We start from the raw sequence: 54,313 nt of genomic DNA, 5'->3' as shown, positions 1-54,313 counted from the left end.
ACAGGTCCGCTGTCATGCCCGCGCAGATCCAAAGTTTTCTCGACCCCGCCTCCAAGACCTTTACTTACGTCGTGTACGAACACGACGGCGGGCACTGCGCGGTGGTGGATCCGGTGCTGGACTATGACCCGGCTTCGGGCCGTAGCGGCACCGAACAGGCCAATCGGGTGATCGCGTTCGTGCGCGAACATCGGTTGACGGTGCAATGGCTGCTGGAAACCCACGCCCACGCCGATCACCTGTCCGCCGCGCCTTATCTGCGTCGGGAACTGGGCGGCAAGATTGCCATTGGCGAGTCCATCGGCCAGGTGCAGAACGTGTTCAAGGCCCTGTTCAACCTGGAGCCGCAATTCGCCGTCGACGGTTCGCAATTCGACCACCTGTTCGCGGCCGACGAATCCTTCCTGATCGGCAACCTCAAGGCCACCGCGCTGCATGTGCCCGGCCACACCCCGGCGGACATGGCCTACCTGATCGATGGCGACGTGATATTGGTGGGCGACACGCTGTTCATGCCCGACGTCGGCACCGCCCGTTGCGACTTTCCCGGTGGCAACGCCCATCAGCTTTACGCCTCGATCCGCAAGCTGCTGGCCTTCCCTGCGGGCGTGCGGCTGTATGTGTGTCATGACTATCCACCGGAGGAGCGCGAGCCCCAGTGCGTGAGTACCGTGGGTGAACAGCGCCAGCACAATATCCATGTCCGCGATGGGATCGATGAAGCCGCGTTCGTGGCCATGCGTACCCAGCGCGACAAGACGCTGGGCATGCCAACCCTGCTGCTGCCGGCGATCCAGGTGAATGTGCGCGCCGGACACCTGCCACCGGCCGAGGGCAATGGCGTGACTTATCTGAAGATTCCGATCAACCAGCTCTAGACGCTTGGGGCTGCTGCGCCCGAGGCGTCGGACCGGCCCAGCGGGAGCCAGCTCCCTCGCCACGGCGGTGGGTCTGCTTGTGCTGATGTTGGAGGTGATGGCCCCATCGCAGTTCAAGCTCGCTCCCACAGGGGATTGGCGGCGGTCTGAGTACCCGGCAACGCCACAATCCCCTGTGGGAGCTGAGCTTGCTCCCACAAGAATCGGCGGCGGTCGCAGTACCCGGCAACACCACAAATCCAATGTGGGAGCGAGCTTGCTCGCGATGGCGGTGGGTCAGGCAACAATGAGCCGTCAGAAATCCACAACTCCCCTGTAGGAGCTGCCGAAGGCTGCGATCCTTTGATGTTCAGGTACCCAAGGTCAACCCATTGGCCGGCAACGGTAGCGCGGTCTTGTAGCGCACCTGCTTGAGGGCAAAGCTGGAGCGGATGTTCGCCACGCCCGGGACCTTGGTCAAAAAGTCCATCATGAACCGCTCCAACGACTGGATCGTCGGCACCAGCACGCGAATCAGGTAATCCGGATCGCCGGCCATCAGGTAGCACTCCATCACCTCCGGCCGGTCGGAAATCGCTTCCTCAAAGTGCTGCAGCGCCTCTTCCACCTGTTTCTCCAGGCTCACATGGATAAACACGTTGACGTGCAACCCCAACAAGTCGGCATCCAGCAGCGTGACCTGCTCGCGGATCACCCCCAGTTCCTCCATGGCCCGCACGCGATTGAAGCACGGCGTGGGGGACAGGTTGACCGAGCGGGCGAGATCGGCGTTGGTGATGCGGGCGTTTTCCTGAAGGCTGTTCAGAATGCCGATGTCGGTGCGATCCAATTTACGCATGAGACAAATAGTCCTGTTTTTTATCGTTGTGCAGATTTTTTATCTGCAAATGATCTGAACAGCAAGCGAACAGAGAAAAATATTCTTCTTCGTCGAGCCTATGATTGTTGTAGGACAATTTCCCACCTACCCAGGGAAATTCGTCAGCTAGCGCGCCCACTACAAGAAATTCACAAGATCGAGCGTAGAAAGCCATGAACCCAGCGTATGAACCGCTACGCCTGCACGTTCCCGAACCCTCGGGCCGTCCCGGCTGCAAGACCGACTTCTCCTACCTGCATCTGTCCGATGCCGGCACGGTGCGCAAACCTCCCATCGACGTCGAACCCGCCGACACCGCCGACCTGGCCCGCAGCCTGATCCGCGTGCTCGATGACCAAGGCAATGCCCTGGGCGATTGGGCCGCGGACATCCCCGTCGAGATCCTGCGCAAAGGCATGCGTGCCATGCTCAAGACGCGCATCTACGACAACCGCATGGTGGTCGCCCAGCGCCAGAAAAAGATGTCGTTCTACATGCAGAGCCTTGGCGAAGAAGCCATCGGCAGCGCCCAGGCCCTGGCGTTGAACATCGACGACATGTGCTTCCCCACCTACCGCCAGCAAAGCATCCTGATGGCTCGCGAAGTGCCGCTGGTGGACCTGATCTGCCAACTGCTGTCCAACGAGCGCGATCCCCTCAAGGGCCGGCAGTTGCCGATCATGTACTCGGTCAAGGACGCCGGTTTCTTCACCATTTCCGGCAACCTCGCCACGCAATTCATCCAGGGCGTGGGCTGGGGCATGGCCTCGGCGATCAAGGGCGACACCAAGATCGCCTCGGCCTGGATCGGTGACGGCGCCACCGCCGAATCGGACTTCCACACCGCCCTCACCTTCGCCCACGTCTACCGCGCGCCGGTGATCCTCAACGTGGTCAACAACCAGTGGGCGATTTCCACCTTCCAGGCCATTGCCGGCGGTGAAGCCACCACTTTCGCCGGACGCGGCGTCGGTTGCGGCATCGCCTCCCTGCGTGTCGATGGCAACGATTTCATGGCGGTCTACGCCGCCTCGCGCTGGGCCGCCGAACGCGCCCGCCGCAACCTCGGCCCGGCGCTGATCGAATGGGTCACCTACCGCGCCGGCCCGCACTCCACCTCCGACGATCCCTCCAAGTACCGCCCCGCCGACGATTGGAGCCACTTCCCGCTGGGCGATCCGATTGCCCGCCTCAAGCAGCACATGGTGAAGATCGGCCAGTGGTCCGAAGAGGAACATGCCGCCGTCACCGCCGAGCTCGAAGCCGAAGTGATCGCCGCGCAGAAGGAAGCCGAGCAGTACGGCACCCTCGCCGGCGGGCAGATTCCAAGCGCCGCGACCATGTTCGAAGACGTCTACAAAGAGATGCCGGAGCACTTGAAGCGCCAGCGTCAGCAGTTGGGGATCTGACATGAACGATCACAACAACAATATTGCGTTGGACACCGCCATGACCACTACCACCATGACCATGATCCAGGCCCTGCGCTCGGCCATGGACGTGATGCTCGAGCGCGACGACAACGTCGTGGTGTTCGGCCAGGACGTCGGTTACTTCGGCGGCGTGTTCCGCTGCACCGAAGACCTGCAGAACAAGTACGGCACTTCGCGGGTATTCGACGCACCGATTTCCGAAAGCGGCATCGTCGGCGTGGCGGTGGGCATGGGCGCCTATGGGCTGCGGCCGGTGGCCGAAATCCAGTTTGCCGACTACGTCTACCCGGCGTCGGACCAGATCATTTCCGAAGCGGCGCGCCTGCGCTATCGCTCGGCCGGCGAATTCACCGCACCGATGACCCTGCGCATGCCTTGCGGCGGCGGCATCTATGGCGGCCAGACCCACAGCCAGAGCATCGAGGCGATGTTCACCCAGGTCTGCGGCCTGCGCACCGTGATGCCGTCCAACCCCTACGACGCCAAGGGCCTGTTGATCGCGTCCATCGAAAACGATGACCCGGTGATCTTCCTCGAACCCAAGCGCCTGTATAACGGCCCGTTCGACGGCCACCACGACCGTCCGGTAACACCATGGTCCAAGCATCCGCAGGCACAAGTGCCGGACGGTTACTACACCGTGCCGCTGGACGTCGCCGCCATCACCCGTCCGGGCAAGGACGTGACCATCCTCACCTACGGCACCACGGTCTACGTTTCCCAGGTCGCCGCCGAGGAGACCGGCATTGACGCCGAAGTCATCGACCTGCGCAGCCTCTGGCCGCTGGACCTGGAGACCATCGTCAAGTCGGTGAAGAAAACCGGCCGCTGCGTGGTGGTCCACGAAGCCACCCGCACCTGCGGTTTCGGCGCCGAGCTGGTGTCGTTGGTGCAAGAACATTGCTTCCACCACCTGGAAGCGCCCATCGAGCGTGTCACCGGTTGGGACACCCCCTACCCGCACGCGCAGGAATGGGCGTATTTCCCTGGGCCGTCCCGTGTGGGCGCGGCGTTGAAACGGGTCATGGAGGTCTGAATGGGCACGCACGTTATCAAGATGCCGGACATCGGCGAAGGCATCGCGGAAGTTGAACTGTCGGTGTGGCACGTCAAGGTCGGCGACATGGTGGTCGAAGACCAGGTGCTGGCCGATGTCATGACCGACAAGGCCATGGTCGACATCCCTTCGCCGGTGCATGGCCGCGTCATCGCCTTGGGTGGCGAGCCCGGTGAAGTCATGGCGGTGGGCAGCGAACTGATCCGCATTGAAGTCGAAGGTGCGGGTAACTTGAAAGAATCGGCGCAACCGGCTCCAGCAGCGGCGGCTGTACCGGCGCCAAAGCCAGCGCCAGTGGCCACGCCTGGACCGGTGTTGGAAAAAACCGCCGCGCCACGCTGCGCCACGCAAGCTCCGGTGGCCCGCGACCCTGAAGAGCGCCCATTGGCCTCGCCGGCCGTGCGCAAGCACGCGCTTGACCTCGGTATCCAGTTGCGCCTGGTCCAGGGCAGCGGCCCTGCCGGGCGAATCCTGCATGAAGACTTGGAAGCCTATCTGGCCCAGGGCTCATCGCCACAAGCCAAGGGCGGCTCGGGTTATGCCGAGCGCCATGACGAGCAGCAGATCCCGGTGATCGGCATGCGCCGCAAGATCGCCCAGCGCATGCAGGAAGCGACCCAACGGGCCGCGCACTTCAGCTACGTCGAGGAAATCGACGTCACCGCATTGGAAGAGCTGCGGGTTCACCTGAATGAAAAACACGGCGCCAGTCGCGGCAAGCTGACCTTGCTGCCGTTCCTGGTCCGCGCCCTGGTCGTGGCCCTGCGGGATTTTCCGCAGATGAACGCCCGCTACGACGACGAGGCCCAGGTCATCCATCGCTCCGGTGCGGTGCATGTCGGTGTTGCCACCCAGAGCGACGTCGGCCTGATGGTGCCGGTGGTGCGTCACGCCGAAGCTCGCAGCCTGTGGGACAGCGCGACGGAAATCTCGCGCCTGGCCACGGCCGCCCGCAATGGCAAGGCCAGTCGCGATGAACTGTCCGGCTCGACCATCACCCTGACCAGCCTTGGCGCGTTGGGCGGCATCGTCAGCACGCCGGTGCTGAACCTGCCGGAAGTGGCGATTGTCGGCGTGAACAAAATCGTCGAGCGCCCGATGGTGATCAAGGGCCAGATCGTGATCCGCAAGATGATGAACCTCTCCAGTTCCTTCGATCACCGGGTGGTGGACGGCATGGACGCGGCGCAATTCATCCAGGCCCTGCGTGGCTTGCTCGAACAACCTGCCACTTTATTTGTGGAGTAAGCCATGCAAACTCTGAACACCAAGCTGCTGATCATCGGCGGCGGCCCGGGCGGTTACGTAGCGGCAATCCGCGCCGGCCAACTGGGCATCGAAACGATCCTGGTGGAAGGCCAGGCACTGGGCGGTACCTGCCTGAATATCGGCTGCATCCCGTCCAAGGCGTTGATCCATGTGGCCGAGCAGTTCCACCAGACCCGGCATCACAGCCAGGGCTCAGCCTTGGGCATCACGGTTTCGGCGCCATCGCTGGACATCGGCAAGAGCGTGGAATGGAAGGACGGTATCGTCGATCGCCTGACCACCGGCGTCGCCGCGTTGCTGAAGAAGCACAAGGTCCAGGTCATTCACGGCTGGGCCAAGGTCATCGATGGCAAGACTGTCGAGGTCGGTGATACCCGCATCCAGTGCGAACATCTGCTGCTGGCCACCGGCTCGAAAAGCGTCAACCTGCCGATGCTGCCCGTGGGCGGGCCGATCATTTCCTCCACCGAAGCCCTTGCCCCCACCTCAGTGCCCAAGCACCTGGTGGTGGTCGGCGGTGGCTACATCGGCCTGGAGCTGGGCATCGCCTATCGCAAGCTCGGCGCCGAGGTCAGCGTGGTCGAGGCCCAGGAGCGCATCCTGCCGGCCTACGACGGCGAGCTGACGCAACCGGTGCACGAGGCGCTCAAGCAATTGGGCGTGAAGCTGTACCTCAAGCACAGCGTCGAAGGTTTCGACGCCCAGGCCAGCACCTTGCAAGTGCGTGATCCCAATGGCGACACGTTGAACCTGGACACCGACCGGGTGCTGGTGGCGGTTGGGCGCAAACCCAACACCCAGGGCTGGAACCTCGAAGCGCTGAACCTGGCGATGAACGGTTCGGCGGTGCAGGTCGACAGCCGTTGCCAGACCAGCATGCGCAATGTCTGGGCCATCGGCGACCTGAGCGGCGAACCAATGCTCGCCCACCGGGCCATGGCCCAAGGCGAGATGGTCGCCGAGCTGATCGCCGGCCAGCACCGGGAGTTCAACCCGACGGCCATCGCGGCGGTGTGCTTCACCGACCCGGAACTGGTCGTGGTGGGCAAGACGCCGGACGAGGCCAAGGCTGCCGGCCTGGATTGCATCGTGTCGAGCTTCCCGTTCGCCGCCAACGGCCGGGCCATGACCCTGGAATCGAAAAGCGGTTTCGTCCGCGTCGTGGCGCGCCGGGACAATCACCTGATCGTCGGCTGGCAAGCGGTTGGCGTGGGCGTGTCGGAGCTGTCCACCGCATTCGGCCAATCCTTGGAAATGGGTGCGCGCCTGGAGGACATCGCCGGCACCATCCATGCCCATCCAACGCTGGGCGAGGCCGTGCAGGAAGCGGCGTTGCGGGCGTTGGGGCATGCGTTGCATCTGTAGGCTTGCGCTGCACCCGTGGCGAGGGAGCTTGCTCCCGCTGGGCTGCGAAGCGGCCCTAATCCAAGCGACGGGATTATCCAGTCACATCGCGTTCACCGGGTTACGACTGCTTCGCAGCCGAGCGGGAGCAAGCTCCCTCGCCACGGGGAGTCGTCAGCAAATATCTCCTGCTCCTTATCGCGCAGGCTGCGAAACACCCCCGGAATGAAGTATTGTTGTCCCCATTCAAAACGTCAGAAGCCTTGAACCGTTTCGACGGTTGTCAGGAAATAGAGGGTGTCATGGGTAACGAGAGCATCAATTGGGACAAACTGGGCTTTGACTACATCAAGACCGACAAGCGCTACCTGTCGCACTGGCGCGATGGCGCCTGGGACACAGGCACCCTGACCGAAGACAACGTGCTGCACATCAGCGAGGGCTCCACTGCCCTGCACTACGGTCAGCAGTGCTTCGAAGGCCTGAAGGCCTATCGTTGCAAGGACGGTTCGATCAACCTGTTCCGCCCGGACCAGAACGCCGCCCGCATGCAACGCAGCTGCGCCCGCCTGCTGATGCCGCACGTCGACACCGAGCAGTTCGTCGAAGCCTGCAAGCAAGTGGTCCGCGCCAACGAGCGCTTCATCCCGCCTTACGGCACCGGCGGCGCGCTGTACCTGCGCCCGTTCGTGATCGGCGTGGGTGACAACATCGGCGTGCGCACCGCACCCGAGTTCATCTTCTCGATCTTCTGCATCCCGGTCGGCGCCTACTTCAAGGGCGGCCTGACCCCGCACAACTTCCTGATCTCCAGCTTCGACCGTGCCGCCCCACAAGGCACCGGTGCGGCCAAGGTCGGTGGCAACTACGCCGCCAGCCTGATGCCCGGCTCCCAGGCCAAGAAGGCCAGTTTCGCCGACTGCATCTACCTGGATCCGCTGACCCACTCGAAAATCGAGGAAGTCGGCTCGGCCAACTTCTTCGGCATCACCCACGACAACAAATTCATCACCCCCAACTCCCCTTCGGTCCTGCCGGGCATCACCCGCCTGTCACTGATCGAACTGGCCAAATCGCGCCTGGGCCTGGAAGTGATCGAAGGCGACGTGTTCATCGACAAGCTGGCGGACTTCAAGGAAGCCGGCGCCTGCGGTACCGCTGCGGTGATCACGCCGATTGGCGGCATCAGCTACAAGGACAAGCTGCACGTGTTCCACAGCGAAACCGAAGTCGGCCCGATCACCCAGAAGCTCTACAAAGAGCTGACCGGCGTGCAGACCGGCGACGTGGAAGCGCCGGCGGGTTGGATCGTCAAGGTCTGATCCAACGCTTTTGTGGCGAGGGAGCTTGCTCCCGCGGGGCTGCGCAGCAGCCCCAAAATCTTGCGGTCGCTGCGCAACCGAGCGGGAGCAAGCTCCCTCGCCACAGTGACCACATCTGACTCAGTGATGAGACAGTTCAGTAACAAAAAGCCCACGCCTGTTCTTGCAGGGGTGGGCTTTTTTTACACTTCACTTCGCTCAGTTACTCCCGCCGCAAAACCGGCCATCGTCCCCAACGCTGGCGAAACCATCCGTAACCACTGACCAGCAGGATCCCGCCGAGCACCATCACCGCGCCAACGATAAAGTTCGGCTCCAGCGGCTCATCCAGCAACCAGACGCCAAATCCGACGCCGTACAGCGGCGTCATGAACGACAGCACCCCCAGTTGCGAAGCCAGGTAACGGCGTAGCAGGGAGAACCAGACCAGGAAACTGGCGAAGGACACCAGCAACACCTGGAACGCCATGCTGGCGATGAGTTGTGGCGTGGGATTGATCGTCGTTTGCCCCAGCACCGTCGACACTCCGATCAACAGCACCCCGGCGCCCACCAGTTGATACAGCAGCGTCTGGCTGGCCGGCACGTCGGTCAGCCGCGAACAGCGAACCGTCACCGTGGTTGCGCCCCACAGCGCCCCCGCCAGCAAGCCCATGCCGTCGCCAAGCAATGAGCTGCCGTTCGCTGCGCCCGAGCCGCCACTGAAGGCCACCACGACCCCGCCGAATGCAACGGCGATGCCCAACCATTGCGCCGGTTTGAGACGCTCGCTCGGCAGTTTCCAGTGCAAGCCGAGGGCGGCGAACATCGGTGCGGTGTAGAGGAAAATCACCATGTGCGAAGCCGTCGTATGGCGCAGGCCTTCGCCCACCAATACGAACTCCAAGGCAAACAACAACCCCACCAACAGGCCGGGGCGCCAGCTGCCATCGGTCAGGGACAGACGCTCACCGCGGGCCAGCACCAACAGCCAGACCAGTACCGCGGCGATGGCCGAGCGCACGCCCAGTTGCAGCATCGGCGCCATGTCGGCGGCGCCGCCCTTGATCGCGACTTGCTGGAAACCCCAAATGGCACAGAGGCCGGTCATTAGGGCGCAGACCTGGCCATCCAGGGCGCGGCGAGTGGTCATGGGAAAGGTCCTTTGGGCAGAAATAACAGATGAAAGGATTGTCTGCCTGACACCTTTGCTGGATATAGTGATTACCCGACAAGCCATCCCGGTAATCCGCCATTGCGGTCGATATGCAGCCTCCAGCCCAACACCTGAAGATCCCTCCGTTCGACGCGGCCCTGCCCTCGCCGATTTTCTTCCGTATCGGCTGCATGCCGGCCCACGCCACTTACCCGCGGCACCGGCATGCCTGGGGTGAGTTCGTCTATTCCTACAGTGGGGTGATGGAAATCGAGATCGCCCAGCACCATTACCTGGCGCCACCGCAGTACGGCATCTGGCTGCCGCCGGACATGGAACACGTGGGCTTCAATCGGCATGAGGCCTGTCATTGTTCGTTGTACCTGGCGGCCGAACTCTGCGGTGCGCTGCCGGCCGTACCCTGCGCGCTGACCTTGAGCCCGCTGATCCGCGCATTGCTGGAAGAACTGCGCAGCGACCCACCGAGCCAACCGCAGACGCCCGAGCAGCAGCGCTTGTTGCAGGTGCTGGTGGACAAGCTGACGCAGGCGCCCCATGTCGGCAGTTACTTGCCTTTCTCGGATGATCCACTGCTGGGGCCCGTATTGCGGGCCCTGGAGGCGAACCCCAGCGACCCGCGTTCCTTGCCGCAACTGGCCCGCGCCGCCAACACCACCGAGCGCACACTGATGCGCCGGGCCCAACGGGACCTGGGCATGTCCTTGGTGGAATGGCGCCAGCGCCTGAAAGTCATCGAGGCCCTGGCCCTGCTCGAACGCGGCCAGAGCGTGGAAACCATCGGCCTGGACCTGGGCTACAGCAGCGCCTCGGCATTCATCAGCATGTTCCGCAAAATGATGGGCACCACGCCGGATGAATATCGGCGCAGGCACATGGCTGGATGACGAGGGTGGTGCTGGAATGGCTATCGCGAGCAAGCTCGCTCCCACAGGGGATTTGGGGTGGACATGGGCCTTGTGTTCAGCGCAGATCCATAGTGGGAGCGAGCTTGCTCGCGATAGCGACAGTGGGTTTGGCGTCGATTTCGGCATTGATCCCAAACCGCGACGCCATTTCCCTGCGACCACTGGCCGTCACCCCCAGCGCCCGGCTGTCCAAATCCTGGGTCACCCATTTGCGCTTGATCGCCACTTGCAGCAACGCCGCGCCCAAGGCTCCCCCCAGGTGCGGGCGGCGCATGCTCCAGTCCAGGCAGGGGCAGGCGAATCGGCGGCGTTGCGTGGCCAGGCGCTGGACATCGATACCCAATCCGTCGAACACCGCTTCGCCGGATTCACTCAGCCGATAACCCTCGCCCTCCACCTCCACCAACCACCCCATCTCGAACATGCGATCGTGCAGGCGCACCGCCAAGGTGCCGGCCATGTGGTCGTAGCAGGTGCGGGCAAATTGCAGGCGATCCGGCGTGCGCGGCGTGAAGGTCGGCGCGGCGCTCTGGCCGATCACCATCAGCGCCTCCAGTGCCTGGGCTACGCGCGGGTCCGCCAAACTGTAATAACGATGCCGCCCCTGGACATGCAGGCGCACCAGGGCCATCTGCTTGAGTTTCGCCAGATGGGCGCTGGCGGTTGAAGCGCTGACCTCGGCGATGCTCGCCAACTCGGTACTGGTGCGGGCATGGCCGTCCATCAGCGCACAGAGCATTCGGGTGCGGGCCGGCTCGGCGATGGCCGCGGCCACCTGGGACACGCCCAGATCATGCTGTTCTGCGTTCATATTTCGCTCCCTGACGAATCAAGCCATGCATCGACTGGAGATAGTAGCAACACTTTCTTCCTCACGAACAAGGCAGCGCTTCATGGACCCGATCACCGCCGCGACGCATCCCGACCCTTACCCTTTCTACGCCACCCTGCGCGCCGCCGGCGGGCTGGCCTTCGACCCCGGGCTGAACCTGTGGATCGCCAGCAGCGCCGAAGCAGTGTGTGCAGCCTTGCATCATCCCGATTGCCATGTGCGCCCGGCCCACGAGCCCGTGCCCAAGGCCATCGCCGGGGGGCCGGCCGGCCGCGTGTTCGGCCACCTGATGCGCATGAATGAAGGCGAACGCCAGCGGTGCCCGAGGGCGGCGATTGCGCAGGGGTTGCAGGACATCGCCCCCCGACAGGTCGAAGCACTGGTCAGGGCCCGCTTGCTCCGGGACGGCGCCGAAGGCCTGCATCAGGCCCAGTTCATCGGGCCGGTCAGCGTGGTCGCGGCGTTGCTGGGTTTCAACCCGACGGACAGTCACCTGATCAGCGAATTGACGGGGAGCTTCGTCGCCTGCCTGTCGCCCCTGAGCCAGGCGCCGCAACTGGACGCAGCGCACCGGGCCAGCGAGCAACTGGCCAGGTTGTTCGAGGAACGGATCGAGGCGCAGGACAACCCTTTGTTGACGCACATTGATCAAGGCTTCGACGGCACGGCGCCGGACAGCAAGATCGCCAACCTGATCGGCTTGCTCTCGCAAACGTACGAAGCCACGGCTGGCCTGATCGGCAACGCGCTGCTGGCGCTGATCGACGACCCGGCGTTACGCCAGGCACTGCGGGACGATCCGGCACAAGTCGGCCCGTTGCTGGCCGAAGTCCAGCGTTTCGACCCGCCCGTGCAGAACACCCGCCGCTTCGTCGCCGCTCCTTGCGAAATCCTCGGCAGCGCCTTGAACCCCGGCGAAACGATCCTGGTGCTGCTGGCCTCGGCCAACCGCGATCCGCAGCTCAACCCACGACCGGACACGCTGTTGCTCGACCGACCGAACCGCCGCAGTTTCAGCTTCGGCAGCGGGCGTCATGAATGTCCGGGCCAAACCCTGGCCATGGGCATCGCCCACGCCACCCTGGCGGTACTTCTGGAAAGCGAACCCGGATTGGAGCAGTTGACCTGGCGCTACCGTCCCTCGGTCAACGGACGCACCCCAGCGTTCAGCGAGCGATCCTGACCCGCTCCACTCCCCTCAATCATCCCGGGTCAGGACTTCCAGTAACTCGATTTCGAAAATGAGGTTGGCGTTGGGCTTGATATGGGCGCCCATGGACCGCTCACCGTAGGCCAGGTGCGCCGGCACCAGCAGCTTGCGCTTGCCGCCGACTTGCATGCCCATCAGGCCCAGGTCCCAGCCCTTGATGACACGGCCGGTGCCAATCACGCATTGGAAAGGTTTGCCGCGACTGTAGGACGAATCGAATTCGGTGCCGTCTTCGAGGGTGCCGCGGTATTGGGTGGTGATCAGCGCACCTTTGACTACGCTTTTGCCGTCGCCCTGTTGCAGGTCGATGATTTGCAGTTCTTCATTCATGGCGTATCCCTCGTGTGATCCAGGCGCGGGGTTTTCGCAGAAATCAGGGCCCATGGCAAACGTTGTCTGCCATGGCCAGGGAACCGCAACGGCCTCTTCGGTTCACATGGGTATCGACCCTGCATTTCAGATAAGGATTTTCTGATGATCGACTCTCGCCCGCTCCACGGTTTCATTCCGCCGTACATCCTCAACCGCATCATTGCCCATGGCTCCGAACAGCAACGTTCCAGCGCCCTCGGCACCTTGACTCACGTGCGCAACCTGCGGCACAACCCTGGCCCGCCCAGCCACCCGCCCGTCGCGGCCGCGCTGCCCAAGCCCGGCAAGGCCGGACACCCGCAACGCAGCGTGCACGACGCCCAGAACCGCATGGAACTGCCCGGCCAGCCGGTACGCCTGGAAGGCCAGCCGGCCAGTGGCGACCCGGCCGTGGACGAAGCCTACGATGCCCTCGGCGCCACCTATGATTTTTTCTGGAAGGTCCTGGGGCGCGACTCCATCGACAACAAAGGCTTCGCCCTGGTGGGCAGCGTGCATTATGGCCAGGGCTATGAAAACGCCTTCTGGAACGGCGCGCAGATGGTATTCGGCGACGGCGACGGCGAAATCTTCCAGCGCTTCACCCGCTCCCTCGACGTGGTGGCCCACGAACTGGCCCATGGCGTCACCGAAAGCGAAGCCGGGTTGATCTACGCCAACCAGTCCGGTGCGCTGAACGAGTCCATCTCCGACGTGTTCGGTGTGCTGGTCAAGCAATTCGTGCTCGAACAGACCGCCGACCAAGCCGACTGGCTGATCGGCGCCGACCTGCTCACCGACAAGATCAACGGCGACGGCCTGCGCAGCATGTCCAACCCCGGCACCGCCTACGACGACCCGTTGCTGGGCAAGGACCCGCAACCGGCGCACATGCGCGAGTTCGTGATTACCCGCGAAGACAACGGTGGCGTGCACATCAACTCTGGCATTCCCAACCGGGCCTTTTATCTGGCCGCGACCACGCTGGGCGGATTTGCCTGGGAAAAGGCCGGCCGGATCTGGTATGAAACCTTGTGCGACCGAAGACTGGCCAATGACGCGTCCTTCAGCGCCTTCGCCCGCCTGACTGTCGAGCACGCCCGCCAGCGCTTCGGCACGCGGGAAGTGCAAGCGGTGCAGAACGGCTGGGCCCAGGTCGGCGTCGACCTGACACAGGAGAGCTGATGAAAACCCTTCCAGACCTCGACGACAAGGCCGTGGTACGGCTGTCGCGCCAGGGCGGCGTGGCCGCCATCCCTGCGCGGACCCGGCCACGGGAAATCGAGTTCGCCCAGTGCGACCTCGACCAGCGCACCCGCATCTGCTCGGTCCTGGAGGGCTGCCTGCCGCTGACCTCCTCCACGCCCGGGCGCGGGGACCAGCGTTTTTTCCAGATCGAGGTGCGTTATCGCGCCAACGATCAGGACGACGAGATGGTGCTGCAGGTGCCCGAGGACCGGGCACCTGGCGAGTTGGTGCATTTGTGGGACAAAGGTGAAGTGCTTTAACGGGTGGCCGGAACGATCTTGACGATGGCGCCGGACACGGTTTCGATCAACAAGTACTTGTCGTCGATCTGCACCCATTGCTGGTCGTTTGTCGGCTGCTCGAGTGCCTTCTGCTTCCAGTCTTTCACGGCCCTGTCCGCACGCTGGTAGTCCGCCGGTACCCGGTCGTTCTCCACCAGCCTGCGGCCATTGCTCGGCGAATGCTCCAGGGCGTCACCGGTTTTCTCGACCGCTTGCGCAACAGGCCCAAAGGCGGTGAGGCCAGCGATCAGGAACAGGCGGGCGATCAGGGTGGGTTGGCGCATAGAAAAACTCCAAATTATTCAAAAGACTAGAATCTGGGACTGCGCGGGCGGCGAATCATTCCGTTTACTGTTGCTTCTGAAGGCCCCCTTCCCCTGTGGCGAGGGAGCTTGCTCCCGCTGGGTTGCGCAGCGGCCCCAATCCAGGCAACGCGTTCATCCAGTGATACCGCATTCACCGGGTTTGCGACTGCTGCGCAGTCGAGCGGGAGCAAGCTCCCTCGCCACGGTTGCGCATGGCATAGTGGCAAGCCTGAACGACAACACCCGCCGGACGGACCCACCATGAGCACCACCACCTCTTCCCCTGCCCTCAAGGAAATCTTCAACAACGCCCGCCTGGAGCACATCGCCGGCGAAATGCGCGGGGTGTACCCAGCCTTCGACGCCAAGGCGTTCTTGCACATGGCCAACGATGGGCTGGCCGATTTGTCGGTGATGCAGCGCATGGCCCGGGTCAGTGAGTGCCTGCACGCGGTGCTGCCCCTCGATTACGAGACGTCGCTGGAGGTGCTGCGCGCCCTGGCCCCGCGCCTGAACAGCATGTTCGTCAGCATGTTCCTGCCGCATTACGTGGCATCCTACGGCCGGCATCGCTTCGACGTGTCGTTGGACGCGCTCAAGTATTTCACCCGGTTCGGCTCGTCGGAGTTCGCCGTGCGCCACTTCCTGCGGGACGACCTGGAACGCACCCTCAAAGTCATGCACGACTGGGCGCTGGACGCCAACGAGCACGTGCGCCGCCTCGCCAGCGAAGGCAGCCGGCCACGCCTGCCGTGGTCGTTTCACTTGGAGCCGATCCAGGCCAACCCCGACCTCGCCGCCGCGATCCTCGACACGCTCAAGGCCGACGACAGCCTTTATGTACGCAAATCCGTGGCCAACCACCTCAACGACGTCACCAAGCAGCATCCCGACTGGGTGCTGGACCAGATCGAAGGCTGGCCACTGCAAGACCGTCACACGGCGTGGATCGCCCGGCATGCGCTGCGTAGCTTGATCAAGCAAGGCAACCCCAGGGCACTGGGGGTGATCGGCGCCGGCGGCAAGGCGCAGGTCCAGGTGTTGGATTTGCAGGTGACGCCAGCGGTGATTCGACTGGGGGAACAGGTCACGCTGTCCTTCACCGTGCAATCAACCCTCGAACAGAGCCAGCGCCTGGTGATCGACTACGCCGTCGACTACGTGAAGGCCTCGGGCGGCACTTCGGCCAAAGTCTTCAAGCTCAAGACCTTCGACCTGCCCGCCCAGGGTCGCGTCAACCTCAGCCGTTCCCAATACATTCGCGAGCTGACCACCCGCAAACACTACGCGGGCCGGCATGCCGTGCACCTGCTGGTCAACGGCGAGCGACTGGGTAGCACGGCGTTCGATATCGTTCCCTGAGGGCGTCTCAGACCACCGCCAGGCGCTTGGCCTGGCGAATCTCCCGCAGGAAACCCTCGGCCGGCAGCGGATGGCCCAACAGGTAACCTTGCAGCGAATCGCAGCCCAGCTGGGTCAGGAAGTCTTGCTGCACATCGGTCTCCACGCCTTCGGCGACGATCCGCAGGCCCAGGGCCTGGCCGAGGGCGACGATGGCCGAGACGATGGCCGCGTCATCGCTGTCGTGCTCCAGGTCGCGCACGAAGCCGCGGTCGATCTTCAGCTCGTTGGCCGGCAGGCGCTTGAGGTACATCAGGCTCGAATAGCCGGTGCCAAAGTCGTCGATGGACAGATCCACGCCCATGTCCGACAGCTGTTGCAGCACCGTCATGCTTGCGTCCGCATCGCTCATGGCGGTGGTTTCGGTGATTTCCAGGGTCAGGCTGTTGGCCGGCAGCTTATGCGTCTCCAACGCCTTGGCCACGCTCTGCACCAAACCGGTGTGGCAGAACTGCAAGGCCGAGAGGTTCACCGCGATGCGCCAGTCGGTATAACCGAGCACGTACCATTCGCGCATCTGCCGGCAGGCCTCGTTCAAGACCCATTCGCCGATGGGGATGATCAAGCCGGTCTTTTCCGCCAGGTCGATGAACGTGTCGGGCATCAACAGGCCCTGGGTCGGGTGGGTCCAGCGCAACAAGGCCTCGGCCCCGACCGGACGGCCATTGGCCGCATCGAACTTGGGCTGGTAATGCAGGCTGAACTGCCGCTGTTCGACGGCCGTGCGCAAATCTTGCAGCAACTGCAATTGCTTGCGGGCGTTGCTGTTCATCGATGCGTCGAAAAAGCTGTAGCCGTTCTTGCCGGCGCCCTTGGCGTGATACATCGCCGCGTCGGCGTTCATCAACAGCTCTTCGGCGCTCTGGCCATTGCCAGGGTAAACGGCGATGCCGACGCTGGCGGATATCTGCAAGTCATGGTCAGCCACCCGGAACGTGCGCCCGATCAAGCCGACCTGACGGGCTGCCAGGCGCAGGGCATCGTCGGGCTCGGCCAGTTGCACCAATAGCACGAACTCGTCACCGCCGATCCGCGCCAGGGTGTCCTGGCTACGCAGGTCTTCGCGCAGGCGCAGGGCCACGTCCCGCAGCAACAGATCGCCCATGTGGTGACCAAAGGCGTCGTTGACCGGCTTGAAACCGTCGAGGTCGATGAACATCAAGGCAAAGCAACCGCCCTGCTCTTGCACCCGATGCATGGCCTGGTCGATCCGATCGGCCAGCAGCACACGGTTGGGCAGTCCGGTGAGGGGGTCGTGCAGGGCCAACTGAGTCAGTTCCCGGTTGGCCTGGGTCAGGGACTGGGCCAGCTCGGCGGTGCGGGCTTCCAGGCGCGCATCGAGAATCGAGGTCAGCAGGGCAATGGCCAATACCGCCAGGGTGGTGATCAATACCAGATTGTCCAGGCCCTTGCCGCTCAAGCCATCCAGCGAGCCGCAAAAGCTGCCCTCGCTGAAGCGCGCCCCCGCCATGCCGGTGTAGTGCATGCCAACGATGGCGATGCCCATGATCACCGCGGCGCCCGCCCGTGCCAGACGCACGTGGGGGGTGTTCTGGCGCAGGCGAAAGGCAATCCACAGCGCCGCGGCAGACGCGCCGACGGCAATCACCAACGAAGCGGCGAACAGCGTCGGGTCGTAATCGATGCCCGGCTGCATCCGCAGCGCGGCCATGCCGGTGTAATGCATGGCGCTGATCCCGGCGCCCATGATCAGCGCCCCGAAAGCCAACTGCCACGCCGGCAATCGCGGCTGGCTGACCAGCCACAAGGCAAACCCGCTGGAAAGAATCGCGGTCAGCAGCGACAGCGCAGTGATCGGTACGTCGTAGCCAAGCTCGATCGGCAAGGTGAACGCCAGCATGCCGATGAAGTGCATGGACCAGATGCCCACCCCCATCGCCAGCGCGCCCCCGGTTATCCACAAATGCGCGGCGCGCCCCTTGGCGGTCGCGATACGCCCGGCCAGGTCCAGCGCGGTGTAAGAAGCCAGCACGGCAACAAACAAGGAAATCGAAACAAGGGCGGGGGAATAACTGCCGATGAGCATGGTTTTTTCTCGTAACAGGAGAACCGGACGGCTTCCATGCCCGGTGGGCCGGCGATTGTACTGAATCGTGGCTGGGACGCACGAACCAAATGTCAAAAAGCCATCAAACCTGGAACATTTTCGACGAAAGACACTACGCCTGGCAGGGAGAATATTTTTTATGGGCTGCCAGCTCAGCATGGATCCACTGTAGGAGCGGGCTTGCCAGGGGTTGACGGTGGGTCGGCTTGCAGGGATGTCGGCTGTGAAGGCCCTTTCGCGAGCAGGCTCGCTCCCACAGGGTTATCCCGCTAGCCATAGGTCATATTGCAAATCCATTGTGGGAGCGAGCTTGCTCGCGATAGCGGTGGGTCAGCTTGCATAGATGTTGGATGTGCTGGCCTCTTCGCGAGCAAGCTCGCTCCCACAGGGTTAACCGGCTAGCTATCAGTCATGCGTCCATCGCAAATCCATTGTGGGAGCGAGCATCGATAAGGATGGCTCGTTGGCGGCGGCGATCCGGCGGATGCAGGAAGCGGGTGTGCAATTGATCGAGTCGAGCGCGATAGACCGCCGGTCCTTTGCCTGATGGCTCATACTAGGTTCTTTTCCGGACAGTGAGCCTCCATGCCCCTCCTCGCCCGCACCCACCCGCGTCTTTCCAGCGCCACGGTCCTTGGCCTGGCGGTGGGAATCCTGGTTCCCGTGGACTCGATCATCAGCAAGGTCCTGATCGGTTGGAATGCCGGGGTCTGGACCTACCTGGTGCTGATGTTCTGGCTGACCGTGCGGGCCAAGGCGCCGGATGTGAAGCGCATCGCCGAAATCGAAGATGAAAATGCCGGGTTGGTGCTGCTGATGGTCTGCGTCGCGGCATTGGCCAGCCTGGCGACCATCACCTTCGAGCTGGCGGGCAGCCGCGACCTGCAAGCCGCCGGCAAGCTGTTGCATTACGGCTTCACGGCGATGACCGTGACCGGTTCATGGTTGCTGATCGGGGTGATTTTCAGCGTTCACTACGCGCGGTTGTATTACACCTGGGAAGGCAAGGAGCCGGCGCTGCGGTTTGCCGAAGGGCTGACCACGCCCAACTATTGGGATTTCCTCTACTTCTCTTTCACCATCGGCGTGGCGGTGCAGACCTCGGATGTGGGGGTTGCCACGCGGCAATTGCGCAAGATCGTGTTGGCGCAATCGTTGATCGGGTTTGTGTTCAACACGGCGATCCTGGGGTTTTCGATCAATATTGCGGCGGGGTTGTTTGGGTGAGGCGCATTTGGGGCCGCTTCGCGGCCCAGCGGGAGCAAGCTCCCTCGCCACAGGGTCAGCGTCGGGCAATAGACAGCGCGGCGAACCTCAGGACGGTGTCGGCAACCACAACTTGAAGCGCGCCCCGCCCAGTGGCGAAGCCTCGACAGTCAACGTGCCGCCCTGGGCTTCCATGGCCCGGCGGCTGATGGCCAGGCCGAGGCCAAAGCCGCCCGTGGCGCGGTCGCGGCTGCGGTCCAGGCGATAGAACGGTTCGAACACGCGCTCGCGCTCGCTGTCGGGAATGCCGATGCCGTCGTCGTCGACCCAGATCTCACAGCCTTGGTCACCGACCAGCACACCGATCTGGATGCGCTTTTCGCAATACCGCATGGCATTGCGCAGCAGGTTCTGCAACGCTCGAGCGGTCAGGCGCGGGTCCAGCACGAAACGCTCCAACGCCCCGTGCAACAGCACGTCGATGACCACGTCCGGCGCCGCCAGGTCCTCGTCGACGCTGCCCAGGATGCTGTCGATGAATTCGTCCAGCGCCACGTCGACCCGTTCGGGCAGGCGCTGCGGGTTTTGCAAACGGCTGTAGGAGAGCAGTTCCAGCACCAACTCATCGAGTTCGCGAATGTGCGCCACCAACCCTTGCAGGCGCTCGCGGCTGGGCGCCGGCAGGTCATCGGACAGCGCCAGGGCCAGGCCGAAATCGAGCCGCGTCAGGGGCGTGCGCAATTCGTGGGACACGGCGTTGAGCAAGTCCCGCTGTTGGTTGAGCAGATTCTCGATGTCCCCCGCCATCGTGTCGAACACATGGGCCAGGCTGCCAATGTTCGAACTGGAAGCGATGTGCGTACGCTCATCCAAATGACCTTTACCGAAACGCTCGGCGGTGCGCCTGAGGCGCTCCAGGTCACGCCAGTGCGGCCGCAGCCAGAGCAACAGGCAGGCCAGCATCGTCGCGCCGATCAACACGTTGATGCTCCAGTACAACCAACTGACATCGGCCGGGTCCGGCGGCACGACCATCTTCACCGCCGTACGCTCGTCCAGCGGCGCCGCCGCCAGGGTTCGCCAGGCCCAGTCGCCGAGGCGTACCACGTTCTCGCCGCGCTTGAGACGCGCCTGCTCATCGGCGCTGAAGCCCGCGTCATCGACTGCGGCCAGTTCGATGCGCAGCGGCTCGAACTCCTTGTCCATCTGCGCCGCCAGCGCCGGCCACTGCTCGCTGGGCACGGCGCGGAACTGCTTGACCATCAGGGTTTGCAGGCCCCGGGAATAATCGAGGTTGTAGGTCAGGAAACGCTCCTGGAACAGGCGGATCACCAGCTCCGGCATCAGGTAGATCGCCGCGCTGTAGGAGACGATGGTGACCAGGTACAGGCGAATCAGCAGCTTCCACATCGGCTCAGCATTCCCACTCGGAACGACTGAACAGATAACCCTTGCCCCACACGGTCTTGATCTTGCGGGCTTCGTCGGCGTTGTCGTCGAACTTGCGCCGCAGCTTGGAAATCGCCACGTCCACCGAACGGTCGGTGCCGTTGAATTCGATGCCCCGCAGGCGTTGCAGGATCTGGTCGCGGCTCAGCACTTCGCCGGAATGCCGGGCCAGCACCACCAGCAGGTTGTATTCACCACTGGACAACTCCACCGGCTGCCCGCGCCAGGTCACGGTGCGCTCGGAGAGATCGATGCACAGGTTGCCCATGAGGATGCGGTCGTTGGCCGTCTGCGGCTCGGTGAGGCTGCTGCGGCGCAACAAGGTGCGCACCCGCGCCAGCAACACCCGGGGCTCGCAAGGCTTGGTGACGTAGTCGTCGGCGCCCATTTCCAGGCCCAGGACCTGGTCGTGGCTGTCATCCCGGGCGGTGAGCATCAGGATCGGCAAAGTCGCCGAGTCGGCCCGCAGCAGGCGGCAGACCTGCAAGCCGTCCAGCCCCGGCAGCATCAAGTCGAGGATCACCAGGTCCGGCGGGTCGACCCGCGCCCGCTCACGCACATGATCGCCACGGCTGAGCACGCTGACCTGATAGCCGTTGCGTTCCAGGTAACTGGCGATCAGTTCGGAGAGTGCGGTGTCGTCTTCGACCAGGAGGATGTTGGGCATGGGTGTTTCCAGAAAAGTGCTGTGGCGCCCAATAGATCGCCTTCGCGAGCAAGCCCGCTCCCACAGGGTTCGCGTGACCACTGTGGGAGCGGGCTTGCTCGCGAAGGCGTCACTACAGTCACCAAGGAATCAAGCTGCCAAGGATATACGCCCCCGCTCATCCACGAGCAAAACCCTTACACAATTTCACACAGCCTCTACAAAACTTTACCGCTGGGCCCGTAGCAGGTCCGCCGCACACGAGGCAATCCGCTGGCATGCATCCGCCAGTTTCAGCTGATCGACCACCAGCCCGATGCGGATATGCCCCGCCGCACTGGGCCCAAACGCCTCGCCGGCCAGTACCGACACGCCGTGATCGTCCAACAGGCGTTCGGCAAACGCCTGAGCATCGAGGCCAGTCTGGCGGATGTCGACCATCACGAACATGCCACCATCGGGCCGCACCGGCTTGAGCCCCGGGCAATCGCCGAGCATGGCGCACACCAGGTCGCGGCGCTGGCGATATTCTTCATGCATCTGCGCGACTTCCGGCAATTCCTGCTCCAGGGCAACCTGGGCTGCGCGCTGCACGAAGTCCGGCAGGCCGAACAGCATGCACAACGACAGGTTCGCCAGATGGTCAGTGAGGGCTTCGGGGCCAACGACCCAGCCGATCCGCCAACCGGTCATGGCGTGGGATTTGGACAGGCTGTTGATCGTCGCGGTGCGCTCGGCCATGCCCGGCAGGCTGGCCGGACTGATGTGTTCGCCGTCGTAGAGCAGGTCGCTGTAGACCTCGTCACTGATCAGCCACAGGTCATGTTCAATGCACAACCGCGCCAATGCTTGCCAAGTAGACATCGGCAGGCTGGCGCCGGATGGGTTGTTCGGGCTGTTGAGCAGCATCGCCCGGGTACGCGGGGTCACAAGACGGGCAACGTCCGCCGGCTCGACCCGAAAGCCGTTCTCCGGGCGGACCGCCACCGGCAGCACTTTCGCGCCGCAGGCACCGAACACCGCTTCGTAGGTGACATACATCGGCTCGGCGACGATGACTTCGTCGCCAGGGTTGAGCAGGCATTGCGCGACCGCATACACCGCGCATTGCGCGCCCGGCAGCACGACGACGTGCTCGGCCTCCACCGGCTGGCCGCAGCGCAAGCGATGACGCCGGGCAATGCTGGCCCGCAAGGTGTGCAAGCCGCGGATGTCCGAATAGTGGGTCTCACCGGCCCGCAGGCTGCCCACGGCGGCCTCGACAATGGCGCGCGGGGTGTCGAAGTCCGGATCGCCCACTGACAGCAACAACACATCCATGCCCTGTTCGCGCATGGCCAGCGCCCGGTCGTGAATCTGCCAGGCGGCGGCACCCTCGCCGGTGATGCGTTGGGTCAAAGCTGAGAAGCGCATGTATCTCTCCTGATTGCGCGATATCCAGCCTCAACCCTATCTCAAATCACACACCACGCCACCCTCGCAGCGCTTTTGTGGCGAGGGAGCTTGCTCCCGCTGGGGCGCGAAGCGGCCCTGAAACCATTCACTTCAATGCATCTGGTCGGCACTTCCATTTGGGGCCGCTTCGCCCGAAGCGTCGGACCGGCCCAGCGGGAGCAAGCTCCCTCGCCACAGGTTCACCCAGCTCTCAAGTGCCTATCGAGCTTACCGCGCGGCCACCCGCCAAAGCCGAGCAATGTCCCGGGCGCGCTCGCTCAGCAGGCGCGGGGCGTCGGTGCAGGCTTCTTGCAGGGTCATCGGCCCGCTGGCCAGGGCGAAGGCGGCGTCGATGCCATGTTCATACAGCGCCTGGTAGCCCTCTCCCAGCGTGCCGGCAATGACCACCACCGGTACGCCATGTTGGCGGGCGATGCGGGCCACGCCGAAAGGGGTTTTGCCGCGCAGGGTCTGGGCATCGAAACGGCCTTCGCCGGTAATCACCAGGTCGGCGCCGCTGACCGCTTCGGCCAGCCCGGTCAACTGGGCGACGACGTCCACCCCGGTACGAAACTGCGCCCCCAGGAACGCCTTGGCCGCGAACCCCAGGCCACCGGCGGCGCCACTACCCGGCTCGTCGCGCACATCCTCGTTCAACGCCCGGGCGCACTGTTCGGCGAAATGCCCAATGGCCCGGTCCAGCGCCTGCACTTGCTGGGCAGTGGCGCCCTTCTGCGGACCGAAAACCACAGACGCGCCGTGGGGGCCGCACAGCGGGTTATCGACATCGGCGGCAATCTCGAAGCTGACCTGGGCCAGGCGCGGGTCGAGGTCGCTCAGGTCGATGCGCGACAAGTTCGCCAAGGCCAGGCCTCCGGGTGGAAGGGGTTGGCTTTGCTCATCCAGCAATGCCACGCCCAGGGCCTGCATCGCACCGGCACCGCCGTCGTTGGTGGCACTGCCGCCAATCGCCAGGATCACCCGCCCGGCGCCTGCATCGAGGGCCGCGCGAATCAGCTCGCCAGTGCCGTAGGTGCTGCTGGAACAGGCATCGCGTTGCCCCGGCGGCACCAATTGCAAACCACTGGCCTCGGCCATCTCGATGATTGCGGTGCGGCTCTCGGCCAACCAGCCCCAGCGCGCATCGACGGCGACACCCAACGGACCTCGGACCCGGGTGCGGCGCCACTCACCGTGACAGGCCGCCAACACCGACTCCACCGTCCCCTCCCCGCCGTCCGCCATCGGGCATTTGATCAACTGCGCATCCGGCCAGACCTCGGCCAGCCCCAGGGCGATGGCATCGGCGACGCCCTGGGCGCTGAGGCTGTCCTTGAACGAGTCGGGGGCGATGATTATTTTCATATTATTCTCCGGTTCCGATGCACTGCATGCTGGCAGCTGACCGCAGCCGTGACGCCGGTCCGCCGCACAAAAGACACCGGGCATTATTGTTCAAAATTACAAAAAACGGTTTTCCAGGGAAATTCAGGTTGAAGCGGCCGGCCTCATCGCGAGCAAGCTCGCTCCCACATGGGCCTGCGTAAACTCAGGATCTGCATACAACACAGACCCACTGTGGGAGCGAGCTTGCTCGCGATGGCGGTGAACCAGTCGATACAAATGCTGGCTGACTTGACGCTATCGTGAGCAAGCTCGCGCCCACAGTTGATGGGTGAGGGGTTGAGAAATCGGTTGGATCCACGCGGCGGTTCTGGTATTTGATTGGACCTTTCCCATGGATAAAAGGATCTTGTCATGAGCTACCGCACGCTAGGCCATTCCGGGTTGCAAGTCTCGACGTTGACCCTGGGCACGATGATGTTCGGCGAACAGACCAGCACCGAGGATTCGCTGCGGATCATCGACAAGGCCTGGGACCAGGGCATCAATTTCATCGACACCGCGGACGTCTACACCAACGGTCGCTCCGAGGAAATCGTCGGCGAGGCCATCGCCAGTCGCCGCCAGGAGTGGGTATTGGCCACCAAGGTCGGTTTCGGCCCGCCGGACGGCGTGCCCAACCGCAGCGGCCTGAGCCGCAAGCATCTGTTCAATGGCATCGAGGCCAGCCTGACGCGCCTGGGCACCGATTACCTGGACATCTATTACCTGCACCGCGAAGACCACAACACCCCGCTGCACGTGACCGTGTCGGCCATTGGCGACTTGATTCGCCAGGGCAAGATCCGCTACTGGGGCCTGTCGAACTACCGTGGCTGGCGCATCGCCGAAGTGATACGGATCGCCGACAGCCTGGGCATCGACCGGCCGGTGATCAGCCAACCGCTGTACAACATCGTCAACCGCCAGGCGGAAACCGAGCAGATCACCGCGGCCCAGAACTACGGCCTCGGCGTGGTGCCGTTCAGCCCCCTGGCCCGTGGCGTGCTCAGCGGCAAGTACGCACCGGACGTGGCGCCGGACGCCAACAGCCGCGCCGGCCGCCAGGACAAACGCATCCTGGAAACCGAATGGCGGGTCGAATCCCTGCGCATTGCCCAGCAAATCCTGCAGTACACCCAGGGCCGAGGCGTGGGCATCGTCGAGTTCGCCATCGCCTGGGTGCTGAACAACAGCGCCGTGACCTCGGCCATCGTCGGACCGCGCACCGAGGAACAATGGGATTCGTACATCAAGGCGCAAGCGGTGAAGATCAGCGCGGAAGATGAAGCCTTCATCGACTCGCTGGTGACGCCGGGGCATGCTTCGACGCCGGGGTTCAATGATGTGGGGCATTTCGTGCCGGGGCGCGTGCCGCGTACGTCTTAACATTCACGGACATCGTGGCGAGGGAGCTTGCTCCCGCTCGGGGGTGGTTGTGTGTCCCGGCGGGGCTGCGCCGCGGCCGCTCTTTTCCGGGGGCCGCTGCGCGACCCAGCGGGAGCAAGCTCCCTCGCCACATGTACCCTCACCATCGGTTTTCCAGCCCCCATAATAAGAGGCCTCAGTGTCCAAAGGCATCGCTCTATCGGTCTCGGCCTCTGTGCTGTTCGCCGTCATGTATTACTACACCTCGTTGCTCACGCCACTGACCGGCCTGGAGATTTTCGGTTGGCGGATGTTGTTGACGATGCCGTGCATGACCGCGTTCATGTTGATCTCCCGTGAATGGAAGCTCGTTTCGGATCTTGTTGCACGCTTGATCACCACACCGCGCCTGCTGCTGGGCGCGATAGCGTCATCGGCCTTGATGGGCGCACAGCTGTGGCTGTTCATGTGGGCGCCGCTCAACGGCTACAGCCTGGACGTATCGCTGGGGTACTTCCTGTTGCCGCTGTCGATGGTCCTGACCGGGCGGCTCGTCTATGGCGAGCGCCTTTCCTATCTGCAGAAAGTCGCGGTGTTCTTCGCCACCCTCGGGGTGTTCAACGAGTTGTACCAAGTGGGTGGGTTTTCCTGGGCAACCTTGCTGGTGGTGATCGGCTATCCGATCTATTTCATCCTGCGCAAACGCATCAAGACCGACAACCTCGGCGGGCTCTGGCTGGACATGACATTGATGCTGCCATTGGCACTCTGGTTCGTGCAGAGCGGTGAACAGGGCTTCGGCGTCTTCGATCAGTACCCGTGGCTGTCGCTGCTGATCCCGATTCTGGGTGTCATCAGTGCTTCGGCGCTGGTGTCCTACATCGTCGCCAGCCGTCTGCTGCCATTCAGCCTGTTCGGCTTGTTGAGCTATGTGGAACCGGTGTTGCTGCTGGGGGTTGCGCTGCTGCTGGGGGAAAGCATCAAGGCCGAGGAATGGCTGACCTATATCCCCATTTGGATGGCGGTGGCGGTACTGGTGTTCGAAGGATTCAAGCACTTGGTACGGCAGCGGCGCCGAACTTGACGTCACCGCCAAACCCTGTGGGAGCGAGCCTGCTCGCGATAGCGGTGGGCCAGTTTGCATCCATGTTGAATGTGCCGCCGTCATCGCGAGCAGGCTCGCTCCCACAGTTGTACTTTGTATGGGTACGGGCAATAAAAAACCCGCCTAGCATCACAGCCGGGCGGGCTTTTTTTCATGGGTCAGGCCTTACTCGGTCGCCAGCACGCCACGACGCACCTGATCACGCTCGATGGATTCGAACAGCGCCTTGAAGTTGCCTTCGCCAAAACCATCGTCGCCCTTGCGCTGGATGAACTCGAAGAACACCGGCCCCATCAGGGTTTCCGAGAAGATCTGCAGCAGCAGGCGCTTATCACCCTGCTCGGAAGCACCGTCCAGCAGAATGCCCCGCGATTGCAGTTCATCCACCGGTTCGCCGTGGTTCGGCAGGCGGCCTTCGAGCATTTCGTAGTAAGTGTCCGGCGGCGCGGTCATGAAGCGCATGCCGATGCTTTTCAACTGGTCCCAGGTCTTGATCAGGTCATCGGTGAGGAAGGCCACATGCTGGATGCCTTCGCCGTTGAACTGCATCAGGAACTCTTCGATCTGCCCGGCGCCCTTGGACGACTCTTCGTTCAACGGGATGCGGATCATGCCATCCGGCGCGGTCATGGCCTTGGAGGTCAGGCCGGTGTATTCGCCCTTGATGTCGAAGTAGCGGATCTCACGGAAGTTGAACAATTTCTCGTAGAAACCGGCCCAGTAGGCCATGCGCCCGCGGTAAACGTTGTGGGTCAGGTGGTCGATGATCTTCAGGCCCGCCCCCACCGGGTTGCGATCAACGCCCTCGATGAACACGAAGTCGATGTCATAGATCGAGCTGCCTTCGCCAAAACGGTCGATCAGGTACAGCGGCGCGCCGCCGATGCCCTTGATGGCCGGCAGGTTCAGCTCCATCGGGCCCGTCTCGATGTGGATCGGCTGGGCGCCGAGTTCCAGGGCGCGCTTGTAGGCCAGCTGCGAATCCTTGACCCGGAACGCCATGCCGCACACCGACGGGCCGTGCTCGGCAGCGAAGTACGAAGCAACGCTGTGGGGTTCGTTGTTGAGGATCAGGTTGATCGCGCCCTGGCGATACAGGTGCACGTTCTTGGACCGGTGGGTGGCCACCTTGGTGAAGCCCATGATCTCGAAGATCGGCTCCAGGGTGTTGGGGGTCGGGGATGCGAACTCAATGAATTCGAAGCCCATCAGGCCCATGGGGTTTTCGTATAGATCTGCCATGTCGGCGCCTCATCATGCGGGTCAATTAACAAAAAAACGTTAGTTGCAGGCAATGCTGAGGGCACGGGGCGGCGCGCAGGAAATGCCACGAACGCTGCGGGCGAGGAAATCGCCGTAGATCAGTTGAAACCCAAGTATCTTCATTGTCGACCCAAGGCTCTTGCGGGCGAGGCTTCTGCTGCCAGAAGACGTTATTCTTATATGCGTAAATCGATTCTACACAGCGTAACCGAGTTTGTCCGCCTCCTGTATCAAATCGCCTTTTCCTTCGACCGCGCAAGGGGTTTGTTGCACAGGAAGATGCCCAGCAGGATCACGGCCCCACCGACGCACATCAACGCCGTGAGCCGTTCGTCCAGCAACAGCGCGCCCAGCAGCACCGCCGTCAGGGGATTGAGCGCGATGAAGACGCCGGAGCGGGTCGCGCCGATCCGACGAATGCCGTCGTACCAGGCGATATAAGCCAGGGCCGAGCCCAGCACGCCGAGGTACAACAGGCTCAGCCATTGCTCAACGTCCAGCCCGCCCAGGGCTTGGAGACGAATCTCCCCCGCCGCCGCGCAGGCCAGCCACAACATCAGCGTGCCCAGCAGAATCGACCAGGTCACGGTCTGCAAGGGGCCGAGGCTTTCGTTGAGTTTTTTCGAAAACAGCGAATAGATCCCCCAGCCCAGCACACAGCCAAAAATCAGCAGGTCGCCGATCCAGGCCTGCGCCGCGCCTTGTAACAAGGACGGATCACGACTGACGATCACCAATCCCGCCCCGCCGATGCACAGCACGATGCCCGCCACTTTCAAGCGGCCCAGCCGTTCCTTGAACAGCCACCAGGACGCCAGCCCGATCACCGCCGGATTCAACGCCACGATCAGCGAAGCCCGGGATGCATTGATGTATTGCAACCCATAGAAGAAACACAGGTTATAGAAAAAGATCCCGAAGAACCCCAGCGCAGCCAGCTGCAGCCCTTGCTTCACACTGGGCCGGACCAGCGGAATCCCGGCCAACGCGAGAAACACCAGCAGCGCGATGCTAGCCAGCAGGAAACGCAGGCTGGCGGCAAACATCGGTGCCAGGGCATTGGAAAGGATCCGGCCGGCCACGAAGGTTCCGCCCCAGATCATGGTGACCATGGCGAGCTTCAGGTAGACCGGCAGGTCCGAGGGGGTTGGGACGGCTTGTTCGAGGGTTTTCATGGTTCCACCACATTGAAATGAGACGAATGACCTGTGGCGAGGGAGCTTGCTCCCGCTGGGCCCTGTAGGAGCAGTCGAGTGCAACGAGGCTGCGATCTTTCCCCAGACACTTGAATCCCAAGCGAAAGATCAAAAGATCGCAGGCTTCGCCAGCTCCTGCACAGTCCACGGGAGCAAGCTCCCTCGCCACGGAAAAGCGCCTGGGCCACGGTTCCGTGGACGGTTGGGATGCCGTATTGTTCGGCTCATGTTCGATCATCGTAAAATGAGCAATCACTCATGACCCTTACTCAACTCGAAATCTTCTCCCTGGTCGCCGAGCTGCGTGGTTTCACCGCTGCGGCCACGCGCTTGGGTATTGGTCAATCCGCGGTGTCCCACGCCATCAAATCCCTGGAACAAGAGCTGGGCGTGGAATTGCTCAGGCGGCATCAGTCGGTGGTGGAGCTCAGCGATATTGGCCAGCAATTGCTGCTGCGGGCCCGGGCCATGCTCGGGCTGGCGAACACCTTGCGCCAGGAAGCCGCTGATGCCCGGGGCATGCGCCGGGGCACGTTGCGCATCGGCTCGTTCGGGCCGACGTCATCGATGAAACTGCTGCCCGGAATCCTGCGGCGCTATCGAGCCTTGCACCCCGGCATCGAAGTGCACATCGATGAAGGGCCCGACAGGCAGGTGGTCCAATGGTTGGACGAACGGCGGATCGATGTCGGTTTCGTGGTGCTGCCCGAGGAGCGTTTCGATACGTACATGCTCATGGAAGATCAGATGGTCGCCTTGCTGCCCACCGCACACCCCCTCGCCGCCCAGGCCAGCCTAAGCCTTGCGGACCTGTGCAACGACCCCTTCGTGCTCACCGAGGCGGGATCGTCGGAGCTGGTCACGCGCCTGTTCAATGCCGCCCGGCTGACACCGAACGTGCGTTTGCGTTGCTCGCAATTGCTCAGCACCCTGGATGTTGTCAGGCGTGGCGAGGCGGTAAGCGTGGTGTCCGAAGGGTCATTGCCAGATGACAAGAACCCTGGTTACGTCACCAGGCCCTTGTCGCCCCGGGTGCCGCGCCAGATCGGCCTGGCGGTATTGGACAGCCGCCAGGCCTCGCCCGCCACCCTGGCGTTTATCGAACTGGCCCGGCAGTCATGAGCCCGGCATCAAACCTGGGGGAGCCTGGCATTGAACCTGTGGGAGCAAAGCTTGCTCGCGATGATCGGTGCCGACGCCCTGTCGCGCCACCTCCTTGATAGCATCATCGAACTGTCGGGCAAGTTGGACTTGGACAGGGTGGCCGAGGGCGTCGAAACCGTCGAACAGAGCGACTACCTGAGCGCAAATGGGGTGAACTTTCTGCAGGGTTATCTATTTGGTCGCCCCATTAGCGGGCAGGCATTCGCTGAGGCGTTGACCGGCACTAATGGCAGTTAACTGCCGTCGATCTATTGACGACGACCTGCCCATTGATAAAACGTTTGCTGTTGTTACATAACGAAAAAGTTACGATTTACACTTTCCGGATTAACTACTACAATTTTTCTACCTGTGCCACATAACAGGAGAGAGTCATTAACACCGAGTCGCTTCAAGGCGCTTGGCTTATAGCTTTGTTTGCGGTTGGTATCAGCCAAATATTTTGATTGGAGTAATCATTTTGTCCAGACTCGCTGAATTTCGTGCAGCCGAAAAGGCCCTTCAAGAACAGCTCAAGCAGCTGGAATCACTGAAGAACGATGCCGGGCTCAAGAAGGAAATCGAATTCGAGGAAAAGCTCCAGGGACTGATGAAAACCTACGGCAAGAACCTGCGCGACATCGTCGCGATCCTCGACCCGAACCCGTCCAAGGCAAGCCTGCAGTCGACCAAGCCTACCAAGACCCGTCGTGCGCGCGTGGTGAAGGTTTACCAGAACCCCCACACCGGTGAGTTGATCGAGACCAAGGGCGGCAATCACCGCGGCCTGAAAGCCTGGAAAGAACAATACGGTGCAGCGACTGTTGATTCTTGGTTGCGGGGTTGACAGTGCGTTGACAGCCCAAGCCAAAAAGCCCTGAATATTCAGGGCTTTTTTATGGACTAAACTTTAGGGTTAACCCCTTTGGGGTATTACGTTGAAGGCATCATAGTTTCAAACTGTTTCGCACCGACTGTATTTCATCCTGGCTTTCAACAAACGCCTGCGCCTGCCCGGCATAGGACAGCACATAAGCCTTGCCCTCATTTAGTGCCGCGACGAGTGCCTGAGACAATACATGTCGTCCGTTTTGCGTGATCGTGCAAGTGGTTTCCAATGCAGTTACGCCACCCAACATGGAAGCATGCACCTTAGTGCATACACTTTGATAACCGCCCCGGAAAAAATCCTTCTGGATTGATTTGCGCATTTCCAGCAACACGCCTTGCAAGTTGACCTGGTGATCGGGGGCGACCGGGGTCGTGGTCAGCTCCAAGACCATCACGGCATTGCCAGCCGGATCACTCTTGGTGGCCCGTTGGCGCAGGGTTCCCGGGGCTGCCGAGGACAATGCCTCTGCGGGCAGCGGTTCGACGACCCAGCCCTGGGGCCAGGTAATTTGCGGTTCGGACGCCTGGACGCCGCCGATACTCACCAGCAGCAGGACAAACAGCGAAAGGAACGGTCGAATCATTGCGTTGGCACTCAAGAACGAAGCGTGAAGTCTGAAGGCCGAGGCAGAACCAGGCAATAGCCACGGGCGGTTTGGCGGCGCCACGTCCCTTGCGTATCATGGGCGTAGCTGCAAGGAAGCCGTTGACGCAAGCCCAGGAACCGTCGCGACCATGCTTGCGACGCCGTTTGCCCCACTTTTTTCCCGGAGGGCCCATGAGCCTGCACGAACTCAATACTTTCCCTGGCGTCACCGCCCAACCTGACGCCGCCACGGCCCAGTTCGTCTTCAACCACACCATGCTGCGAGTCAAGGACATCACCCAGTCCCTGGATTTCTACACCCGCGTGCTAGGTTTCTCGCTGGTGGAAAAGCGCGACTTCCCGGAAGCCGAATTCAGCCTGTATTTCCTGGCGTTGGTGGACAAGCACCAGATCCCGGCGGACGCGGCAGCGCGTACCGAATGGATGAAGTCGATCCCTGGCATCCTGGAACTGACCCACAACCACGGCACCGAAAGCGACCCGGCGTTCGCCTACCATAACGGCAACACCGCCCCTCGCGGCTTCGGCCATATCTGCATCTCGGTACCGGACGTCGTCGCAGCCTGCGAGCGCTTCGAAGCACTGGGCTGCAACTTCCAGAAACGCCTGAGCGACGGTCGCATGAAAAGCCTGGCCTTCATCAAGGACCCGGATGGCTACTGGGTCGAGATCATCCAGCCTGCGCCGTTGTAAATCCACAGCAGGATCACAAGTTCTACAACCACATCAGCCCCCTTGTGGGAGCCAATGCTGTTCACTTGAGGCAATCGACAAACCCGTGGCGAGGGAGCTTGCTCCCGCTGGGCCGCGAAGCGGCCCCAAAACCTGCCATGTGCGGCGTATCAGACACACCGCCCCCGCCGGTTTACGACTGCTTCGCAGCCGAGCGGGAGCAAGCTCCCTCGCCACAGGGTCAGCATTTTTCTTAAGTGAACGGCATTACCTTGTGGGAGCGAGCTTGCTCGCGATGGCGGTCTGTCTGGCACATCAATATTGAATGGGCTGCAGCTATCGCGAGCAAGCTCGCTCCCACAGGAGAATGCGTGATTCGAATAAAAAACCCCATGAGCCAATGGCTCATGGGGTTTTGTGTTTTCCGCTATCGGTTGTTCAGGCCGGCGCGGAGGTGCGGATCAGGTGATCGAAGGCACTCAGGGAAGCCTTGGCGCCCTCGCCCACGGCGATCACGATCTGCTTGTACGGCACGGTGGTCACGTCACCGGCGGCGAACACGCCAGGGATCGAGGTTTCACCTCGGGCATCGACGATGATCTCGCCACGGGGTGACAACTCAACGGTGCCCTTGAGCCAATCGGTGTTAGGCAACAGGCCGATCTGCACGAAGATCCCCTCCAGCGCCACGTCGCGCACTTCACCGCTCGGACGATCCTTGTAGCGCAAGCCGTTGACCTTCTGGCCATCACCCGTCACTTCGGTGGTCTGGGCGTTGGTGATCACCGTCACGTTCGGCAGGCTGTGCAGCTTGCGCTGCAACACCGCGTCGGCACGTAATTGCACATCGAACTCCAGCAAGGTGACGTGGGCGACGATACCGGCCAGGTCGATCGCCGCTTCGACGCCGGAGTTACCGCCGCCAATCACCGCCACGCGCTTGCCCTTGAACAGCGGGCCGTCGCAGTGCGGGCAGTATGCCACGCCCTTGTTGCGGTATTGCTGCTCGCCCGGCACGTTCATTTCGCGCCAGCGGGCACCGGTCGCCAGGATCACGGTCTTGGCCTTGAGGCTCGCACCGCTGGCGAACTTGATTTCATGCAGCCCGCCGTCCTTGCCCGGCACCAGGCCGTCGGCACGTTGCAGGTTCATGATGTCCACGTCGTACTGCTTGACGTGCTCTTCCAGGGCGACGGCCAGTTTCGGCCCTTCGGTTTCCTGGACCGAGATGAAGTTCTCGATGGCCATGGTGTCCAGCACCTGGCCACCGAAACGTTCGGCCGCCACACCGGTGCGAATGCCTTTACGGGCCGCGTAGATCGCCGCCGAAGCGCCGGCCGGGCCACCGCCGACCACCAGCATATCAAAGGCGTCCTTGGCGCTGATTTTCTCGGCCTGGCGTTCGATACCGCTGGTATCGATCTTGGCGAGAATCTCTTCCAGGCCCATGCGGCCCTGGCCAAAGTTCACGCCGTTCAGGTAAATGCTGGGCACAGCCATGATCTGGCGCTCATCGACTTCGGCCTGGAACAGCGCGCCGTCGATGGCGACGTGGCGAATGTTCGGGTTCAGCACCGCCATCAAGTTCAGCGCCTGGACCACGTCCGGGCAGTTCTGGCACGACAGCGAGAAATACGTCTCGAAGTTGAACTCGCCCTTGAGCGAGCGGATCTGTTCGATGACTTCGACACTGGCCTTCGACGGGTGGCCACCGACTTGCAGCAGGGCCAGCACCAGCGAAGTGAATTCATGCCCCATGGGAATGCCGGCGAAACGCAGGCTGATATCGGCTCCCGGGCGGTTCAACGAAAACGAAGGCTTGCGCGCATCGGTGCCGTTGTCGAGCAAAGTAATCTGGTGGGAAAGACTGGCAACGTCTTGGAGTAACGCGAGCATTTCCTGGGATTTCGCACCGTCGTCGAGGGAGGCGACGATCTCGATCGGCTGGGTGACCCGTTCCAGGTATGACTTCAACTGAGCTTTAAGATTGGCGTCCAACATACGGGCGATTTCCATTTTTTTGAATTTCAGAAAAAACAACGCCCGAGCGAATCTCGCCCGGGCGTTTTGTGGGGCGAAGCGGCTTACTTGATTAAGAGCGGATCGCCCTCGGATGACTCACAGGTTTAGATCTTGCCGACCAGGTCCAGGGACGGAGCCAGGGTGGCCTCGCCTTCTTTCCACTTGGCTGGGCAGACTTCGCCTGGGTGAGCGGCAACGTACTGAGCGGCCTTGATCTTGCGCAGCAGCTCGGAAGCGTCACGGCCTACACCGCCGTCGTTGATTTCAACGATCTTGATCTGGCCTTCCGGGTTGATCACGAAAGTACCGCGGTCAGCCAGGCCGACTTCTTCGATCAGCACGTCGAAGTTGCGGGAGATGACGTGGGTCGGGTCGCCGATCATGGTGTACTGGATCTTGCCGATGGCTGGCGAAGTGTTGTGCCAGGCCGCGTGGGCAAAGTGAGTGTCGGTGGAAACGCTGTAGATCTCGACGCCCAGTTTCTGGAATTCGGCGTAGTTATCGGCCAGGTCTTCCAGTTCGGTTGGGCAGACGAAGGTGAAGTCAGCCGGGTAAAAGAACACGACAGACCACTTGCCTTTCAGGTCGGCGTCCGACACTTCGACGAAAGCGCCGTTTTTGAAAGCGGTGGCGTTGAACGGTTTGACTTGGCTGTTGATGATAGGCATCGATGTTTCTCCGTCAGGGGTTGAAAAGTTGATGGAGAGGATCTTACCCACTCATCTCCAGGCTGGCTCATTGGCAAACCTGATGCGAATGATTGGTTTTGGCTATCAGGAATCTATATAGATAGAAGAAATCTGTAGGGCCGTGTAGGAGCTGTCGAGTGCAACGAGGCTGCGATCTTTTGATCTTGATCTTTCGCTTGGGACTCAAGCGTTTGGGGAAAGATCGCAGCCTCGTTGCACTCGACAGCTCCTACATAGCTTCTATGCAGCGTATAAAGCTGCGTCAGGCGGCGGGGGTACGCATCGTCACGAATTCTTCGGCGGCAGTTGGGTGCACGCCGATGGTTTCGTCGAAGTCGCGCTTGGTAGCGCCGGCCTTGAGAGCGATGGCCAAGCCTTGGACGATTTCCCCGGCGTCCGGTCCAACCATGTGGCAGCCCAAGACTTTATCGGTATTGGCATCGACGACCAGTTTCATCAAGGTGCGTTCCTGGCAGTCGGTGAGGGTCAGCTTCATCGGCCGGAAACGGCTTTCAAAAATTTGTACCTCATGCCCCTCCTCCCGGGCCTGCTCTTCGGTCAGGCCCACCGTGCCGATGTTCGGCAGGCTGAACACGGCGGTGGGGATCATCCGGTAATCCACCAGGCGATACTGCTCGGGCTTGAACAGCCGCCGTGCCACCGCCATGCCTTCGGCCAGGGCCACGGGCGTAAGCTGCACACGGCCGATCACATCGCCAATGGCCAGGATCGACGGTTCAGTGGTCTCGTATTTTTCGTTGACCTGCACGAAGCCTTTTTCGTCCAGCTTGACGCCCGTGTTTTCCAGCCCAAGGTTGTCCAGCATCGGCCGTCGGCCCGTGGCGTAGAACACACAATCGGTCGACAGCGTGCGACCGTCCTTGAGCGTCACCTTGAGGCTGCCGTCCGCTTCTTTATCGATGCTCTGGATGTCGGCGTTGAATTGCAGATCCAGGCCACGACGTTGCAGCTCTTCAGCCAGATGCTTGCGCACGGCGCCGTCGAAGCCACGCAGGAACAAGTCACCGCGATAGAGCAAGGACGTCTGCGCGCCCATGCCATGGAAAATCCCGGCGAATTCAACGGCAATGTAGCCGCCGCCCACCACCAGCATGCGCTTGGGCAACGTCTTGAGGAAAAACGCCTCGTTGGAACTGATGGCATGCTCGCGACCTGGAATGTCAGGGATTACCGGCCAGCCGCCCGTGGCGATCATGATGTGTTCGGCGGTGTAGCGCTGGCCGTTGATCTCGACTTCGTGCGGGCCGCTGATCCTGGCGTGGCCTTCATGCAACGTCACGCCACTGTTGACCAGCAGGTTACGGTAGATACCGTTGAGGCGATTGATCTCGCGGTCCTTGTTGGCGATCAACGTGGCCCAGTCGAAACTCGCCTCGCCCGCCGTCCAGCCATAGGCCGATGCCTGCTCGAAGTCCTCGGCGTAATGCGCGCCGTAGACCAGCAGCTTTTTCGGCACGCAGCCCACGTTCACGCAGGTCCCGCCCAGGTAGCGGCTTTCCGCCACGGCCACCTTGGCCCCGAAACCGGCGGCGAACCGCGCAGCCCGCACGCCACCGGAACCGGCGCCAATCACATACAAGTCAAAATCGTAGGCCATCTTCTATCTCCTTCGGCAGGTCACCAGCATACCTGCTGTTTTCGCCAGAGGCAGCGTTGCGATGGTTATGGGGGCGGAAAATGGAAAAGCCAGTTGGGTTGGATCGAATGGGCAACCTAAGCGCAATTTCTGTGGGAGCGAGCTTGCTCGCGATAGCGTCGGCACATTCGGCACCGATGCAAGCTGACCCACCGCCATCGCGAGCAAGCTCGCTCCCACAGTAGTTTTGGGTGGTCTCAGGATTTTCATACCTCACAGGGTTTTGTTTGTGGGATTGAGGCGTTGCGAGATTTTTCCCCAAGCAAAAAAAAACGCCCCGAACCATTCGGGGCGTTTTTTCAAGGCGTGGCGCGGGCTATCAGTAAGCCTTGCCCGTCTTGTAGAAGTTCTCGAAGCAGAAGTTGGTCGCGTCGATGTAGCCTTCGGCGCCACCGCAGTCAAAACGCTTGCCCTTGAACTTGTAGGCCATGACGCAGCCGTTCTGGGCCTGTTTCATCAGGGCGTCGGTGATCTGGATTTCGCCGCCCTTGCCTGGCTCGGTCTGTTCGATCAGGTCGAAGATGTCCGGGGTCAGGATGTAGCGACCGATGATCGCCAGGTTCGACGGTGCGTCTTCAGGCTTTGGTTTTTCAACCATGCTGTGGACGCGGTAGATGTCGTCGCGGATCATTTCGCCGGCGATCACGCCGTACTTGTTGGTTTCCTGCGGATCGACTTCCTGGATCGCCACGATGGAGCAGCGGAACTGCTTGTACAGCTTGACCATCTGGGTCAGGACGCCGTCGCCTTCGAGGTTGACGCACAGGTCGTCCGCCAGGACCACGGCGAACGGTTCGTCACCGATCAGTGGGCGACCGGTCAGGATCGCGTGGCCCAGGCCTTTCATTTCGGTCTGGCGGGTGTAGGAGAACGAGCACTCATCCAGCAATTTGCGGATGCCGACCAGGTACTTTTCCTTGTCGGTGCCTTTGATCTGGTTTTCCAGCTCGTAGCTGATGTCGAAATGGTCTTCCAGGGCGCGCTTGCCACGGCCAGTCACGATGGAGATTTCAGTCAGACCCGCATCAAGGGCTTCTTCGACGCCGTACTGGATCAGTGGCTTGTTCACCACCGGCAGCATTTCTTTGGGCATGGCTTTAGTCGCTGGCAGGAAGCGAGTACCGTAACCGGCTGCTGGGAACAAGCATTTCTTGATCATATAAGTCCTTGAAAAGGCGGTGTGTACGAGTTTCGGCGCAGTCTAATCAGGCGACGGGCACCTTACAATGCCCGCACTGGCCAACCGGTGCCATCATAGAGAAATAAAAAACGGCGGATAGTTCAATCGCCTTTCGTTTCGATGGCTGCAGCGGTCCACTGTACGCCAGTGAGCGCTGTTTGCGAGCATTTGACGTATCATGGCGGCCTTGATCACGCCAACTGAGGCAGCTAGATGTCGGCAAGAAACGCAAACGGTTATTCGGTCAGCCAGGGCAAGGACGGCCAGTGGTGGATTATCAACTACCACGGCGAGCAGGTCGCCGGCCCCTTGCCCAGCAAGGCCATGGCCGTGGAAGTGGCTGCGGTATTCCAGGACGAACGCGCGGCTCCAGCGACAAAAGAACGCGAAAGCGCCCCCGCCCGCAGCCCTCGCCGCAAGAAATGAGCCGCAGGAAATAAACAGACGAGCCTCTAGTAAATGCCACCGGCGCATCGAACGAGGCTTGTTTAGCTGTACCGCAATGGCCATTCGCTATAACCTCGCCATTGCCCTTCCCTCCTCGATGACGATCCCATGAAAACACTTCTGGCGCTGTTTACAGTCCTGGCCCTGGCGGGCTGTGCCTCGGCCGAAAAAACCTATCTCGATAATGGTGAGCAAGGCTTGGCGATCGACTGTTCGGGCGAGGCCAATTCCTGGGCGACTTGCTATGAAAAGGCCGATGCGTCCTGTGCCGGCACTGGCTACCGCATCGTCGGCACCGACGGCACGCCCCAGGCCAAGGACAGCGAGAAGACCCTGGGCGTCGACGTCGGCAACTTCAGCAGCCGCAGTGTCGTGGTGGTCTGCAAATAAGTTAGATGTGTATTTCGGCGAACTTGATGCCCAGCCCACGTATGGTCTCGACCAGGTCATCGAGCTGGCTGAAGGACTCGACTTCGTCCTGCTCATCGACCAGGAAAAAACTGCGCCCGGCGCTTTTCTTGAAGAATACGATCCATTCGCCCGGGCTCGCCGGGTTCTGGATCACGTGGGTAGCAAAGATAAGGCCTTCTGCATGGCGCTCGCGCACCTGCTCGCGTTTCATCGAGTGACTCCATGAATGACAATGCCGCCAACGTTGACCGTGGCGGCATTTTTTGTCGAGGGACAGCAGTTTATCCGATGGCCGGTCCGCTCGTCAGGCGCTGACGGTGTTCAGCCGGAAATGCAGGCGTTGGCGGCATCCTGCACGTCGCCCGGACGCACGGGCACGTTGGACATGCTTTCGTGCAACTTGATGCTGCTACCACTGGAACGCTCGTCAATGTCGAACACTGCCGCTGGCAGGGTCGACAGTTTGCCCGGGACGATCAGCCGCACGCCGTTCTTGTGCGGCTCCATCTGCAGCGAACCACGGCTGCTGGCCAGCTTGTCGGCCACGCACTTGGCATATTCGTGGGGTTTCTTTCCGGAGATGACGCTCATGGTGGGGGGCGTCTGGTTGATGTCCGATACCGATGCACATCCACTCATGGCCAATGCCAACACCCACACGCTGCGCTTCATATGTTTCCTCCAATAAAGATGCTCCGACAGTGCAAACACCGTTTTGCTCCGGTGCCGCACCGCTTTTTTTTCCCGCTACCTGCGATAAATGAACAAAGCCTGGCGCGCGGGCCGGATATTAACACTCGGGGCTGATAAACTGCGCCTCATTGCCCCTTGCTATCGTTTTGATTTTGTAGAAAAAGCCCTTCTGGAGGCGCCCATGAAATTCATTCACCAGCGCGAGCACCTGAACGAAGACGACATTGTCGTCATCGAATGCTCGCAGATGTGCAACATCCGTTTGATGAACGACGCCAACTTCCGCAGCTTCAAGAACGGCGGCCGGCACACGTATCACGGCGGCGCGTTCGACACCTTCCCGGCCAGGATCACGGCGCCGAGCACCGGTTTCTGGAACATCACCATCGACACCGTCAACCGCCGTGCAATCAGCGTCACGCGCAAGCCGACCCTGACCCACAAGATCAAGATCATCCGGCGCTCCAGCTCGAAACTGAGCTGAACATCGCCCTTTCAAGAAAGGCAAAACCGTGGCCCAGACGACCAAATACGTCATCAAGTACAAGCTCAACAACGAGCGCCGCTTCGAATTCGCGCAACTGGAAACCGGCACCGAGGAAGAAGCCCTGGCCGCGTTGCAAAAGCTGCACGGCGAGACCGACGATGTGATCAGCGAGGTCAAGGTCAGCAAGGCGCTGTAATGGCTCATCCTGATTGATTTTTGTAGCCACTGGGTGGGCACGATGCTTTTGTGGCGAGGGAGCTTGCTCCCGCTCGGCTGCGCAGCAGTCGCAAAACCTGCTGGCGCGGTCTGCCTGCAAGAACACGTCAGTCATTTTGGGTCGGCTTCGCCGCCCAGCGGGAGCAAGCTCCCTCGCCACAGGGATGGCTGCGCACCGCAAGAATCGGAGTGCCCGGCAACGCCGCACTGCGCAGACTGAACAGTCCTTTCCAACAAGGATTGCCATCATGCCCCCTACGCTTTCCCTGCCCCAACACCTCGTCAACCTGGACTGGCCCACCCTGGAGCACAGTCTCGACCAGGACGGCTGTGCAATCATTCGCAACCTGCTGCCGCCATCGCAATGCCGGCAACTGAGTGGTTTGTACGCCGAACCCAGCCTTTTCCGTTCACGGGTGATCATGGCCCGCCATGGATTCGGGCGCGGTGAGTATCAGTATTTTCGCTATCCGCTACCGGACCTCATCCAACAGCTGCGTCAGTCGCTGTACCCCATGCTGGTGCCGCTGGCGAACCGCTGGAATGAATCCATGGGCCTGGACGTGCGCTACCCCCACAAACACACCGACTTTATCCAGCGCTGCCACGCCGCCGGACAATCGCGCCCCACACCGTTGTTGCTGCAATACGGCCCGCAGGACTACAACTGCCTGCACCAGGATCTGTACGGCGAGCAGGTGTTCCCCTTGCAGGTCGCGATCCTGCTGTCGGAACCGGGCCGGGAGTTTACCGGTGGCGAGTTTGTCCTCACCGAACAACGCCCGCGCATGCAGTCGCGGCCCCTGGTCATGGATCTGAAACAGGGCGATGCGCTGGTGTTTGCTGTGCACCAGCGGCCGGTCAAAGGCGTTCGCGGTTATTATCGGGTGAACATGCGCCATGGCGTCAGCCGCGTGCACAGTGGCAGACGGCACACCCTGGGAATCATTTTTCATGATGCGCAATAACGACACACCGATCACCTTGGACCTGTTCGCCGAGCAGGCGCCCACCCCGCCCGGCCAGGTCGAGCAAGTCGGCCAGCAAGCGTTCGTGCTGCGCGGGTTTGCCCTGCCCTGGCTCGAGCGCTTGCTGCCGGTGCTGGAGAGCGTCTTGCAAGCTGCGCCGTTCCGGCAGATGGTCACGCCCGGCGGCTTTACCATGTCGGTGGCCTTGAGCAGTTGCGGCGCGCTGGGCTGGACCACCGACCGCAGCGGCTATCGCTACACCGCCCATGACCCACAGACCGGCCGCCCCTGGCCCGACATGCCGGCGGTGTTTCGCGAACTGGCCCAGGCTGCCGCCCGCCAGGCGGGGTTCGAGGCGTTCGAGCCCGACGCCTGCCTGATCAACCGCTATGTGCCCGGCGCGCGAATGTCGCTGCACCAGGACAAGAACGAGCGCTCCCTCGACGCCCCCATCGTCTCGATGTCCCTGGGCTTGCCGGCGGTGTTCCAGTTCGGCGGCTTCGCGCGCAGCGACAAAAGCCTGCGCATCCCGCTGTTCCATGGCGACATCGTGGTCTGGGGCGGCGTGGACCGCTTGCGTTATCACGGCGTGCTGCCGCTCAAGGAAGGACAACACCCGCGCCTGGGCGCCCAGCGGATCAACCTGACGTTTCGCACCGCCGGGTGAAGGTGCAGAATTCGACCGCAAGACCCGGAGTGTCGCCCTCTCGCAGGCTGGCTAATGTAGCCAAAACGGGCCAATGGAATAACGACCATGAACAGCACTTCAAACAATCTCGCCGCTGAACAGGATCCTCGCTGGGCCGCCGTGCTCGCCCGCGATCCGCGCGCCGACGGAACATTTGTCTATGGCGTGAAAACCACCGGCATCTACTGCCACCCCAGCAGCCTGTCGCGCCTGCCCAACCCGCGCAACGTCGAATTCTTCGACACGCCGGAACAGGCCCAGGCCGCCGGCTACCGGCCCAGCAAGCGCGTGGCTCGGGACCAGACCCAGGTCGCCGCCCAACAAGCGGCCCGGGTCGCGGCGGCCTGCCGGCAGATCGAGGCCGCCGAGGCACTCCCCGGCCTGAATGAACTGGCAGACAGCGCCGGCTTGAGTCCCTTCCATTTTCATCGGGTCTTCAAGGCCGTCACCGGCTTGACCCCCAAGGGTTACGCCGCCGCCCACCGCTCACGCAAGGTCCGCGAACGCCTGGCCGATGGCGGCACCATCACCGAGGCGTTGTACGACGCCGGTTTCAATTCCAACAGCCGTTTCTATGAGGCGGCCGACAAGGTGTTGGGCATGAAGCCCGCCGACTACCGCGCCGCCGGGCAGAATACCGACATCCGTTTCGCCGTCGGCCAGTGCTCCCTCGGGGCGATCCTGGTGGCGCAAAGCGAGCGTGGCGTATGCGCGATCCTGCTGGGCGACGATCCGGATACGCTGGTGCGCGACCTGCAGGACAAATTCCGCCGGGCCAACCTCATCGGTGCCGACCGGGAGTTCGAGCAGTTGATCGCCCAAGTGGTGGGCTTCATCGAAGCTCCCGCCTTGGGCCTGGACCTGCCCTTGGACCTGCGCGGTACCGCCTTCCAGGAGCGAGTCTGGCAAGCGTTGCGGGACATCCCCGCCGGCAGCACCGCCAGCTACGCCGAGATTGCCCAGCGCATCGGCATGCCCAAGGCCGTGCGCGCCGTGGCCCAAGCCTGTGGCGCCAACAGCCTGGCAGTGGCGATCCCTTGCCACCGGGTGGTGCGCAGCGACGGCAACCTGTCGGGCTATCGCTGGGGCGTGGAGCGCAAGCGTCAATTGCTGGCGCTGGAACGCTCGTCCGGGGATTGAATGCCGATGTAGATCGCCACGGATTCGGGGCCGCTGTAGACCTCGAAATCGCTGGTGAAACGGCGCAGCGTCTGGGGGTTATCGGCGAAGTACGCCCAGATCAAGCCCCAGGTCTGGATCACGCAATCGGGCATCGCCCCCTTGGCCGAAAACACCAGGTAATCCCCGCCCTCGATGTCCACGGCGGGGTAGCCTGCGCTGGTCGCATCCACCTGCACCCCGGCCGTTACGTCGAAGTGGCCGGTGGCGTCGGACTCGTAATTGGAATAGACACCGTAGACGAACGACTCCGACTGCCGGGCCGGAATCGTGTCGAACAACCCTTCGGTGAAGAATTGTTGCCACATCGGGCCGATCCTGGCCGTGTCGGGATGCTGCTCGTCGGTGTTGCGGGTGCGCACCTGCAAACCGGCCACGGTGAAGGGTTCGACGGTCTTGAGTTTCACATCCATGGGTCAGGCTCCTTGATGTATGAAGCCCGCATGGTAACCCTCACGGCGCCGGGATCAAGCGGCGAGCACTTGATTGAAAAACTCGACTGGCCGTCGCCGGCCCACACCTGTTAAAAACGCTGTTTCCTTCTGCCGTCGGAGACCCGTACATGAGCCAGTGGCCAGACACTCGCATTCTTGACTTGCTCGGCATCGAGCTGCCCATCATCCAGGGGCCGTTGGCCGGGGTGACCGGGCCGGCCATGGTGGTCGCGACCTGCAATGCCGGCGGGTTGGGTTCGATGCCGGCGGCGATGCTCGATGTCGAACAACTGCGCCAGGCGCTGACGACCATCCGCGAGCAGACCGACAAACCATTCAATGTGAATTTTTTCTCTCACCAGCCACCGGCCTTCGACGAACAACGGGCCGAGGCCTGGAAGCAACGGCTCAAGCCGTACTACGAGGAATTGGGCGTCGACTTCGACGCACCGACGCCGGTGTCCAACCGCACGCCTTTCGATGATGCAGCCTGCCGGGTGCTGGAGGAGATGCGCCCCAAGGTGGTGAGTTTCCATTTCGGTCTGCCGGAAAAATCCCTGCTGGACCGGGTCAAGGCCACCGGGGCGAAAATCCTTTCTTCGGCGACCACCGTCGAGGAAGCTATCTGGCTTGAACAGCACGGTTGCGACGCGATCATTGCCATGGGGTATGAAGCCGGGGGGCATCGCGGAATGTTCCTCAGCGACGACCTCAACACCCAGGTCGGGCTGTTTGCCCTGCTGCCGCAGGTGGTGGATGCGGTGAAGGTGCCGGTGATCGCCACCGGTGGCATTGGCGATGCGCGCGGGATTGTCGCGGCGTTCGCCCTCGGTGCCTCGGCGGCTCAATTGGGCAGCGCCTATCTGTTCACGCCCGAGGCGAAGATCAGCGCGTCCCATCACCGGGCGTTGCGCACGGCCAAGGAAAGCCAGACTGCGGTCACCAACCTGTTCACCGGCCGGCCGGCCCGGGGCATCGTCAACCGGGTCATGCGCGAAGTGGGCCCGATGAGTCCGCTGGCCCCAGCGTTCCCCCTGGCCGGGGGCGCGTTGATGCCGCTGCGGGCCAAGGGCGAAGCAGACTTCAGCAACCTCTGGGCCGGCCAGGCCTTCCCTCTGGGCCGCGAGTTGCCGGCGGCCGAGTTGACGCGGCGGTTGGCCGAGGAGGCATTGGCCCGACTCCACAGGGCGAATGTCTGATCGAGCGCTATCGCGAGCAAGCTCGCTCCCACAGGGGATAGGGGGCAACCGGCAAATCTGGACACACCACCGGACCTGTGGGAGCCGAGCTTGCTCGCGATAGCGGTAGCACATTCAACAGGGATGCAAGCTGATCCACCGCCATCGCGAGCAGGCTCGCTCCCACAGGGAATAGGGGGCAACCGGGAAATCTGGATACACCGCCGGACCTGTGGGAGCAGAGCTTGCTCGCGATAGCGGTAGCACATTCAACAGGGATGCAAGCTGATCCACCGCCATCGCGAGCAAGCTCGGCTCCCACAGGGTTCGGCGGTGAACGTGAATCCGGCTCCCACCCCAGGCCTCGTGTGGGAGCGAGCTTGCTCGCGATGGGGCCAGCCCTGGCACCCTCACTGCCCAGGCAAAATGCCGCGTTCCGTTTGTCGGCCATTCGCTATATATTCCGGTATATAGCGAACCCACCCTCGGAGCCTCACCCATGCGCCTCACCTGCTTCGCGCCGTTGCTGTTGATCCCCTTCATGACGATTGGTGCCGTCCAGGCCGCCGAGGTGCAGGTGGCGGTCGCTGCCAATTTCACCGCGCCGATCCAGGCCATCGCCGCCGCTTTCGAAAAAGACACCGGGCATAAACTGGTAGCAGCGTACGGCGCCACCGGGCAGTTCTACACGCAGATCAAGAACGGCGCGCCGTTCGAAGTGTTCCTCGCCGCCGATGACACCACCCCGGCCAGGCTCGAAAGCGAAGGCGACACCGTCAAGGGCTCGCGTTTCACCTATGCCATCGGCACCCTGGCGCTGTGGTCGGCCAAGGCCGGTTATGTCGACAACAAGGGCCAAGTCCTCCAGCATGGCGACTTCCAACACCTGTCCATCGCCAACCCGAAAACCGCGCCCTATGGCCTGGCCGCGACCCAGGTGCTGGACAAGCTCGGCTTGACCGCCCAGGTCAAAGGCAAACTGGTCGAAGGCCAGAACATCACCCAGGCCTATCAGTTCGTCTCCACCGGTAACGCTGAACTGGGCTTCGTCGCCTTGTCCCAGGTGTACAAGGACGGCAAGGTAACGGGCGGTTCGGCATGGATCGTCCCTGCCGACCTGCACGATCCGATCAAACAGGACGCGGTGATCCTCGACAAAGGCCGGGACAACCCCGCCGCCGCCGCCCTGGTGGATTACCTTAAAGGCCCGAAAGCCGCCGCCATCATCCAGACCTACGGTTACCAACGCTAAATGCCCCTGACCAGCGCCGATTACGCCGCCATCTGGCTGACCCTGAAACTGGCGTCATTGACTACGGTGATCCTGCTGCTCATCGGCACGCCCATCGCATTGTGGCTGTCGCGCACCCGCTCCTGGCTGCGCGGGCCGGTGGGTGCGGTGGTGGCATTGCCCTTGGTGCTGCCGCCCACGGTGATCGGCTTCTATCTGTTGCTGGCGTTGGGGCCGAACGGCTGGATCGGCCAGTTCACCCAAGCCCTCGGGTTGGGCACCCTCACCTTCAGTTTCACCGGGTTGGTGATCGGCTCGGTGATCTATTCCATGCCGTTTGTGGTGCAGCCGTTGCAGAACGCCTTCGCCGCCATCGGCAGTCGCCCCTTGGAAGTCGCCGCCACTTTGCGGGCCGGGCCCTGGGACACGTTTTTCAGCGTCATCCTGCCCCTGGCCCGCCCCGGTTTCATCACCGCGGCGATCCTCGGTTTCGCCCACACCGTTGGCGAATTCGGCGTGGTGCTGATGATCGGCGGCAACATCCCGGAGAAAACCCGGGTGGTGTCAGTGCAGATCTACGACCATGTCGAAGCCCTGGAATATGCCCAGGCCCACTGGCTGGCGGCGGCGATGCTGGTGTTTTCATTCCTCGTGCTGCTGGCGCTGTACTCCAGCCGCCGAGCCCGCGCTGGCTGGAGCTGATCGATGATTCACGCGCGTTTGCAACTCGACCATGGGGCGTTTTCCCTGGACCTGGATGTGCAACTGCCGGGCCGTGGCGTGACAGCCTTGTATGGGCCTTCCGGTTCCGGCAAGACCACCTGCCTGCGCTGCATTGCCGGATTGGAACGGCCGGCCCAGGGGTTTATCGAAGTCAATGGCCACGTGTGGCAGGACAGTGAGCGCGGTGTGTTCGTGCCGCCCCACAAGCGTCCCGTGGGGTACGTGTTCCAGGAGGCGAGCCTGTTTGCCCATCTGTCGGTGCGGGCCAACCTGGCATTCGGCCTCAAGCGCATTGCACCGGCACAACGGCGGGTGGACATGGACCAGGCCACCGACCTGCTGGGCATCGGGCACTTGCTCGATCGGCAGCCGCACAACCTCTCCGGCGGCGAACGCCAACGGGTGGGCATCGCCCGCGCCTTGCTCACCAGCCCGCGACTGTTGCTGATGGATGAGCCGCTGGCGGCCCTCGACACCCGACGTAAAAACGAGATACTGCCTTATCTGCAACGGCTCCACGATGAGCTGGACATCCCGGTGCTGTACGTCAGCCATTCCCAGGACGAAGTGGCGCGCCTGGCCGATCACATCGTGCTGCTCGACGCTGGTCGCGCCCAGGCCAGCGGCCCCATCGGCGAAACCCTGGCCCGGCTCGACCTGCCATTGGCCCTGGGGGATGACGCCGGAGTGGTGATCGAAGGCAAGGTCAGCGGCTATGACCCGGCGTATCAATTGCTGACCTTGAACCTGCCCGACAGCCAACTGAACGTCCGCGTGGCCCACACCTCATTGGCCCCCGGCCAATCGCTGCGTTTCAAGGTCCAGGCCCGGGATGTCAGCCTCAGCCTGGCGAATGATGCCCAGACCAGCATTCTCAACCGCCTGCCGGTCACCGTGATCAGCGAACAGGCCGCCGACAACGCCGCCCATGTGCTGATCCGCCTGGAAGCGGCCGGCACCCCGCTGCTGGCGCGCATTACTCGCTACTCCCGCGACCAGTTGAAGCTGCACCCTGGGCAGGTGTTGTGGGCACAGATCAAGGCGGTGGCGGTGTTGGCTTAGGGTATCGAGCCACACCACTCTATTGTGGGAGCGGGCTTGCTCGCGAAGGCGACGGCACATTCAATACTTTTGCTGGCTGACTCACCGCTTTCGCGAGCAAGCCCGCTCCCACAGGTTTGGGGGGACCTTAAAATCTTGGCACGACCAGAACAGCCTGCGGTCAATGAATTCACAGGCCACCGGATTCGTTGCCAAGGATTTTTTTCATGCCCGACACCCTGCCGCCGGATGCACTGCCGGCCGACCTGCATTATGTCGATGACACGGCCCCGGGCATCACCCGCAAGAAGCTCCGGGGCAAATTCTGTTATTTCGACCCGCAGGGCCAACGCATCACTGACGCCGCCGAGATCCAGCGCATCAACGCCCTGGCGGTGCCGCCGGCCTACACCGATGTCTGGATTTGCACCGACCCTCGTGGCCATCTCCAGGCCACCGGGCGCGATGCCCGCGGGCGCAAGCAGTATCGCTACCATGCGCGCTGGCGTGAGGTGCGCGATGCGGACAAGTATTCGCGGATGCTGGAGTTCGGACGCGCCCTGCCACGCTTGCGCAAACGCCTGGAAGAAATCCTCGCCACGCCCGGCTTCAGCCGCGACAAAGTGCTGGCCACGGTCATCACCCTGCTGGACGTGACCCTGATCCGCGTCGGCAACCCCCAATACGCTCGCGCCAATCGCTCCTACGGCCTGACCACCCTGCGCAACAAACATGTCGAGGTCAACGGCAGCGCCATCGCCTTCCAGTTCCGTGGCAAGAGCGGCGTCGAGCACCAGATCACCGTGAAGGACCGGCGCCTGGCGCGGATCATCAAGCGCTGCCAGGAGATCCCCGGGCAGAACCTGTTCCAGTACCTGGACGAACATGGCGAGCGCCACTCCATCAGCTCTTCGGACATCAACGCCTACCTCAAGACGCTGACCGGCGCCGATTTCACCGCCAAGGACTACCGCACCTGGGCCGGCAGCGCAGCGGCGCTGGCCGGGCTGCGGGCGCTGCGTTGGGAAACCGAGACCGAAGCCAAGAAACACGTCACCGAGATGGTCAGGCAGGTCTCCCGACAACTGGGCAACACGCCGACCGTCTGTCGTAAATGCTACATCCACCCCGCGGTGGTGGAAGGTTTCCTGCTCGGTGCCCTGAAGGCCTTGCCCAAACCCCGGGCCCGCAAAGGCCTCAGCGAAGAAGAAGCCGGACTGGCGCTATTCTTGAAGCGTATGACCCAAACGGCCGAGGCCTGCGAACAGGCGCAATCGGGTTAATGCAATGGGCCCGCGGCGAGTCGAGGCGGTGGAACATCGGCAGACCAGCGGACTCCCAACTGTAGGGCACGACCACTGCGCAGGTATTCAAAAAGGGTGAAATCGACAGGAGTTTCAGATGTCCGAACACATTGTCCATTTTCATTGCCAGATCGACCAGGGAACCACGGAACGCTTTCGCGACAACTGCCTGGAGGCCATCGAGCAAGGCGCCGACTCACTGATGCTCAACCTCTCCACCGTCGGCGGCAGCACCAACTTCGGTTTCACGCTGTATACCTTCATCAAGTCCCTTCCGGTGCCGGTGCGTGCAGTCAACGCCGGCAATATCGAGTCGATGGGCATCGTCATGTTTCTGGCCGCCAGCGACCGCACCACCACCCCGCATTCGCGCTTCCTGATTCATCCGATGAACTGGTATTTCGGCCAGAAATCCGTGGACCATTCACGCTTGCGCGAGTACCTGTCCAGCCTGGACAACGACGTGGCGCGGTACGTGGAGATCTACGTCAAGGAAACCGCCGGCGCGGCGACCCAATTGGATATCTTCAAGTGCCTGTGCGCCGAGGAACGAGTGATTCCGGCCGAGAATTCCCTGGCCTTTGGCATCGCCCACCGGGTCGAACAAGTGGTGTTCCCTGCGGAAGCCAAGCATTGGAAAGTCAGCGGCGGTGAAGATTAAACAATGGCATTGACAAATAACATGTTCGTTGGCTTTTCAATTAAAAGCGGCAATCTTGTATAACTTCCAAGCGAAGCGGCTGTATAACTTTTTTCCTGTACCTAACAAGCTGGTTACCGTTCGTCGCCAACGAAACGTTTTCTTTAAACTTCCCTCGGGAATTTTCTTTCACAGTTAGGCGAGGCAGTTTTTGCTCGCTTTAACCAAAATGAGGATTCTCAAAATGGCTAACACCGGAAACAAGAACCCAGGTAATTTCGCAAATGATCGTGAGAAAGCTTCGGAAGCCGGCAAGAAAGGCGGACACGCTTCGGGCGGCAATTTTGCAAATGACCGGGAAAAAGCCTCTGAAGCCGGCCGCAAAGGTGGCGAACGCAGCCATGGCGGCGGCAGGAAATCGTAACCTGGAAAACCGTCGGGGCGCAGTACTGCTGCGCCCTGGCGCTTAACCGCACCGAGGCCGCCCATGAGCAACCAGGATCGATTCATTATCAGTTTCATCAGCAACAACCAACCTGACAATCGTGTGGTGCAGGCAAGCACCGAGACATTGAGTGCCGACGAAGCCGAAGCACTCTTGAGGACGACGTTCAGTGAACTCAAGGATGTTGAACTCAGCGATGTCCAAGTTCAGAAAAAAACCCGGCCCAACGAAGAAGAACATGGTGTGCCGGGGCATTTCAAACAACCGTAGTTCAAACTAACTGCGCGGCGTCCTATCCCGCTTTATTACTTCGAACACTTCGTGGCGAGGGAGCTTGCTCCCGCTGGGCTGCAAAGCAGCCCCCCTCTATTGCTCAACTCGGTCAGTGATACGCCTGAGGGTTAATGGGGCTCTGCGCAGCCCAGCGGGAGCAAGCTCCCTCGCCACAAAAAAGCGGAATTTCGACAACCTTTTAATGGGCGTGATCCCCAGTCGGATCCTTGATTTGCCACACCTGCCCTTTCTGCCAGGCGTCCGCCCCGGGATCGATCGCCGGCGCTTCAATACTCGCTCGGGCCCGCTTTTTCGCTTCGCTGTCGATTCCCATCCGACCGTCCCGCTCGCGTACCAGCCGTGAGTTGATCTGCCCGTCGGCCGTGAACCCCATCATCAACTGAGGCACTCCGTAAGGCAGTGCGTTGCCCTGTTCGGTGTGCCAGGTGTGCCAGGTCTTGCCATAGGTGCCGACTAGGTTTTCCATCAGCCGGGTTTCCGCGGCCTGGGGGATCCCCGGTGCGATCAATTGCCCGGATTTCACCTCATGCACATGGCTGTGCCACAGTTGTTTTTCACTGGCTGGCAACCCTTCGAACAAACGCTTGCTGATGATGTACTCGACGCCCATCAGCTTGGCGCTGGAGGTGTTGCCGTCGAAGATCGCGCACTGAAAGACTTCTTCGTTCAGCGCCGTGCAGTAGTGATGCGCTTCCATTTGCCCGGACATCCGCCCGTTATAGAAATGAAAACCATCGAGGTAGGTGTCCAGGGCCCGCAACGGCGGTTTGTCCTGCATGAGCCGCGCCCCGGTTTCCAGCGTCGCAGTGGTCGGGGTCTTCGCAGCGCCCGGCGCATCGACGGGCGAGCCGCTCGTACCGCCCGCGCAACCGGTCAATCCCAAAGCCGACGCCCAAAGCAGTGTCCAGGCGCCATAAACGCTTCGATCTGGCATGTCATCTCTCCTTTTCATGACTGTTCATGAGAAAGACCGTGCCGGGGGCGGGTTTGATTTTCCTGGCGGCCTACCGACGAATGGCGCGCCTCGGCAACTCTGCGATCAACCGGCGCTATGGATTTGCTTCACCGTCTCGATCCAGCTCGGGTCCAGGCGCGACTGTTCAGGGTCCAGGCCCAGCGCCTGCATCTTGGCCAGATGCGCGTCGGCCTCTCGCGCCAGGGAACCCTGGGCGCTGGAGTTGGCGTCCAGCTGATGCATCTGCGCCAGCCCCAGGTGATAGAAGCGCAGCAGCTTCATGGCGGCGGGGTCCTGGGCCTGCACACCGGCCGTCACCTGGTGCATGACGTTGGTGATTTTCATCAGGCTGCGCTTGAGTTGCCAGCCGTACACCGCGGCGGCCATCCACGGCTGCGACCAGAAATACTGGCGCATCAGCAACGCCATCGCCAACACGGCGACCATCACTCCGCCCAGGTTGAAGCGAAAGTTATCGCCTCCGGGCGTACCCAACAGCATCACGGCCAGGCTGGACAGCAACATCGCCAGGGCCAGGAACACCACCGCGATGATCAGGGTGCTGCGGCGGGTCTGCCTGCGGTAGGTGTCGCCATCCCACGGTTTGATCTCGAACATCGTGGCGCAATTTCCTTGTACGGCATCAAAAGAGTCACGCATTATCGCCTGCCCGGTCGATTTAGCTATGCTGGGGCTCATTTTGTATCGCTACCGACTCGCCGGGCGAGGATCGAAGTCCATGGCGATGGCGCAAGGATCGTGCGATCTTTCGGTGTGGACGTTTTTTTCAAGATGCCGTCGTTGTGTGCATGGCATCGTTTTCAAGGAAAGCTGAATGACTCAAAGACATGTAATCAACGCTTCGGTAAGCCCAAAAGGCAGCCTGGAAACCTTGTCCCAGCGCGAAGTGCAACAACTGAGCGAAGCCGGCTCCGGCAGCATCTACGACCTCTTCCGCCAGTGCGCCCTGGCCATCCTCAATACCGGCGCCCATGTCGATAACGCCAAGACCATCCTGGAAGCCTACAAGGACTTCGAGATCCGCATCCACCAGCAGGACCGGGGCGTGCGCCTGGAGCTGCTGAACGCGCCAGCCGACGCGTTCGTCGACGGCGAAATGATCGCCAGCACCCGCGAGATGCTGTTCAGCGCCCTGCGCGACATCGTCTACACCGAGAACGAGCTGGACAGCCAGCGCATCGACCTCAGCTCGTCCCAGGGCATCAGCGACTACGTGTTCCACCTGCTGCGCAACGCCCGCACCCTGCGCCCGGGTGTCGAGCCGAAAATTGTCGTGTGCTGGGGTGGTCACTCGATCAACACCGAAGAATACAAATACACCAAGAAAGTCGGCCACGAACTGGGCCTGCGCAGCCTGGACATCTGCACCGGCTGCGGCCCGGGCGTGATGAAAGGCCCGATGAAAGGCGCCACCATCGCCCACGCCAAGCAGCGCATCCATGGTGGTCGCTACCTGGGCCTGACGGAGCCGGGCATCATCGCCGCCGAGGCACCGAACCCGATCGTCAATGAGCTGGTGATCCTGCCGGACATCGAGAAACGCCTGGAAGCCTTCGTGCGGGTCGGCCACGGCATCATCATCTTCCCGGGCGGCGCCGGCACGGCGGAAGAGTTCCTCTACCTGCTGGGTATCCTGATGCACCCGGCCAACCAGGACCTGCCCTTCCCAGTGGTGCTCACCGGGCCGAAAAGCGCCGCGCCGTACCTCGACCAGTTGCACGCGTTTGTCGGTGCCACCCTGGGCGAGGCCGCGCAGAAGCACTATCAGATCATCATCGACGACCCGGCCGAAGTGGCCCGGCAGATGACCCAGGGGCTCAAGGAGGTCAAGCAATTCCGCCGCGAGCGCAACGACGCCTTCCACTTCAACTGGCTGCTGAAGATCGACGAGGGCTTCCAGCGCCCGTTCGACCCGACCCACGCCAACATGGCCAGCCTGGGCCTGAGCCGCGACCTGCCGGCCCACGAACTGGCCGCCAACCTGCGCCGCGCGTTTTCGGGGATCGTGGCCGGTAACGTCAAGGACAAGGGCATCCGCCTGATCGAGGAACACGGCCCTTACGAAATCCACGGCGACCCCGCCATCATGGAACCCCTCGACCGCCTGCTCCAGGCCTTCGTCGCTCAGCACCGCATGAAACTGCCGGGCGGCGCGGCGTATGTACCGTGCTATCGCGTGGTGACCTGATCTATCCAAGCACCGCAGATCCCATGTGGGAGCGAGCTTGCTCGCGAAGGCGTCGGCACATTCAGCACTGATGCAAGCTGACCCACCGCTATCGCGAGCAAGCTCGCTCCCACAGGGGATCAGCTGTGGTTACAGAATCCGCATCAGCCCGGCGTCATCCACTTCAAGGCCTAGCCCGAGGTAATCCTTGATCTGCGGATGAAGGGTCACCACTGGGTGCGTGTGCGTTGCCGTCACCACCAGGACGTCAGCCCCGGCGGCCTCGCCTGCCCGGATCCCGGCCTCGGCGTCTTCAAAGACCAGGCACTCCTGGGGCGCCACGTGCAGGCGTTCGGCAGCCAGGCGATAGCAGGTAGGGTTGGGCTTGCCGTCGCTGACGTCTTCGGCGGTGACCATCACGGCGGGACGGGGGATGCCCGCCGCTTCCATGCGACGCAAGGCCAACGCCATGGGGGCGGAGGTGACGATTGCCCAGCGCTCCGGCGGCAGGCTTTCCAGGAACGCCAGCGCACCGGGCACTTGCACCACCCCTTCGACGTCTTCGATTTCTTCCCGGGTAATCTGCTCGGCCTGCGCCTCGGCATCCACTCCCGGCAGTTGCTGGCGGGCAATGGTGTCGATGGCGCGCACGCCATGGATGGTCGGCAGGAACGTCGCCACGTCCACGCCATGGCTCAGGGCCCAGCGTGTCCAGATCCGTTCGGCGGCGGCGATGGAATTGAGCAGCGTGCCGTCCATGTCGAACAGGAAGGCGCGGTAGGCGATGTTGGAGCGCAGAGTGACAGGCATCGGATCCTCGGTGGGCGGCGTGGCGGGTGATGGCCACTGTAACATCGCCAGGCACCGAACCTGTGGGAGCGGGGGGGGGGGGGGGGGGGGGGGGGGAGGGGGGGGGGGGGGGTGGTTGTGAACACAGGAGGGGGGAGACACCCGGCCCCCC

Annotated in this window: 56 protein-coding genes and 1 pseudogene; 34 read left to right on the top strand and 23 right to left on the bottom strand. The window is 62.2% G+C overall.

Going from position 1 to position 54,313, the window contains the following annotated elements:
- Positions 1 to 14 precede the first annotated feature (14 nt).
- Positions 15 to 878: an MBL fold metallo-hydrolase gene (locus ACIPQ1_RS02170; RefSeq protein ID WP_446533492.1), complete on the top strand. Its 864-nt coding sequence runs from the start codon at positions 15 to 17 to the stop codon at positions 876 to 878.
- A gap of 349 nt (positions 879 to 1,227) precedes the next feature.
- Here ACIPQ1_RS02170 and bkdR read toward each other — a convergent pair whose 3' ends face one another.
- The gene (gene bkdR / locus ACIPQ1_RS02165) at positions 1,228 to 1,716 is read right to left on the bottom strand and encodes a Bkd operon transcriptional regulator BkdR (protein WP_003202929.1); all 489 of its coding nucleotides are present in this window, start codon (positions 1,714 to 1,716) and stop codon (positions 1,228 to 1,230) included.
- 194 nt (positions 1,717 to 1,910) lie between these two features.
- Between bkdR and ACIPQ1_RS02160 the strand changes: the two genes are divergently transcribed.
- The 5 genes from ACIPQ1_RS02160 to ACIPQ1_RS02140 all read left to right on the top strand — a co-directional run bounded on the left by ACIPQ1_RS02160 (position 1,911) and on the right by ACIPQ1_RS02140 (position 8,162).
- Positions 1,911 to 3,146, top strand: a complete 1,236-nt coding sequence (locus ACIPQ1_RS02160) for a 3-methyl-2-oxobutanoate dehydrogenase (2-methylpropanoyl-transferring) subunit alpha (protein ID WP_030141238.1) — start codon at positions 1,911 to 1,913, stop codon at positions 3,144 to 3,146.
- Position 3,147: 1 nt separating this feature from the next.
- Complete coding sequence (locus ACIPQ1_RS02155) at positions 3,148 to 4,206, top strand: alpha-ketoacid dehydrogenase subunit beta (RefSeq protein WP_446533491.1); 1,059 nt, start codon at positions 3,148 to 3,150, stop codon at positions 4,204 to 4,206.
- The gene (locus tag ACIPQ1_RS02150; RefSeq protein WP_446533490.1) at positions 4,207 to 5,475 is read left to right on the top strand and encodes a dihydrolipoamide acetyltransferase family protein; all 1,269 of its coding nucleotides are present in this window, start codon (positions 4,207 to 4,209) and stop codon (positions 5,473 to 5,475) included.
- A gap of 3 nt (positions 5,476 to 5,478) precedes the next feature.
- Positions 5,479 to 6,861 (top strand): dihydrolipoyl dehydrogenase, encoded by a 1,383-nt coding sequence (gene lpdA / locus ACIPQ1_RS02145; protein ID WP_446533489.1) that lies wholly within the window; start codon positions 5,479 to 5,481, stop codon positions 6,859 to 6,861.
- A gap of 281 nt (positions 6,862 to 7,142) precedes the next feature.
- Complete coding sequence (locus ACIPQ1_RS02140; protein WP_186706271.1) at positions 7,143 to 8,162, top strand: branched-chain amino acid aminotransferase; 1,020 nt, start codon at positions 7,143 to 7,145, stop codon at positions 8,160 to 8,162.
- A gap of 202 nt (positions 8,163 to 8,364) precedes the next feature.
- Here the strand turns inward: ACIPQ1_RS02140 and ACIPQ1_RS02135 are convergent, their stop codons facing one another.
- Positions 8,365 to 9,294 (bottom strand): DMT family transporter, encoded by a 930-nt coding sequence (locus ACIPQ1_RS02135; protein WP_446533488.1) that lies wholly within the window; start codon positions 9,292 to 9,294, stop codon positions 8,365 to 8,367.
- A 113-nt stretch (positions 9,295 to 9,407) separates the two neighbouring features.
- Between ACIPQ1_RS02135 and ACIPQ1_RS02130 the strand changes: the two genes are divergently transcribed.
- A complete protein-coding gene (locus ACIPQ1_RS02130; protein WP_446533487.1) occupies positions 9,408 to 10,202 on the top strand; it encodes a helix-turn-helix domain-containing protein in 795 nt (264 codons plus the stop codon).
- Between the two features lie 76 nt (positions 10,203 to 10,278).
- Here ACIPQ1_RS02130 and ACIPQ1_RS02125 read toward each other — a convergent pair whose 3' ends face one another.
- Positions 10,279 to 11,034: an ArsR/SmtB family transcription factor gene (locus ACIPQ1_RS02125; RefSeq protein ID WP_446533486.1), complete on the bottom strand. Its 756-nt coding sequence runs from the start codon at positions 11,032 to 11,034 to the stop codon at positions 10,279 to 10,281.
- 82 nt (positions 11,035 to 11,116) lie between these two features.
- Between ACIPQ1_RS02125 and ACIPQ1_RS02120 the strand changes: the two genes are divergently transcribed.
- On the top strand, positions 11,117 to 12,238 hold the full coding sequence (locus ACIPQ1_RS02120; RefSeq protein ID WP_411387198.1) for a cytochrome P450: 1,122 nt from the start codon (positions 11,117 to 11,119) through the stop codon (positions 12,236 to 12,238).
- A 15-nt stretch (positions 12,239 to 12,253) separates the two neighbouring features.
- Here the strand turns inward: ACIPQ1_RS02120 and ACIPQ1_RS02115 are convergent, their stop codons facing one another.
- Positions 12,254 to 12,595, bottom strand: a complete 342-nt coding sequence (locus tag ACIPQ1_RS02115; protein WP_092254046.1) for an FKBP-type peptidyl-prolyl cis-trans isomerase — start codon at positions 12,593 to 12,595, stop codon at positions 12,254 to 12,256.
- A 144-nt stretch (positions 12,596 to 12,739) separates the two neighbouring features.
- On the opposite strand from ACIPQ1_RS02115, the gene ACIPQ1_RS02110 reads away from it, so the two are divergent.
- Positions 12,740 to 13,801: a M4 family metallopeptidase gene (locus ACIPQ1_RS02110; protein WP_411387197.1), complete on the top strand. Its 1,062-nt coding sequence runs from the start codon at positions 12,740 to 12,742 to the stop codon at positions 13,799 to 13,801.
- Positions 13,801 to 14,124 carry a protealysin inhibitor emfourin gene (locus tag ACIPQ1_RS02105; RefSeq protein ID WP_411387196.1) on the top strand — a complete coding sequence of 108 codons (324 nt, stop codon included), beginning with the start codon at positions 13,801 to 13,803 and terminating at the stop codon, positions 14,122 to 14,124. Before ACIPQ1_RS02110 ends, ACIPQ1_RS02105 begins: the two co-directional genes overlap by 1 nt.
- Here ACIPQ1_RS02105 and ACIPQ1_RS02100 read toward each other — a convergent pair.
- A complete protein-coding gene (locus ACIPQ1_RS02100; RefSeq protein ID WP_411387195.1) occupies positions 14,121 to 14,429 on the bottom strand; it encodes an RcnB family protein in 309 nt (102 codons plus the stop codon). The genes ACIPQ1_RS02105 and ACIPQ1_RS02100 overlap by 4 nt on opposite strands.
- A 282-nt stretch (positions 14,430 to 14,711) precedes the next feature.
- On the opposite strand from ACIPQ1_RS02100, the gene ACIPQ1_RS02095 reads away from it, so the two are divergent.
- Complete coding sequence (locus tag ACIPQ1_RS02095; RefSeq protein ID WP_411387194.1) at positions 14,712 to 15,812, top strand: DNA alkylation repair protein; 1,101 nt, start codon at positions 14,712 to 14,714, stop codon at positions 15,810 to 15,812.
- Positions 15,813 to 15,819: 7 nt separating this feature from the next.
- Here the strand turns inward: ACIPQ1_RS02095 and ACIPQ1_RS02090 are convergent, their stop codons facing one another.
- The gene (locus ACIPQ1_RS02090; protein ID WP_446533485.1) at positions 15,820 to 17,898 is read right to left on the bottom strand and encodes a putative bifunctional diguanylate cyclase/phosphodiesterase; all 2,079 of its coding nucleotides are present in this window, start codon (positions 17,896 to 17,898) and stop codon (positions 15,820 to 15,822) included.
- 606 nt (positions 17,899 to 18,504) lie between these two features.
- On the opposite strand from ACIPQ1_RS02090, the gene ACIPQ1_RS02085 reads away from it, so the two are divergent.
- Positions 18,505 to 19,146 carry a DUF1345 domain-containing protein gene (locus ACIPQ1_RS02085; protein ID WP_250965748.1) on the top strand — a complete coding sequence of 214 codons (642 nt, stop codon included), beginning with the start codon at positions 18,505 to 18,507 and terminating at the stop codon, positions 19,144 to 19,146.
- Positions 19,147 to 19,233: 87 nt separating this feature from the next.
- On the opposite strand, the gene ACIPQ1_RS02080 is transcribed toward ACIPQ1_RS02085, so the two are convergent.
- The 4 genes from ACIPQ1_RS02080 to ACIPQ1_RS02065 all read right to left on the bottom strand — a co-directional run bounded on the left by ACIPQ1_RS02080 (position 19,234) and on the right by ACIPQ1_RS02065 (position 24,019).
- A complete protein-coding gene (locus tag ACIPQ1_RS02080) occupies positions 19,234 to 20,535 on the bottom strand; it encodes an ATP-binding protein (protein WP_446533484.1) in 1,302 nt (433 codons plus the stop codon).
- 4 nt (positions 20,536 to 20,539) lie between these two features.
- Complete coding sequence (locus ACIPQ1_RS02075; protein ID WP_122566285.1) at positions 20,540 to 21,241, bottom strand: response regulator transcription factor; 702 nt, start codon at positions 21,239 to 21,241, stop codon at positions 20,540 to 20,542.
- A 207-nt stretch (positions 21,242 to 21,448) separates the two neighbouring features.
- Positions 21,449 to 22,633: a pyridoxal phosphate-dependent aminotransferase gene (locus ACIPQ1_RS02070; protein ID WP_446533483.1), complete on the bottom strand. Its 1,185-nt coding sequence runs from the start codon at positions 22,631 to 22,633 to the stop codon at positions 21,449 to 21,451.
- A gap of 249 nt (positions 22,634 to 22,882) precedes the next feature.
- A complete protein-coding gene (locus ACIPQ1_RS02065) occupies positions 22,883 to 24,019 on the bottom strand; it encodes a glycerate kinase (RefSeq protein WP_446533482.1) in 1,137 nt (378 codons plus the stop codon).
- Between the two features lie 393 nt (positions 24,020 to 24,412).
- Between ACIPQ1_RS02065 and ACIPQ1_RS02060 the strand changes: the two genes are divergently transcribed.
- Together ACIPQ1_RS02060 and rarD are read left to right on the top strand one after the other, a co-directional pair.
- Positions 24,413 to 25,426 carry an aldo/keto reductase gene (locus ACIPQ1_RS02060; protein ID WP_250966024.1) on the top strand — a complete coding sequence of 338 codons (1,014 nt, stop codon included), beginning with the start codon at positions 24,413 to 24,415 and terminating at the stop codon, positions 25,424 to 25,426.
- Between the two features lie 178 nt (positions 25,427 to 25,604).
- Positions 25,605 to 26,489, top strand: a complete 885-nt coding sequence (gene rarD, locus ACIPQ1_RS02055; protein WP_250965554.1) for an EamA family transporter RarD — start codon at positions 25,605 to 25,607, stop codon at positions 26,487 to 26,489.
- 186 nt (positions 26,490 to 26,675) lie between these two features.
- Here rarD and hppD read toward each other — a convergent pair whose 3' ends face one another.
- A complete protein-coding gene (gene hppD / locus ACIPQ1_RS02050; protein ID WP_250965553.1) occupies positions 26,676 to 27,752 on the bottom strand; it encodes a 4-hydroxyphenylpyruvate dioxygenase in 1,077 nt (358 codons plus the stop codon).
- 251 nt (positions 27,753 to 28,003) lie between these two features.
- Positions 28,004 to 28,948, bottom strand: a complete 945-nt coding sequence (locus ACIPQ1_RS02045; RefSeq protein WP_446533481.1) for a DMT family transporter — start codon at positions 28,946 to 28,948, stop codon at positions 28,004 to 28,006.
- Between the two features lie 279 nt (positions 28,949 to 29,227).
- Between ACIPQ1_RS02045 and ACIPQ1_RS02040 the strand changes: the two genes are divergently transcribed.
- The 3 genes and pseudogenes from ACIPQ1_RS02040 to ACIPQ1_RS02030 all read left to right on the top strand — a co-directional run bounded on the left by ACIPQ1_RS02040 (position 29,228) and on the right by ACIPQ1_RS02030 (position 30,959).
- On the top strand, positions 29,228 to 30,091 hold the full coding sequence (locus tag ACIPQ1_RS02040) for a LysR family transcriptional regulator (protein WP_411387188.1): 864 nt from the start codon (positions 29,228 to 29,230) through the stop codon (positions 30,089 to 30,091).
- 42 nt (positions 30,092 to 30,133) lie between these two features.
- Positions 30,134 to 30,370 (top strand): annotated as a pseudogene (locus tag ACIPQ1_RS02035) (EAL domain-containing protein); the annotation flags it as partial.
- 223 nt (positions 30,371 to 30,593) lie between these two features.
- Positions 30,594 to 30,959, top strand: a complete 366-nt coding sequence (locus tag ACIPQ1_RS02030; RefSeq protein ID WP_072411532.1) for a histone-like nucleoid-structuring protein, MvaT/MvaU family — start codon at positions 30,594 to 30,596, stop codon at positions 30,957 to 30,959.
- A gap of 100 nt (positions 30,960 to 31,059) precedes the next feature.
- On the opposite strand, the gene ACIPQ1_RS02025 is transcribed toward ACIPQ1_RS02030, so the two are convergent.
- On the bottom strand, positions 31,060 to 31,587 hold the full coding sequence (locus tag ACIPQ1_RS02025) for a DUF4946 domain-containing protein (protein WP_250965550.1): 528 nt from the start codon (positions 31,585 to 31,587) through the stop codon (positions 31,060 to 31,062).
- A 194-nt stretch (positions 31,588 to 31,781) separates the two neighbouring features.
- Between ACIPQ1_RS02025 and gloA the strand changes: the two genes are divergently transcribed.
- Positions 31,782 to 32,303, top strand: a complete 522-nt coding sequence (gene gloA / locus ACIPQ1_RS02020) for a lactoylglutathione lyase (RefSeq protein WP_250965549.1) — start codon at positions 31,782 to 31,784, stop codon at positions 32,301 to 32,303.
- 417 nt (positions 32,304 to 32,720) lie between these two features.
- On the opposite strand, the gene ahpF is transcribed toward gloA, so the two are convergent.
- The 4 genes from ahpF to galU form a co-directional block, all read right to left on the bottom strand.
- The gene (ahpF, locus tag ACIPQ1_RS02015) at positions 32,721 to 34,283 is read right to left on the bottom strand and encodes an alkyl hydroperoxide reductase subunit F (RefSeq protein ID WP_411387186.1); all 1,563 of its coding nucleotides are present in this window, start codon (positions 34,281 to 34,283) and stop codon (positions 32,721 to 32,723) included.
- Positions 34,284 to 34,408: 125 nt separating this feature from the next.
- Positions 34,409 to 34,972: an alkyl hydroperoxide reductase subunit C gene (gene ahpC, locus ACIPQ1_RS02010; RefSeq protein ID WP_053122943.1), complete on the bottom strand. Its 564-nt coding sequence runs from the start codon at positions 34,970 to 34,972 to the stop codon at positions 34,409 to 34,411.
- A 283-nt stretch (positions 34,973 to 35,255) separates the two neighbouring features.
- Positions 35,256 to 36,611, bottom strand: a complete 1,356-nt coding sequence (gene gorA, locus ACIPQ1_RS02005; protein WP_446533480.1) for a glutathione-disulfide reductase — start codon at positions 36,609 to 36,611, stop codon at positions 35,256 to 35,258.
- 358 nt (positions 36,612 to 36,969) lie between these two features.
- Positions 36,970 to 37,809 (bottom strand): UTP--glucose-1-phosphate uridylyltransferase GalU, encoded by an 840-nt coding sequence (gene galU, locus ACIPQ1_RS02000; RefSeq protein WP_003182953.1) that lies wholly within the window; start codon positions 37,807 to 37,809, stop codon positions 36,970 to 36,972.
- 234 nt (positions 37,810 to 38,043) lie between these two features.
- Between galU and ACIPQ1_RS01995 the strand changes: the two genes are divergently transcribed.
- Positions 38,044 to 38,256, top strand: coding sequence for a hypothetical protein (locus ACIPQ1_RS01995; protein ID WP_060741669.1), 213 nt, complete (start codon positions 38,044 to 38,046; stop codon positions 38,254 to 38,256).
- Positions 38,257 to 38,385: 129 nt separating this feature from the next.
- Positions 38,386 to 38,667: a hypothetical protein gene (locus ACIPQ1_RS01990; protein WP_186709309.1), complete on the top strand. Its 282-nt coding sequence runs from the start codon at positions 38,386 to 38,388 to the stop codon at positions 38,665 to 38,667.
- Position 38,668: 1 nt separating this feature from the next.
- Here the strand turns inward: ACIPQ1_RS01990 and ACIPQ1_RS01985 are convergent, their stop codons facing one another.
- Positions 38,669 to 38,899 carry a hypothetical protein gene (locus tag ACIPQ1_RS01985; protein WP_186709307.1) on the bottom strand — a complete coding sequence of 77 codons (231 nt, stop codon included), beginning with the start codon at positions 38,897 to 38,899 and terminating at the stop codon, positions 38,669 to 38,671.
- Positions 38,900 to 39,009: 110 nt separating this feature from the next.
- Positions 39,010 to 39,360 carry a hypothetical protein gene (locus ACIPQ1_RS01980; RefSeq protein WP_053122953.1) on the bottom strand — a complete coding sequence of 117 codons (351 nt, stop codon included), beginning with the start codon at positions 39,358 to 39,360 and terminating at the stop codon, positions 39,010 to 39,012.
- Between the two features lie 202 nt (positions 39,361 to 39,562).
- On the opposite strand from ACIPQ1_RS01980, the gene ACIPQ1_RS01975 reads away from it, so the two are divergent.
- The 5 genes from ACIPQ1_RS01975 (at position 39,563) to ada (ending at position 42,880) form a co-directional block, all read left to right on the top strand.
- Positions 39,563 to 39,865: a DUF1883 domain-containing protein gene (locus ACIPQ1_RS01975; protein WP_003182962.1), complete on the top strand. Its 303-nt coding sequence runs from the start codon at positions 39,563 to 39,565 to the stop codon at positions 39,863 to 39,865.
- A gap of 28 nt (positions 39,866 to 39,893) precedes the next feature.
- Positions 39,894 to 40,064 carry a hypothetical protein gene (locus tag ACIPQ1_RS01970; RefSeq protein WP_250965542.1) on the top strand — a complete coding sequence of 57 codons (171 nt, stop codon included), beginning with the start codon at positions 39,894 to 39,896 and terminating at the stop codon, positions 40,062 to 40,064.
- Between the two features lie 268 nt (positions 40,065 to 40,332).
- Complete coding sequence (locus ACIPQ1_RS01965; protein ID WP_411387184.1) at positions 40,333 to 41,052, top strand: 2OG-Fe(II) oxygenase; 720 nt, start codon at positions 40,333 to 40,335, stop codon at positions 41,050 to 41,052.
- Positions 41,039 to 41,719, top strand: coding sequence for a DNA oxidative demethylase AlkB (gene alkB / locus ACIPQ1_RS01960; protein WP_250965540.1), 681 nt, complete (start codon positions 41,039 to 41,041; stop codon positions 41,717 to 41,719). The genes ACIPQ1_RS01965 and alkB overlap by 14 nt, the downstream gene beginning before the upstream one ends.
- 87 nt (positions 41,720 to 41,806) lie before the next feature.
- Positions 41,807 to 42,880: a bifunctional DNA-binding transcriptional regulator/O6-methylguanine-DNA methyltransferase Ada gene (gene ada / locus ACIPQ1_RS01955; protein ID WP_411387183.1), complete on the top strand. Its 1,074-nt coding sequence runs from the start codon at positions 41,807 to 41,809 to the stop codon at positions 42,878 to 42,880.
- Here the strand turns inward: ada and ACIPQ1_RS01950 are convergent.
- The gene (locus tag ACIPQ1_RS01950; RefSeq protein WP_446533479.1) at positions 42,844 to 43,332 is read right to left on the bottom strand and encodes a GyrI-like domain-containing protein; all 489 of its coding nucleotides are present in this window, start codon (positions 43,330 to 43,332) and stop codon (positions 42,844 to 42,846) included. The genes ada and ACIPQ1_RS01950 overlap by 37 nt on opposite strands.
- A 149-nt stretch (positions 43,333 to 43,481) precedes the next feature.
- On the opposite strand from ACIPQ1_RS01950, the gene ACIPQ1_RS01945 reads away from it, so the two are divergent.
- The 8 genes from ACIPQ1_RS01945 (at position 43,482) to ACIPQ1_RS01910 (ending at position 50,185) form a co-directional block, all read left to right on the top strand.
- Complete coding sequence (locus ACIPQ1_RS01945) at positions 43,482 to 44,552, top strand: NAD(P)H-dependent flavin oxidoreductase (protein ID WP_446533478.1); 1,071 nt, start codon at positions 43,482 to 43,484, stop codon at positions 44,550 to 44,552.
- A gap of 478 nt (positions 44,553 to 45,030) precedes the next feature.
- A complete protein-coding gene (gene modA / locus ACIPQ1_RS01940; RefSeq protein WP_446533477.1) occupies positions 45,031 to 45,783 on the top strand; it encodes a molybdate ABC transporter substrate-binding protein in 753 nt (250 codons plus the stop codon).
- Entirely contained in the window at positions 45,784 to 46,464 is a 681-nt protein-coding gene (modB, locus tag ACIPQ1_RS01935; RefSeq protein WP_186729699.1) for a molybdate ABC transporter permease subunit, read from the top strand. It begins immediately after the preceding gene.
- Positions 46,465 to 46,467: 3 nt separating this feature from the next.
- Positions 46,468 to 47,547, top strand: coding sequence for a molybdenum ABC transporter ATP-binding protein (gene modC, locus ACIPQ1_RS01930; RefSeq protein ID WP_446533476.1), 1,080 nt, complete (start codon positions 46,468 to 46,470; stop codon positions 47,545 to 47,547).
- Between the two features lie 206 nt (positions 47,548 to 47,753).
- Entirely contained in the window at positions 47,754 to 48,809 is a 1,056-nt protein-coding gene (locus ACIPQ1_RS01925) for a DNA topoisomerase IB (protein WP_207961686.1), read from the top strand.
- Positions 48,810 to 48,927: 118 nt separating this feature from the next.
- The gene (locus ACIPQ1_RS01920) at positions 48,928 to 49,491 is read left to right on the top strand and encodes an ATP-dependent Clp protease proteolytic subunit (RefSeq protein ID WP_250965899.1); all 564 of its coding nucleotides are present in this window, start codon (positions 48,928 to 48,930) and stop codon (positions 49,489 to 49,491) included.
- A 223-nt stretch (positions 49,492 to 49,714) separates the two neighbouring features.
- Positions 49,715 to 49,894, top strand: a complete 180-nt coding sequence (locus ACIPQ1_RS01915; protein WP_082343568.1) for a general stress protein — start codon at positions 49,715 to 49,717, stop codon at positions 49,892 to 49,894.
- A gap of 63 nt (positions 49,895 to 49,957) precedes the next feature.
- The gene (locus tag ACIPQ1_RS01910; RefSeq protein WP_250965900.1) at positions 49,958 to 50,185 is read left to right on the top strand and encodes a hypothetical protein; all 228 of its coding nucleotides are present in this window, start codon (positions 49,958 to 49,960) and stop codon (positions 50,183 to 50,185) included.
- 202 nt (positions 50,186 to 50,387) lie between these two features.
- Here ACIPQ1_RS01910 and ACIPQ1_RS01905 read toward each other — a convergent pair whose 3' ends face one another.
- Together ACIPQ1_RS01905 and ACIPQ1_RS01900 are read right to left on the bottom strand one after the other, a co-directional pair.
- On the bottom strand, positions 50,388 to 51,143 hold the full coding sequence (locus tag ACIPQ1_RS01905) for an OBAP family protein (protein ID WP_446533475.1): 756 nt from the start codon (positions 51,141 to 51,143) through the stop codon (positions 50,388 to 50,390).
- A 105-nt stretch (positions 51,144 to 51,248) separates the two neighbouring features.
- Positions 51,249 to 51,782, bottom strand: coding sequence for a DUF3087 family protein (locus ACIPQ1_RS01900; protein WP_446533474.1), 534 nt, complete (start codon positions 51,780 to 51,782; stop codon positions 51,249 to 51,251).
- 217 nt (positions 51,783 to 51,999) lie between these two features.
- Between ACIPQ1_RS01900 and ppnN the strand changes: the two genes are divergently transcribed.
- A complete protein-coding gene (gene ppnN / locus ACIPQ1_RS01895; protein ID WP_053122984.1) occupies positions 52,000 to 53,373 on the top strand; it encodes a nucleotide 5'-monophosphate nucleosidase PpnN in 1,374 nt (457 codons plus the stop codon).
- 129 nt (positions 53,374 to 53,502) lie between these two features.
- Here the strand turns inward: ppnN and ACIPQ1_RS01890 are convergent, their stop codons facing one another.
- On the bottom strand, positions 53,503 to 54,162 hold the full coding sequence (locus ACIPQ1_RS01890; protein WP_446533473.1) for an HAD family hydrolase: 660 nt from the start codon (positions 54,160 to 54,162) through the stop codon (positions 53,503 to 53,505).
- Between the last annotated feature and the right edge of the window lie 151 nt (positions 54,163 to 54,313).

The sequence above is a fragment of the Pseudomonas sp. LARHCG127 genome (genome assembly GCF_052871455.1).
This window is presented reverse-complemented; position numbering and strand designations above follow the sequence as displayed.

What these genes read in the sequence shown, in the direction of transcription:
- modA (WP_446533477.1), top strand. Translation starts at nt 45,031, where the DNA reads ATGCGCCTCACCTGCTTCGCGCCGTTGCTGTTGATCCCCTTCATGACG.
- ACIPQ1_RS02140 (WP_186706271.1), top strand. Translation starts at nt 7,143, where the DNA reads ATGGGTAACGAGAGCATCAATTGGGACAAACTGGGCTTTGACTACATC.
- ACIPQ1_RS02075 (WP_122566285.1), bottom strand. Translation starts at nt 21,241, where the DNA reads ATGCCCAACATCCTCCTGGTCGAAGACGACACCGCACTCTCCGAACTG.
- gorA (WP_446533480.1), bottom strand. Translation starts at nt 36,611, where the DNA reads ATGGCCTACGATTTTGACTTGTATGTGATTGGCGCCGGTTCCGGTGGC.
- galU (WP_003182953.1), bottom strand. Translation starts at nt 37,809, where the DNA reads ATGATCAAGAAATGCTTGTTCCCAGCAGCCGGTTACGGTACTCGCTTC.
- ahpC (WP_053122943.1), bottom strand. Translation starts at nt 34,972, where the DNA reads ATGCCTATCATCAACAGCCAAGTCAAACCGTTCAACGCCACCGCTTTC.
- hppD (WP_250965553.1), bottom strand. Translation starts at nt 27,752, where the DNA reads ATGGCAGATCTATACGAAAACCCCATGGGCCTGATGGGCTTCGAATTC.
- ACIPQ1_RS01990 (WP_186709309.1), top strand. Translation starts at nt 38,386, where the DNA reads ATGAAAACACTTCTGGCGCTGTTTACAGTCCTGGCCCTGGCGGGCTGT.
- modC (WP_446533476.1), top strand. Translation starts at nt 46,468, where the DNA reads ATGATTCACGCGCGTTTGCAACTCGACCATGGGGCGTTTTCCCTGGAC.
- ACIPQ1_RS01925 (WP_207961686.1), top strand. Translation starts at nt 47,754, where the DNA reads ATGCCCGACACCCTGCCGCCGGATGCACTGCCGGCCGACCTGCATTAT.
- ACIPQ1_RS02155 (WP_446533491.1), top strand. Translation starts at nt 3,148, where the DNA reads ATGAACGATCACAACAACAATATTGCGTTGGACACCGCCATGACCACT.
- ACIPQ1_RS01900 (WP_446533474.1), bottom strand. Translation starts at nt 51,782, where the DNA reads ATGTTCGAGATCAAACCGTGGGATGGCGACACCTACCGCAGGCAGACC.
- ACIPQ1_RS02130 (WP_446533487.1), top strand. Translation starts at nt 9,408, where the DNA reads ATGCAGCCTCCAGCCCAACACCTGAAGATCCCTCCGTTCGACGCGGCC.
- ACIPQ1_RS02125 (WP_446533486.1), bottom strand. Translation starts at nt 11,034, where the DNA reads ATGAACGCAGAACAGCATGATCTGGGCGTGTCCCAGGTGGCCGCGGCC.
- ahpF (WP_411387186.1), bottom strand. Translation starts at nt 34,283, where the DNA reads ATGTTGGACGCCAATCTTAAAGCTCAGTTGAAGTCATACCTGGAACGG.
- ACIPQ1_RS02070 (WP_446533483.1), bottom strand. Translation starts at nt 22,633, where the DNA reads ATGCGCTTCTCAGCTTTGACCCAACGCATCACCGGCGAGGGTGCCGCC.
- ACIPQ1_RS01915 (WP_082343568.1), top strand. Translation starts at nt 49,715, where the DNA reads ATGGCTAACACCGGAAACAAGAACCCAGGTAATTTCGCAAATGATCGT.
- ACIPQ1_RS02115 (WP_092254046.1), bottom strand. Translation starts at nt 12,595, where the DNA reads ATGAATGAAGAACTGCAAATCATCGACCTGCAACAGGGCGACGGCAAA.
- ACIPQ1_RS01965 (WP_411387184.1), top strand. Translation starts at nt 40,333, where the DNA reads ATGCCCCCTACGCTTTCCCTGCCCCAACACCTCGTCAACCTGGACTGG.
- ACIPQ1_RS02170 (WP_446533492.1), top strand. Translation starts at nt 15, where the DNA reads ATGCCCGCGCAGATCCAAAGTTTTCTCGACCCCGCCTCCAAGACCTTT.
- ACIPQ1_RS02160 (WP_030141238.1), top strand. Translation starts at nt 1,911, where the DNA reads ATGAACCCAGCGTATGAACCGCTACGCCTGCACGTTCCCGAACCCTCG.
- ACIPQ1_RS02090 (WP_446533485.1), bottom strand. Translation starts at nt 17,898, where the DNA reads ATGCTCATCGGCAGTTATTCCCCCGCCCTTGTTTCGATTTCCTTGTTT.
- ACIPQ1_RS01910 (WP_250965900.1), top strand. Translation starts at nt 49,958, where the DNA reads ATGAGCAACCAGGATCGATTCATTATCAGTTTCATCAGCAACAACCAA.
- ACIPQ1_RS02100 (WP_411387195.1), bottom strand. Translation starts at nt 14,429, where the DNA reads ATGCGCCAACCCACCCTGATCGCCCGCCTGTTCCTGATCGCTGGCCTC.
- ACIPQ1_RS01980 (WP_053122953.1), bottom strand. Translation starts at nt 39,360, where the DNA reads ATGAAGCGCAGCGTGTGGGTGTTGGCATTGGCCATGAGTGGATGTGCA.
- ACIPQ1_RS02045 (WP_446533481.1), bottom strand. Translation starts at nt 28,948, where the DNA reads ATGAAAACCCTCGAACAAGCCGTCCCAACCCCCTCGGACCTGCCGGTC.
- ACIPQ1_RS02110 (WP_411387197.1), top strand. Translation starts at nt 12,740, where the DNA reads ATGATCGACTCTCGCCCGCTCCACGGTTTCATTCCGCCGTACATCCTC.
- gloA (WP_250965549.1), top strand. Translation starts at nt 31,782, where the DNA reads ATGAGCCTGCACGAACTCAATACTTTCCCTGGCGTCACCGCCCAACCT.
- ACIPQ1_RS02065 (WP_446533482.1), bottom strand. Translation starts at nt 24,019, where the DNA reads ATGAAAATAATCATCGCCCCCGACTCGTTCAAGGACAGCCTCAGCGCC.
- ACIPQ1_RS02085 (WP_250965748.1), top strand. Translation starts at nt 18,505, where the DNA reads ATGCCCCTCCTCGCCCGCACCCACCCGCGTCTTTCCAGCGCCACGGTC.
- ACIPQ1_RS01890 (WP_446533473.1), bottom strand. Translation starts at nt 54,162, where the DNA reads ATGCCTGTCACTCTGCGCTCCAACATCGCCTACCGCGCCTTCCTGTTC.
- ACIPQ1_RS01950 (WP_446533479.1), bottom strand. Translation starts at nt 43,332, where the DNA reads ATGGATGTGAAACTCAAGACCGTCGAACCCTTCACCGTGGCCGGTTTG.
- bkdR (WP_003202929.1), bottom strand. Translation starts at nt 1,716, where the DNA reads ATGCGTAAATTGGATCGCACCGACATCGGCATTCTGAACAGCCTTCAG.
- ACIPQ1_RS02095 (WP_411387194.1), top strand. Translation starts at nt 14,712, where the DNA reads ATGAGCACCACCACCTCTTCCCCTGCCCTCAAGGAAATCTTCAACAAC.
- ACIPQ1_RS01985 (WP_186709307.1), bottom strand. Translation starts at nt 38,899, where the DNA reads ATGAAACGCGAGCAGGTGCGCGAGCGCCATGCAGAAGGCCTTATCTTT.
- ACIPQ1_RS01945 (WP_446533478.1), top strand. Translation starts at nt 43,482, where the DNA reads ATGAGCCAGTGGCCAGACACTCGCATTCTTGACTTGCTCGGCATCGAG.
- ada (WP_411387183.1), top strand. Translation starts at nt 41,807, where the DNA reads ATGAACAGCACTTCAAACAATCTCGCCGCTGAACAGGATCCTCGCTGG.
- ACIPQ1_RS02135 (WP_446533488.1), bottom strand. Translation starts at nt 9,294, where the DNA reads ATGACCACTCGCCGCGCCCTGGATGGCCAGGTCTGCGCCCTAATGACC.
- modB (WP_186729699.1), top strand. Translation starts at nt 45,784, where the DNA reads ATGCCCCTGACCAGCGCCGATTACGCCGCCATCTGGCTGACCCTGAAA.
- ppnN (WP_053122984.1), top strand. Translation starts at nt 52,000, where the DNA reads ATGACTCAAAGACATGTAATCAACGCTTCGGTAAGCCCAAAAGGCAGC.
- ACIPQ1_RS01905 (WP_446533475.1), bottom strand. Translation starts at nt 51,143, where the DNA reads ATGCCAGATCGAAGCGTTTATGGCGCCTGGACACTGCTTTGGGCGTCG.
- ACIPQ1_RS02040 (WP_411387188.1), top strand. Translation starts at nt 29,228, where the DNA reads ATGACCCTTACTCAACTCGAAATCTTCTCCCTGGTCGCCGAGCTGCGT.
- ACIPQ1_RS02120 (WP_411387198.1), top strand. Translation starts at nt 11,117, where the DNA reads ATGGACCCGATCACCGCCGCGACGCATCCCGACCCTTACCCTTTCTAC.
- ACIPQ1_RS01920 (WP_250965899.1), top strand. Translation starts at nt 48,928, where the DNA reads ATGTCCGAACACATTGTCCATTTTCATTGCCAGATCGACCAGGGAACC.
- ACIPQ1_RS02105 (WP_411387196.1), top strand. Translation starts at nt 13,801, where the DNA reads ATGAAAACCCTTCCAGACCTCGACGACAAGGCCGTGGTACGGCTGTCG.
- ACIPQ1_RS02080 (WP_446533484.1), bottom strand. Translation starts at nt 20,535, where the DNA reads ATGTGGAAGCTGCTGATTCGCCTGTACCTGGTCACCATCGTCTCCTAC.
- ACIPQ1_RS02025 (WP_250965550.1), bottom strand. Translation starts at nt 31,587, where the DNA reads ATGATTCGACCGTTCCTTTCGCTGTTTGTCCTGCTGCTGGTGAGTATC.
- ACIPQ1_RS02060 (WP_250966024.1), top strand. Translation starts at nt 24,413, where the DNA reads ATGAGCTACCGCACGCTAGGCCATTCCGGGTTGCAAGTCTCGACGTTG.
- lpdA (WP_446533489.1), top strand. Translation starts at nt 5,479, where the DNA reads ATGCAAACTCTGAACACCAAGCTGCTGATCATCGGCGGCGGCCCGGGC.
- alkB (WP_250965540.1), top strand. Translation starts at nt 41,039, where the DNA reads ATGATGCGCAATAACGACACACCGATCACCTTGGACCTGTTCGCCGAG.
- ACIPQ1_RS02150 (WP_446533490.1), top strand. Translation starts at nt 4,207, where the DNA reads ATGGGCACGCACGTTATCAAGATGCCGGACATCGGCGAAGGCATCGCG.
- ACIPQ1_RS01995 (WP_060741669.1), top strand. Translation starts at nt 38,044, where the DNA reads ATGTCGGCAAGAAACGCAAACGGTTATTCGGTCAGCCAGGGCAAGGAC.
- ACIPQ1_RS01975 (WP_003182962.1), top strand. Translation starts at nt 39,563, where the DNA reads ATGAAATTCATTCACCAGCGCGAGCACCTGAACGAAGACGACATTGTC.